Genomic DNA, 54,913 nt, shown 5'->3' with positions numbered 1-54,913 from the left:
TCCTTCAGCACGACGATCCGGTGTGCCAGGGCGCGGACCACGCGCAGGTCGTGCGAGATGAACAGATAGGCCAGGCGATGCCGCGCCTGCAGGTCGCGCAGCAGCTCCACCACCTGCGCCTGGACCGAGACGTCCAGCGCGCTGGTCGGCTCATCCAGCACCACCAGCCGCGGCTTCAGCACCAGGGCGCGGGCGATGGCGATGCGCTGGCGCTGGCCGCCGCTGAATTCATGCGGGTAGCGCCCCAGCATGGTGGCCTCCAGCCCCACCTCCTCCAGCGCCGCGGCGACGCGCTGTTGCGTCTCGGCGGTCGAGAGGTTCTCGTGCACGCGCAGCCCCTCGCCCACGATCTCCGCCACCGTCATGCGGGGCGAAAGGCTGCCATAGGGGTCCTGGAAGACGATCTGCATGCGCCGGCGCAGCGGGCGAAGCTGGCCGCGGGACAGCGCCTGGATCGGCTGGCCCTCGAAGGCGATGGGGCCCTCGCTGGCCTCCAGCCGCAGCAGCGCCAGGCCGAGCGTGGTCTTGCCGCTGCCGGATTCGCCGACCAGGCCGACCGTCTCACCCTCCCGGATCGCGACCGTCACGCCATCCACGGCCTTCACCAGGCCGACGGTGCGCCGCAGGATTCCGCGCTTGATGGCGAAGTGCACCTTCACCTGCTCGGCCTGCAGCAGCGGTTTTGCCTCCGCTGCCACCGGCTGCGGCCGGCCGCGCGGCTCCGTCGCCAGCAGCATCTTGGTGTAGTCGTGCTGCGGGTTCCCAAAAATCTCGGCGACGGGGCCGGCCTCCACCGCCTGGCCGTGGCGCATCACCACCACGCGGTCGGCATGCCGACGGACGATCGCCAGGTCATGCGTGATCAGCAGCACCGCCATGGACAGGCGCCGCTTGAGATCGGCCAGCAGTTCGAGGATCTGCGCCTGGATCGTCACATCCAGCGCCGTGGTGGGCTCATCCGCGATCAGCAGCGCGGGGTCGTTGGCCAGCGCCACCGCGATCATCACCCGCTGCCGCTGGCCGCCCGAAAGCTGGTGCGGATAGGCGTTCAGCCGCGCCTCGGCCTGCGGAAAGCCGGCGCGGGTCAGCAGCTCCACCACCCGCGCGCGCAGCGCCTCGCCCGACAGGTTGCGATGCAGCGTCACTGCCTCCGACACCTGGCGGCCCACCGTGTGCAGCGGGTTCAGCGAGGTCATGGGTTCCTGGAACACCATCCCCGCCACGCCGCCGCGCAGCCGGCGCAGATCCTCGCCCTTCGCAGCCAGCACGTCAGTGCCATCCAGCGTGATGCGGCCCTGCGGATTGTGGCCGGACCCCGCCAGCAGCCTCAGGCAGGACAGGGCGGTGACGGACTTGCCGCTGCCGCTTTCGCCGACCAGCGCCACCGTCTCCCCCCGCTGCACGGTGAAGGAGACGCCCTGCACGACGGTCTTCGCGCCGAAGGCGACCGAGAGGTCCTGCACCTCCAGCAAGGGCTGCGTCATGTCCCGCCCCCCGGCAGCTTGCGGGGGTCGAAGGCATCGCGCACCGCCTCGCCCACGAAGATCAGCAGCGTCAGCATGCCGCCCAGCACGACGAATCCCGTCACCGCCAGCCAGGGCGCCTGCAGGTTGTTCTTGCCCTGGTTCACCAGCTCCCCCAGCGAGGGCGAACCTGGCGGCAGGCCAAACCCCAGAAAGTCCAGGCTCGCCAGCACCGTCACCGAACCCGAAAGGATGAAGGGAAGAAAAGTCAGCGTCGCCACCATGGCATTGGGCAGGATGTGCCGCGCCATCAGCGCCACGTCGCTCACCCCCAGCGCCCGCGCCGCCCGCACATAATCCAGGTTGCGCCCGCGCAGGAATTCCGCGCGCACCACGCCGGTCAGCGACATCCAGGAAAACAGCAGCAGGAAAATCAGCAGGGTGAAAAAGCCAGGCTCCACCACGCTGGCCAGGATGATCAGCAGATAGAGCTGCGGCATGCCGGACCAGATCTCGATGAAGCGCTGGAAGCCGAGATCCACCCAGCCGCCGTAATAGCCCTGCACCGCCCCCGCCGCGATGCCGACCAGCGAACTCACGATGGTCAGCGTGAAGCCGAAGAGCACCGAGAGGCGAAAGCCGTAGATCACGCGCGCCAGCACGTCCCGGCTCTGGTCATCCGTGCCCAACCAGTTGCGCGCGGAGGGCGGCGCCGGGGAGGGCTGGCCGACCTCCCGCACCACCGAATCATGCCGGTAGGGAATCAGCGGCCAGATCGCCCAGCCGCCCCGTTCCGCGAATTCCGCCTGCAGGGTCGGGTCGTGCCAGTCCATGGTGATGGGCAGCCCATCCGGCAGCACGTCGCTTTCAGCATAGCCGCCGACCACCGCCGGGAACAGCCAGCGATCGTCGATCCGCGCCACCAGCGGCTTGTCGTTCGCCAGCAGCTCCGCGAACAGCGTCAGCACGAACAGAACCAGGAAGATCCACATGGACCAGTAGCCGCGCCTGTTCGCCTTGAAATTGGCGATGCGCCGCAGCGTGATGGGCGTCATCGGCCCCTCCTCACTTGCGGGCCTCGAAATCAATGCGCGGATCGACCACCGTGTACATCACATCGCCCACGATCTGCAGCACCAGCCCCATCAGCGTGAAGATGTAGAGCGTGCCGAACATGATCGGATAATCGCGCCGGATCGCCGCCTCGAACCCCAGCAGCCCCAGCCCATCGAGCGAAAAGACGATCTCCACCAGCAGCGCGCCGGTGAAGAGAATGCTGATGAAGGCCGCCGGGAAACCCGCGATGATCAGCAGCATCGCATTCCGGAAGACATGCCCATAGAGAATCCGTGTCTCCGAATTCCCCTTGGCCCGCGCCGTCACGACATACTGCTTGCCGATCTCATCGAGGAAGGCATTCTTGGTCAGCATTGTAAGGCCGGCAAAGCCGCCGATCACCAGCGCCAACGTCGGCAGCGCCATGTGCCAGGCATAGTCCAGCGCGCGCTGCCAGAAGGGCCAGGTCTCCGCCCCCGAACTCGCCAACCCCCGCAGCGGAAACCACTGCACGAAAGACCCGCCGGCAAAAAACACCACCAGCAGGATGGCGAACAGGAACCCCGGAATCGCATAGCCCACCAGCACCACGCCGCTGGTCCAGACATCGAAGCGCGTGCCATCCCGCACAGCCTTGCGGATGCCCAGCGGAATCGACACCAGGTAGATGATCAGCGTCGACCACAGCCCCAGCGAGATCGAGACCGGCATCTTCTCCACGATCAGATCCACCACCGGCCGATCGCGGAACAGACTCCGCCCGAAATCGAAGGTGAGATAACCCCACATCATCTCGCCGAACCGCACATGCGCCGGCTTGTCGAAGCCGAAGATCCGCTCGATCTCCGCCACGATCGCAGGATCCAAGCCCCGCGCCCCACGATAGGTCCCGACCGGCCCCTCGCCACCCCCCGCACCACCACCGCCAGGCGCCCGAACCTCGCCCGGCCCCTCCCCCGTCAAACGCCCGAGCGTCTGCCCCTCACCCCGCAACTCGGCAAGCATCTGCTCTACCGGACCACCCGGCGCGAACTGCACCACGGCAAAATTGATGAGAATGATGCCGAACAAGGTCGGCACCACGAGCAACAGACGACGGAAGATGTAGGCGGCCATGGGGGCGTGTTCTGCGCTATGCGGCCGTGGGGAGGGCGCTGCCCTCCCCACACCCCACCCGCCAAGGGGCAGTGGCCCCTTGGAACCCTTGAATCATGAGCGGGAAGGGAGGGGGGCAGGCAGGCGCGCCGATCATGCGGCCCCGCTGTGCCCCTCTCCCTTCCCGCTCATAGTCCTGTGGTCCAGGAGGCCCCTGCCTCCTGGCAGGGGGGTGCAGGGGGGACAGCGTCCCCCCTGCGAGCCACAGGCGCAAAGACAACCCCATCGCCACCTACAGCGTCCGCCGTGCGTCGGTCAGGGCCCGGTCCTTGCTGGTATCGATCCACCAGCTGTCGAGGCCGAGGTTGTAGCGGGGGTTGCGGTCGGGGCGGCCGAATTTGTCCCAGAAGGCGATGCGGAAGGTTCGGCTGTGCCAGTTGGGGATCATGAAGTTGTTCCACAGCAGCACGCGGTCCAGCGCCCTGGTGCGGGCGATGAGCTGGTCGCGATCGGGGGCGTTGACCACGAGTTCGACGAGTTCGTCGATGGCCGGGTCGCAGATGCCGGCGATGTTCTGGCTGCCGTTTTCGCGGGCCTTGGCGCAGGTGAAGAAGTCGCGCTGTTCGTTGCCGGGGGAGAGGGATTGCGGAATGACGTCGACGGTCATGTCGTAGTCGAAGGCGTCGGTGCGGGCCTGGTACTGGGACGGGTCGACGGTGCGCACGCGGACGGTCATGCCGATGCGTTCCAGCGCCTGGACGTAGGGCAGGGCGATGCGTTCGAAGGTGGCGCCCTGCAGCAGGATCTCGAATTCGAAGGGCTGACCTTGCGGCCCGACCAGGCGGCGGTTCTGCACGCGCCAGCCGGCTTCCTGCAGCAGGCGCAGCGCGGTGCGCAGCCCCTCGCGGTTGTTGCCGGAGCCGTCGGTGACGGGAAGCTTGTATTCGGTGGTGAAGACCTCGGCCGGGACGCGGCCGCGGAAGGGCTCCAGCACGGCGAGCTCGGCGCCGGTCGGCAGGCCGGAGGAGGCGAGCTCGGAGTTGGAGAAGTAGGACTGGGTGCGGGTGTAGCTGCCGTAGAAGAGGTTGGCGTTCATCCACTCATAGTCGAACAGCTCGATCATCGCGCGGCGCACGCGGGCGTCCTGGAACAGCGGGCGGCGCAGGTTCATGGCGAAGGCCTGCATGCCGGTCGGCAGTTCGTGGCGCAGCTCGTCCTTCTTCGCCAGGCCGCGGCGCATGGCGGGAAAGTCGTAGCCGGTGGCCCAGTCGCGCGCGCTGTTTTCCGTGCGGAAGTCGATCTGGCCGGCCTTGAAGGCTTCCAGCGCGACCGTGGTGTCCCGGAAATATTCGAAGCGCTGCACGTCGAAGTTCTGGGTGCCCTTCTGGCTGGGGATATCGCGCGCCCACCAGTCCGGGACGCGGCGATAGACCAGGCTGCGCCCGGCCTCGAAGCGTTCCAGGCGGTAGGGGCCGGAGCCCAGCGGCGGATCCAGCAGCGGCCGGGTGAAGTCGCGGCCTTCCCACCAATGGGCCGGCAGCACGGGCATCTGGCCGAGGATCAGGGCCAGCTCGCGGTTCTCGTTGCTGCGGAAGCGGAAGGTGACGCGACGCTCGGTCTCGGCCACCACTTCCGTCACGTCGCCCCAGTAGGACCGGTAGAAGGGCCGGCCGTGGCTGCGCAGCGCGTTGAAGGTGAAGACCACGTCGGCGGCGGTGACGGGCTTGCCGTCGTGCCAGCGGGCGGCGGGGTTCAGCTCGAAGCTCACCGACAGGCGGTCGGCGGGCAGGTCGATCCATTGCGCGAGATAAGGGTATTCGCTGCTCGCCTCGTCGGCGCTTTCCTTCAGCAGCGTGTCGTAGAGCAGGCTGAGTCCCACCGCAGGGGTGCCGCGCAGGACGAACTGGTTGAAGCTGTCGAAGGATCCCAGCGCGGTCAGCGCGATCTCGCCGCCCTTCGGCGCCTCCGGGTTCACCCAGGGAAAGTGCGTGAAATCGGCCGGCAGGGCGGGCTGGCCGAGCAGCGACAGGGCATGGGTGCGGATCGCCTGGCCTGATTCGGCGGTGCCGCTGGCGGGGGTTGCGGCATGCAGGACGCCCGGCGCAAGGCCGAGGGCGGCGGTCAGGGACAGAAGGTCGCGCCGGCGTAGGGGATGGGTCTGCATGGCGTTAGTCTGGGGGTTCACCCGCCGCGCCGCAACGGGCGGGGCGGCTTCAGCCGGCCAGAAGCGCCGAAACCTCGGGCAGCATCGCAGGGTCGCCGAGGGCGAGGACGCTGCCGTCGCCATCGAGGCGCAGCGGGCGGCCGGCCCAGTCCGTGCAGCGTCCACCGGCGCCTTCCACCACCGGGACCAGCGCGGCCCAGTCCCAGGGCTTCATGGTGGCATCGACCACCATATCCACCAGCCCCAGCGCCAGCAGCCCATAGGCGTAGCAGTCGCCGCCCCAGGTGGTGCGGCGGGCGGCGGCCTTCACCGCGGCGAAGCGGGAGGCCGTTTCCGCGTCAAACATGTCGGGCGAGGTGCAGGAGAGCTCGGCCTCCGCCAGCGAAGCGCAGGGCCGGCAGCGCGGCGTGCCGCCGAAGCGGGACAGGAAGCGGGTGGGCTGGCCGGTCACGCCGATCCAGCGTTCGCCGGTCACCGGCTGGTCGATCAGCCCCAGCACGGGGGTGCCCCGGTGCAGCAGGCCGATCAGCGTGCCGAATAGCGGGCGGCCGGTGACGAAGGCGCGGGTGCCGTCGATCGGGTCCAGCACCCAGACCCACTCGGCGTCCGGGTTGGTGTCGCCATATTCCTCCCCGATCACGCCGTGGTCGGGATGGCGTTCGGCCAGCAGGGCGCGGATGGCGCGTTCCGCTGCCCGGTCGGCTTCGGTGACCGGACTGGCATCGCCCTTCGCCTCCACCAGCAGGGCGGAGCGAAACAGCGGGCGGATGACGGCGCCTGCCGCCTCCGCGGCCGCTTCCGCGGCCGGGAGGAAATCAGCCGCCTCGCTCAGGGCAGCGGCGCCGGCTCGGTCGCCAGGCTGCGCAGGAAGGCGATGACATCGGCGCGCTGGTTGATGCTGGACATGCCGGCATAGGCCATGCGGGTGCCGGGGATGGCGGCGGAGGGGCGGGTCAGGAAGGCGTTCAGTGCCTCATAGTCCCACTTCTCGTCGTGCTTGGCGCGCAGGGCGGCGGAGTAGTTGAAGCCCTCCGCATGCGCATGCGGGCCATTCACCACGCCCCAGAGGTTGGGACCCACGCCATTCGGCCCGCCCTGGACGAAGTTGTGGCAGGAGGCGCAGGCGCGCTGCGCGATCTGGCGGCCATTGTCGGCGCTGGCGGCGGCCAGCAGCGGGCCGATCGGCTGCACCTCGGCCGGCGCGGCGGCGGGGGCCGCGGCGGCGGGCGGGGCGGCCGGGGCCAGCGCGCTGGTCTCCAGTTTCCGCGGATGCACGATGGCGCCGCCGATCACGCCGGAGACCATGAACACCACGCCGGCGGTGAGCACCGCGGCGAAGACCTTGTTGACTTCCAGACTCATCCTGGAGTGCACCCTTCCGAAGCGCCGCTGAGGGCTGCCAGAACGCGGCCACCGCACGGCCAGCATGAAACGCAGGCCGGGCTGGCGGGCTTGCGCCGGTCCCGGCCTGCCGTAAAACCTGCCGGACAATATAGGCCCCTTCGGTTAACGACAACCCGTAGGGCGCCACGCGCAGGACCTCCAGCACCTCATGCCCCCAGCCACTGCCCAGCCCGTCACTTCCGGCGTCATCGCCTTCCAGGGCCTTCCCGGCGCCTATTCCGACCTGGCCTGCCGCCAGGCCTATCCCGGCTGGACCACCCTGCCCTGCGCCTCCTTCGAGGCGGCGATCGCCGCGGTGCGGGAGGGTCGCGCCGGGCTGGCCATGCTGCCTTGCGAGAATTCGCTGGCCGGACGGGTGCCGGACATCCACCGCCTGCTGCCCGATAGCGGCCTGCATGTGGTGGGCGAGCACTTCGAGCGCGTGGAGCACTGTCTTCTCGCCCCCCGCGGTGCTTCGATCGCCACGCTGAAGCGCGCGCACAGCCATCCGGTGGCGCTGGGCCAGATCTTGAACCTGCTGCGCGACCTGAAGCTGCAGCCGGTGATCGAGGCCGATACCGCCGGCGCCGCCAGCCTGATCGCCGAGCGTGGCGGGGTGGAGGATGCGGCGATCGCCAGCGAACTGGCGGCCGAGATCTATGGCCTGGAGATCCTGCGCAAGAATGTGGAGGACGCGGCGCATAACACCACGCGCTTCTATGTCTGCCGCACCACGCCGCTGGAAGGGCCCTTCGAGCCCGGCGACTGGGTGACCACCTTCGTCTTCCGCGTCCGCAACATCCCGGCCGCGCTCTACAAGGCGCTGGGCGGCTTCGCGACCAATGGCGTGAACATGACCAAGCTGGAAAGCTACATGGTCGGCGGCGCCTTCACCGCGACGCAGTTCCTGGCCGATGTCGATGGCCGCCCGGACGAGCCCGGACTGGCGCGGGCGCTGGAGGAGCTTTCGTATTTCTCCGCCGATCTGCGCATCCTCGGCACCTATCGCGCCCATCCGCTGCGGCTGGCGCAGCGCGAGGGGAACTGAGCCGGGACTCAACACCTGGAGCAACATGCGTTCAGATGGAATCACCTGGACGCATGTTGCTCTAGATTCAGTGGCTTCTACAGCGCCCCGCCCTTGCGCCCCGCCATCGCGCCCAGCCGCAGCCGCAGCGCGTTCAACTTGATGAAGCCCTGGGCGTCGAACTGGTCGTAGGCGCCCTGGTCGTCCTCGAAGGTCACGTGCTTCATCGAGTACAGGCTGTGCGGCGACTGCCGGCCGGTGACGATGGTATTGCCCTTGTACAGCTTCAGCCGGACGGTGCCGGTGACGCTGGCCTGGCTTTCGTCGATCAGCGCCTGCAGCATCCGCCGTTCCGGGCTGAACCAGAAGCCGTTGTAGATGATCTCCGCATAGCGCGGCATCAGGCTGTCCTTGAGGTGGCAGGCCTCGCGGTCGAGCGTGATGGATTCCATGGCGCGATGCGCCGTGTGCAGGATGGTGCCGCCCGGCGTCTCGTAGCAGCCGCGGGACTTCATGCCGACGAAGCGGTTCTCCACCAGGTCGAGCCGGCCGATGCCGTTCTCCTTGCCCAACGCATTCAGCTTGGTGAGAAGGGTCGCGGGCGACATGCGCTCGCCATTGATGCCCACCGCGTCGCCGCGCTCGAACTCGATGGTGATTTCCGTAACGCGGTCGGGCGCGTCCACCGGGCTGACGGTGCGCTGCCAGACCATCTCATCCGGCGCGTCCCAGGGCTCCTCGAGGATCTTGCCCTCGCTGCTGCTGTGCAGCAGGTTCGCGTCGACGCTGAAGGGGCTTTCGCCGCGCTTGTCCTTGGCGATGGGGATCTGGTGCTGCTCGGCGAAGGCGATCAGCGCGGTGCGGCTGGTCAGCTCCCATTCCCGCCAGGGGGCGATGATCTTGATGTCCGGCTTCAGCGCGTAATAGCCGATCTCGAAGCGGACCTGGTCGTTGCCCTTGCCGGTCGCGCCATGCGCCACGGCATCCGCGCCCACCTGTTCCGCGATCTCGATCTGGCGCTGGGAGATCAGCGGCCGGGCGATCGAGGTGCCGAGCAGGTAGCAGCCCTCATACAGCGCATTGGCGCGGAACATCGGGAAGACGAAGTCCTTCACGAAGGTCTCGCGCAGGTCGTCGATAAAGATGTTCTCGGGCTTGATGCCCAGCAGCAGCGCCTTGTCGCGCGCCGGGCCCAGCTCCTCCCCCTGGCCGAGGTCGGCGGTGAAGGTCACCACCTCCGCCTGGTAGGTGGTCTGCAACCACTTCAGGATCACGCTGGTGTCGAGCCCGCCGGAATAGGCGAGCACGACCTTCTTCACGTCCTTGACGCGCATCGGAGGTCCTCTGGTCGGCCGGGGGCACTGGGTCGGGATCGCCCGCGGCAAAGGCGGCGGAACATGCCGTTCCTGTCGCTTCGGGGCAAGGGAGGTGCAGGCCCCCGCCGCCGCTGAAGCGGCATGAATCTCGCTAGACAGGCGCATCGGTGTCTGGTTCCATCGATCACGACATGTTGAAGACAGCGATCCTCTTCGTGCTCTGGCTCCTTCTCCCGGTGCTGCTCCCGGGTGTCGGGGCGCATGCCCAGACCCCGGCCCTGCTGGATGCGACGCGGGTGCCGCATGTGGGGGAAGGCGGGCGGGCGGATTACCGCCGCTTCCTGCTGCAGCCGACGCCCCGTGCCTTTGCCCTGTCCGAGAACGGCGCCTGGGGCTGGGCGGCAGCGATCGAGGACAATGCAGCCGCCACGGAACGCCGTGCCCTCGGCAATTGTGCCGCCTATGGCGGCATCGGCTGCCGCCTCTATGCGCAGGACCTGGCCGTGGTCTGGCCGGAGGCCGCTTCCCCCGCCCCCACGCCACCCAGCACCCCCCTGGCGGGCGGCGAGGGTTGGGCGCTGGTGCCGGACGGGCGCTTCCTGTGGCAGGGGCCGGCAGCGGCGCGCGGCGCCTATCTCTGGGCGCATGGAAGGGCAGCTGGCGGGGCGGACAGTCGCGGCAGCCAGCCGCAGCCGCATGCCCGCGCCTTCAACAATGCCGGCTACGACGTGCTGCGCCTGGACCGGGACCCGGAGACGGATGAGACGGAGCTGGGCGCCACCCGCATGCGCCTGGCGCTGGCCGAGCTGCGGGCGCGTGGCTATGCGCGCGTGATCGCCGCCGGCCAGTCCCGCGGCGCCTGGGACGCGCTGGCGGCGCTGGATGCGCCGGGCCGCGCCGATGCGGTGATCGCCATCGCCCCCGCGGCGCATGGCCCGACCGGCAGCGTGGCCCATGCCTGGGCGCTGGAGGATCTTTGGCAGGTCGTCACCACGGCAAGGGCGCCGACCACGCGGGTGGCGGTGGCGACCTTCGCGGGGGATGAATACGCGCCCGACCCGGCAGGCCGCGCCGCCGCCTTCGCCCGGCTCGCGCCAAGTACCGCCGCCCTGCTGCTGCTGGACCGGCCGCGCGGGCTGGAAGGGCATGGCGCCGGCGGCGACTGGCGCTTCACCCTGCGCTACGCCGCCTGCCTGCTGGATTTCGCCGAGGGGCGTCGTTCCGGTTGCTGATCCGCTTGGCAGCGGCCGGCCAACTGCCCTAACCATGGTTTCGGAACGTCCAGGATCCACAGTCATGAAAAGCCTCTCCCGCCGCACCCTGCTGGGCGCCACCGGTGGCCTCGCCCTCGCCGCCCCCGCCTTGGCGCAAACCCGCCCCGTCGTGCTGGTGGTGCCCTATGCCCCGGGCGGCGGCACCGACCTGACCGCCCGCGAATTCGCCCATTCGCTCAGCGAAGCGCTGGGCGGGCAGACCGTGGTGGTGGAGAATCGCGGCGGCGCGGCGGGGCATATCGGCTCGGTCAGCGTGGCGCGCGCCCGGCCGGATGGGCTGACCCTGCTGTTCGCCGTCTCCACCAACCTGGTGGTGAACCCGCATATGCAGCGCGGCGACGGCGTGGACCTCATCACCGGCCTGGCACCGGTGGCGCAGGTGACCTCCTACCAATATGTGCTGGTGATCGACCCGCGCCTGCCGATCAATACGCTGCAGGAGCTGATCGCCTATGCCCGCAGCAAGCCGAAGGGGGAGCTGACCTATTCCTCGGGCGGCGTCGGCAATGCCAACCACCTGGCCGGCGTGCTGTTCAGCGATGCGGTCGGCGTGGAGATGGAGCATATCCCCTATCGCGGCACCGGGCCCGCACTGCTGGATGTGGTGGGCGGGCGCATCACCATGAACTTCTCCTCCCCGCCGCCAGCCATCCAGCTGGCACGGGAGGGGCGGCTGCGCGCCATCGCGGTGACCGGCGACGGCCGCATCGCCACGCTGCCGGAGGTGCCGACGCTGGCCCAGGCCGGCCTGCCCGGCGTCTCCATCACCGGCTGGCACGGCATTTTCGCCCCGGCCGGCATCCCGGCCGACCAGATGGAGCGGCTGGAGACGGCGGCGCGCCAGGCCGCGGCCAATCCCCGCTTCGCCAATCGGCTGGAGCAGGACGGGCTGGAACCCGCCCCGGTGCGTCCGCGCGGCGTGTGGTTCGAGGCGGTGAAGGCGGAACACGCCTTCTGGGGGCGCAAGATCCGCGAGCTGAACATCAAGCTGGACTGATTTGGAACCGCGGGAAGGTTTCACCTTCCCGCCCCTCAGTCGTGCCGGAGGCACGCCAAAGGCGTGACGGGCGCCACGCATCCGCGCGGCTTGACTTCGTCGTGCCGAAGGCACGCCTGCGGCGTGACGCAGATGCCGCGGCGCGCATTCGCGCGCTCGGCCCTACGGGCCGCAGATAGGACGCGCTATTCAGGCGGCCGCGCGCCGCCTGATCAGCCCCATCACCCGCGGCACGAAGCCCGGGATCGCCCAGGCCACCGCCAGCAGCGTCAGCGCACACAGCGCCATGCTGATCGGCCGCGTGAAGAAGGGCGAGACATCGCCGCCGGTCAGCACCAGGCCGCGCAGCAGGTTCTTGTCCAGCAGATCGCCCAGCACGATGCCCAGCACCAGCGGCGCCATGGGGAAGCGCAGCTCGCGCAGGATGAAGCCGACGAGGCCCGCGCCCAGCATCACCCAGATGTCGAACAGGCGGGAGGTGATGGCGAAGGCGCCCACGGTGCACAGCACGAAGACCACCGGCATCAGCCGCGCACGGGGGATCAACAGCACCCACAACAAAGGCTTCACCAGCACCAGCCCGTAGAGCAGCTTCACCATGTCCGCGATCACCAGCATGGCGACGATCTGGTAGATAAATTCTGGCGCGGTGATCGCCAGCATCGGCCCCGGATTCAGCCCGTGGATCATCATTGCCGCCATCAGCACGGCCGCCGGCGCGGAACCCGGCACGGCCAGCGTCAGCACCGGGATGATGGCGCCGGGCACGCAGGCGCTCTCGCCGGTCTCCGCCGCCATCAGCCCTTCGACGCTGCCCTTGCCGAACAGCTCCTTCTCCTTCGAGGCGCGCTTGGCCGCGGCATAGCTGGTCCAGGCCGCGATATCCTCGCCGAGACCCGGCATCGCACCGATGAAGGTGCCCAGCGCGCCGGAGCGGAAGATGGTGCGCCAGTACTGCGTCACGTCGCGGATGCGCGGGATGACGCTGTCGATCTTCGACGACACGGCCTTCACCGCCGGGCCGCGCATGGCGTTCAGCACCTCCGCCACGCCGAAGACGCCGACCAGCACCGGCAACAGGCCGAGCCCGCCGGCCAGGTCCGCATTGCCGAAGGCGAAGCGGGCATAGGCGTGGTTCGTCTCCTGCCCCACGGTTGCCACCAACAGGCCGAGGAAGCCCGCGATATAGCCCTTCAGCGGATCGCCGCCCGAGAGGCTGCCGGCGATGACGATGCCGAACAGCGCCACCCAGAACATCTCGTAGCTGCCGAATTGCAGCGCGAATTCGCCGAAGCTCGGCGCGAACATCGCCAGGATCAGCGTGCCGAACAGCGTGCCGCACCAGGACCCCAGCGTGGAAATGCCCATGGCCCGCCCAGCCAAGCCCTGCTTCGCCAGCGGAAAGCCATCCAGCGTGGAGGCGGCGGAGGCCGGCGTGCCGGGGATGTTCAGCAGGATGGCCGATCGGCTGCCGCCATAGATCGCGCCGACATAGACGCAGACCAGCACCAGCATCGCCACATTCGGGCCCATGGTGAAGGTCAGCGTGGTCAGCAGCGCCACGCCCATGGTCGCCGTCAGCCCCGGCAGCGCGCCGACGACGATGCCGATCAGCACCGCCCAGAAGGCATGGAAGACGGCGCCGCCCTGCAGCACATGGGCGAAGCCGTCGCCCAACATGGTGATGGGATTGTTCACGCGGGCATCCTCAAGGCAGGCGCACCAGGAAGATCCGTTCGAAGACTAGCGTCACGATGCCCCCGGTGGCGAGCCCCAGCAGCGCCGCCTCCGCCAGCCGCCGCACCCGGCGCGCCGGCCCCACGGACCATTCGAAGGCCGCGGTGAAGCTGAAGACGAAAAGCGCGGTGGCCAGCCAGAAGGGCAGCCGCCCGACCAGCACGCCGGCATAGAGCACGCCGAGCGTGGCGGCGATGGCCAGGCGCCAGGCATCCGCCCCGCCCCCACCCCCGGCGCGCTGGGTGCCGGCCTTCAGCGCCCCCTGCCGGATCGCGCGCAGCCCCAGCAGCACGGCAAGCACGGCGACGACGGTGGCATGGAAGCCCGGCACGATGCCCGGCGCCGTCAGCCCCGTGCCGGATTGCTCGACGAAGGTCGGCATGCGCCAGGCCAGCGCCATCACCCCGAGGCCCAGCGCCAGCAGCACCGCCGCGACGTAGAGATCGGCGCGCGGTGAAAGCGGCGCCTGGTCGCTGCCGCCGCTCAAAGCCTTGCGATGCCCAGCGTATCCGGGCTGACCCGCGCCTTGCCGCCATCGAAGTAGAGCCAGGCGGTCTGCCGCACCATCTTCCAGGCCTCGTCATAGGCCTGCTGGCCGTAGAGCGGCGCGAAGACAGCTGCGCGCTCATTCGCATAGGTCTTCAGGCGCTGGCTATTGGCAATCTTCTCCTGCCAGACCTGGTTCATCGTCGCGATGACATTCTCCGGCACGCCCTTCGGCGTCCAGATGCCGAAATAGTTCAGCGGCGCCGGCACATTCGGCAGCCAGCGGCGGATCGAGGGGATCTCGCCCACGCCCTGCAACGTGACGGCCTGTTCCGACTGCACCGCGAGCGGGATCAGGCGGCGCGCGCGGATCATCTCCGCCGCCTCCACCAGCAGCACCGCGCCCATCTGCGTCTCGCCGCCCACGGTTGCGATCATCGCCGGATTGCCGCCGTCATACGTGGCGTGGCGGTACTGCACCTGCGATGCGGCGCGGATCGCCTCCATCATATTGTGCCCGGCGGAGGAAACGCCGGCGGTGGCGACCGAAAGGCTGGCGCCGCGCGATCGGAAGGCTTCCATCGCCGCGCCGAAGTCGCGGATATTCGCCGAAGGATTGGCCACCAGCACATTCACATTGGCGACCGCGAAATACAGGTTCCAGTCCTTCAGCTCCGTATCGAGCAGGCCGAGCACCTTGTAGCAGCCGACATCGACGGCGGCGCCGGCCGCCCAGGTCATGCCGTCCTTCGCCGCTTCCAGCGCATTGCGCGTGCCGATGGAGCCGGAGGCGCCGGGCTGGTTCACCACGACGAAGCGCTGGCCGAGTGCGGCTTCGAGCTCCGCCGCCACGATGCGCGCCATCTGGTCGGTGGAGCCGCCGGCGGCCCAGGGCACGATGATCGTCACCGGCCGGTCAGGACGCCAGGATCCCTGCGCCCGGCCGAGCCTCGGCGCGGCGAGGCCCATGCCCGTCGCCGCCAGCAGCATCCTGCGATTGATCGACATGCTCATTCCTGCCTCCCCTGCCTTGGTGGGTAACCCACCGGTTACCTGAATGGTGCGACCCCTCCGCGCCTGCCGTCAACCGAACTCCGGCCCTGCGAGCACAAAGTTTTTCCCGGATTGCGCAGCTGGCATCGCGCCGATCGCCATGCGCGTGAACGGTCGCTGCAGGACGCCGCCCTGCGCTGAAAGGGCCTGCGTCAGCGCCGTGGCGTGATCCGGCACATCCAGCACCGCGGGCTGGGCCAGCGCCGCCCGCGCGGCGGCAACCAGTGCCAGCGCGGTGGCCGCATCCTGCGCCACCACGGGGCCAATCTGTGGCGTCAGGCGGCCATCGCGCGCCAGCACATAGCCGCCTGGCGCCACCCAGGCCGCCCGCGGCAGGCGCTTTTCGAAGTCGCGCAGCAGCGGCACGCGATCGGCGCCGAAGGCGGCGGCATCCAGCGCCAGCAGCTCAGGCCAATCCGCCACGGCCAGCGGCCGCACCGCGATGCCCGGCGGGCGCGCAAGGTCCTTGGGCAGCAGCCAGCGGGCCAGGCCGAAGACATCGACGAAGCCGAGCGGGCCGTAGACCGCCCGCCCCGCCGGCGTCGCATCCAGCACCAGCGTGCGGCCCGGCCGCGCATCCATGGCCCAGCGCAGCAGCGCGCTGGCCAGGCCGCGGCGCCTCTGGTCCGGCCGCACCAGCACCATGGAGATCCAGGCAAGCGCCTCGCCATAGGGCAGCAGCGCCGCGCTGGCGGCCAGCGCCTCCCCCGCGCCATCCTCCAGCACGCGCAGATCGCCGTGGCGCAGGAAGAAGGCCCAGTCCGCCGCCACCTGGTTCCAGCCGATGGCGGCGGAAAGCGCCGCGGCGCGCGGCAGATCCTCGGCGATCGCGGCCCGGACATCGAACATGGCGGCAGGCTCGCGCGCGCCCCGCGCGGGGTCAAGCGCTTGACCGCCGGCACCGCGCCTGCGGAGATGGCGCATGACCCGCCTGTTGCTCCTCGGCTGCGGCGCCTTCGGGCGCGTCCACCTGGCGGCGCTGGCGCGGCTGGGGCGGGAGGCCCTGGTGCTGGAGCCCGATGCGGCGATGCGCGCGGCGGCGCCACCCGGCACGCGCTTCGCCGCGGATCTCGACACGGCGCTGCGGGACTGCGAGGCGGTGCTGATCGCGACGCCCCCCGCCACCCATGTCGCGCTGGCGGAGGCCGCGCTGCGTGCGGGCCGCGACCTGTTCCTCGAAAAGCCGGCGACGGAGACCGCGGCGGAGTCCGCGATGCTCCATGAACTGGCGGAAGCGCGCGGCCGCATCGTGCAGCTCGGCCTGTTCTTCCGCTTCCATCCCAAGGCGCAGGCCATCCATCGCCTGGCGCGCGCGGGCGGCTTCGGGCGCATCCATCACCTCTCGGCGCGCATGTCCGGGCTGAAGCGCGCACGCGGCGATTCCGGCGCGCTGCTGAACGATGCGGTGCATTTCGCCGACCTGCTGCCCTGGATCGCCGGCGAGGCGCCAAGCCATGTCTTCGCCACCCTGTCCGACCCGCTGCGACGGGGGCGGGAGGATCTGGCAGTGATACAGCTGCGCTTCCCCTCCGGCGCCACCGCGCTGGTCGAGGCCGGCTGCGTGCTGCCCGGCGAACACGCCGATGCCGTGGTGCCCGGCGCGGAAACCCGCAAGCTGCTGGCCGTGGCCGGCAGCGCCGCGCTGGCCGAGGTGGATTTCATGGCGGAGACGCTGCGCCTGCGCCGCGGCGCGCATCATCCCGCGGCCAGTGGTGCCTGGCTGCCGGACCATGCGCCGGCCGAGGATCTCGGCGCGGCGGCGCTGGACCCGGTGGGCGTGGTGGCGGCGCAGCTTGCGGCCTTCCTCAATGCCGTGGCGACGCGCGTGAAGCGGGGACCGGATCTTTACGAGGGCGGCGTGCTGCCGCTGCGCATACTGGACGCCGCGCGGCGATCCGCGCATGAGATGCGCGTCCAGGAGTTATTGACATAATGCGCATCTCGCTCTGCAACGAAGTGGTCGCTGGCCTGCCTTTCCACGAACAGGCGCGGCTTGCCGCGGCGCTGGGCTATGATGGGCTGGAAGTCGCGCCCTTCACGCTGGATGCCGAAGCGCCGCATCTGCTGCCGGCGGCGCGGCGTGCGGAGCTGCGGCGCATGGCGCAGGAGGAAGGCGCGCCGATCACGTCACTGCATTGGTTGCTGCTGGCGCCCGCGGGGCTTTCGATCACCAGCGCCGATGTCACGCTGCGTGCGCGCACGCTGGAGGTGATGCAGCGGCTGGTGGGCCTGGCCGCCGATCTCGGCGCCACGCTGCTGGTGCATGGATCGCCGAAGCAGCGCGTCGTGGCCGCCGAGGGCGATGCGCAGCGGGCGGAGGAGGCGATGGCGCAGGCCGGCGGCTGGGCGGCGCAGCACAGCGTGACCTACTGCCTGGAACCGCTCGATGCCGGCCAGACCAACTGGGCCAGCAGCCTGGCGGAGGCGGTGGAGATCGTCACGCGCATCGGCACGCCGGCTCTGAAGACCATGCTGGATGTTAGCGCCGCCGGGAATGGCGAGCAGGCCAGCGCGGCCGCGCTGCTGCGCCGCTTCATCCCCGGCGGGCAGATCGCGCATGTGCATCTGAACGACCGCAACCGCCGCGGCCCCGGCCAGGGGCGCGATGCCTTCCGTCCGGTGCTCGATGCCCTGCAGGATTGCGACTATTCCGGCTTCTGCGCCGTGGAGCCTTTCGACCATCATCCCGACGGCGCAACCAGCGCCGCACGGGCGATCGGCTATCTGCGGGGAATCCTCGAGACATGAGCATCCGCTTCACGCTGCTGGAGACGCAGCGTTTCGAATGGCCCTTCGCGCTCCGCATGCCCTTCCGCTTCGGCGTCATCACCGTGACCCAGGGCCGCCAGGCAGTGGTGCGTGCGCGCATCCGGCTGGAGGACGGGACGGAAAGCTGGGGCGTGGCGGCGGAGACGCTGGCGGCGAAGTGGTTCGACAAGGACCCGAAGCTGTCGGATGCGCAGAACGAGCAGCAGCTGCGCCGCGCGCTGGAACTGGCGACGGAGGCAAGCCTCGCCGCCGGCGCCGACACCGCCTTCGGCCATTTCGCCAACAGCTACGCCGCGGTGACGGCGGCCGCGGGGGCGGAGGGGCTGAATCCGCTGGTCGCGAGCTACGGCCGCGCCCTGCTGGACCGCGCCATGCTGGATGCGCTGCTGAAGGCACGCGGCGTCTCCTTCGCCACCGGCATGCGCGCCAATATCGGCGGCCTGGCGCCGCATGCCGTGGCGCCGGACCTCGCCCGCTTCGATTTTGCGGCCATGCTCTCGGCGCAACAGCCGCTGCGGACCCTGCATGCGCGGCACACCGTGGGGCTGGTCGATCCGATCACCGCGGCGGATCAGGACAGCCGCGTGAATGACGGGCTGCCGGAAACGCTGGAGGAGGTAGCGCAGCACTACGGCCACCGCTACTGGAAGCTGAAGGTCGGCGGCAACATCACGGCCGATGTGGAGCGCCTGTCGCGCATCGCCGCGGTGCTGGACCGCGCGGCGGAGCCCTACCACGCCAGCCTCGACGGCAATGAGCAATACGAGGATGCGGAGGGCGCGCTGGCGCTGTGGCGCGCCATGCAGGCCGAGCCGCGGCTGGCGCGGCTGTGCAACTCCATCCTCTACATCGAGCAGCCGGTGAAGCGTGCCCGCGCGCTGGAAACCGGCATGGCTGCCCTGGCGGCCGAACGCCCCGTCATCATCGACGAAAGCGACGGGCCGCTGGATGCCTTCGTCACCGGCCGCGCGCTGGGCTATGCGGGCGTTTCCTCCAAGGCCTGCAAGGGCGTCTGGCGATCCGTCATCAACCTGGCGCGCTGCCGCGCCTGGAATGCCGAGGAAGGGCGCGACCGCTACTTCATGTCGGCCGAGGACCTGACCACGCTGGCCGGCGTCTGCGTGCAGCAGGACCTGGCGCTGGTCGCGCTGCTCGGCCTGCCGCATGTCGAGCGCAACGGCCACCATTTCGTCGATGGCTTCGCGGGGCGACCGAAGGCGGAAGCCTATCGGTTCCTGGAAGCGCATCCCGGCCTCTACGCCGATACCGCGCATGGGCCACGCCTTGCCATCCGCCACGGACTGCTGGACCTTGCCAGCCTGGAGACACCCGGCCTCGGCGCGACGCTTGAGCCCGATACCGCCGCGATGGATTTGATGCCCAGGGCCGCCTGGCCCGGCTGAGTTGGAGAGACGCATGCGCAAGGACATCCTCGACGCGATCCGCGCCTATGACGGCGAATTGCGCGCGATCCGCCAGGACATCCACCGCCATCCCGAGACGCGGTTCGAGGAACACCGCACCGCGGCGCTGGTGGCCACGAAACTGCGCGAATGGGGCATCGCGGTGACGGAGGGCATCGGCGGCACCGGCGTGGTCGGAACGCTGCAGGGCAGCCGGCCGGGGCAGCGCGCCATCGGTCTGCGCGCGGACATGGATGCGCTGTTCATCCAGGAGGAGAACGATTTCGCGCATGCCTCCACCGTGCCCGGCAAGATGCATGCCTGCGGGCATGACGGGCACACCACCATGCTGCTGGGCGCCGCGCGCTACCTGGCGAGCCAGCCGGATTTTGCCGGCACGGTGCAGTTCATCTTCCAGCCGGCGGAGGAAGCCGGCACCGGCGCGCCGGCGATGATCAAGGATGGGCTGTTCGACCGCTTTCCCGTCGATGCGGTCTATGGCCTGCACAATTCGCCGGGCCTGCCGGTGGGCCAGTTCGCGACGCGTCCGGGGCCGATGCTGGCGGGGGCCGATTTCTGGGGCGTGGAATTCCACGGCAGCGGCGGGCATGGCGGCGCGGCGCCGCACCTGGCGACCGATGCCACCGTGGCGCTGGGCCAGTTCCTGCTGGCCGTGCACACCATCCTGCCGCGCAACCTGAAGCCCACCGCCAGCGCCGCGCTTTCCGTCGGCCATGTCGCGGGCGGCAGCTTCGATTCGCCGAATGTCATGCCGGCCAAGGTCGTGGTGCGCGGCACCGCGCGCTATTTCGAGACCTCGGACCAGGCGATCATCCGCAGCCGGCTGCAGGCGCTGGCCGAATCGCTGGCTGCCGCCCAGGGCTGCACCGCCACCTTCAGCTATGTGCCGCTCTGCCCGCCCACGGTGAATGCCACGGAGAAGCTGCCGGTCGCCATCGCCGCCGCGGCCGCGCTGGTCGGCCAGGACAAGGTCGGCGAGGTCGGCCTCAGCACGGGCGGGGAGGATTTCGCCTTCATGCTGCAGGAAAAGCCCGGCGTCTTCATGCGCATCGGCAATGGCATGAACGCCGATGGCAGTTTTCATAACGTCCATACGCCGCGCTACGACTTCAACGACGACGCCCTGGTGCTCGGCGCCGCCTATTGGGCGAGCCTGGTGGCGGAGGAGCTGGACTGGGCGAAGGGCTGAGCTACCTCGCCGCCTGCCATTCCTTCACGGCATCCAGCGGCCAAAGCAGCATCAGCACATTCAGGGTGAGGTTGTCGCGGATCACCAGCGCGACGCCCACCTCCATCGCCAGCAGCAGCGCGACGCTGCCCCAGACCGGCAGCCGCGCGGCCAGCGCGAAGCCCAGCCACATGGCGACGATGTCGAAGCCGGAATTCAGGACGCTGTCACCAAAATAGTCCAGCGCGATGGTCGCCTCGCGGTAGCGCTGGATCACCGCATCGGTGTTCTCGACGATCTCCCACCCCGCCTCCACCACCGTCGCGATGGCGGCGCGCGGCAGCAGGCCGAGGCGGCGCGCCACCAGGTGCAGGGCGGCGTAGAAGATCAGCCCGTGCGCGATGTGGCTGGGCGTGTACCAGTCCGTGATGTGCTGCGAATTCTCGGCACTGATGACCTCGCCATGCCACAGCTTGATGCTGCCGCATTTGCAGATCGGCTCCCGCCCCATGGCCAGCAGGATGAGCACGGTGGCGGCGAGCAGGCCGAGCAGGATGGCGATCCAGGCCCAGCGGGGCAGCGAAGGCATATCGTGAGGCCTTGGAAGGTGCGGCCGCAGCCTGGCGATGCTGCGGCCGCCGTCAAGGCTGCGTTCAGTTCACGGTGATGCGCGCTTCCCGGATCACGCGGCCCCATTTCGCCGTCTCCTCCCGCATCGTCGCGGCGAGCTCCGCGGGGGTGGAGGTCACGGCATCGGCGCCAGCGGCCGCGAGCCGCTGCTGCACGGCGGGCTCCGCCAGCACTTCGCGCAACACGGTGGACAGGCGCTCTGTCGTCGCGGCGGGCAGGCCGGCAGGGGCCATGACGGCGCCCCAGGAGGTAGCCTGCGCATCCGCGAGCCCGGCCTCGGCAAAGGTCGGCAGGTTGGGCAGCAGGGCGGAGCGCTTCGGGCCCGTGACCGCCAGCGCCCGCACGCGGCCGCCCTGCACCTGCGGCAGGGCGGAGGGCAGCTGGTCCAGCATCACCTGGACGTTGCCGGCCACCGTGTCGTTCAGCGCCGGCGCGCTGCCGCGATAGGGCACGTGCTGCATCTCCACCCGCGCCACCAGCTTGAACAGCTCCGGCACCAGATGGGTGGAGGAGCCGTTGCCGCCGGAGCCGTAGGACAGCGCATTCGGCCGCGACCGCAGCAGCGCCAGGAATTCCTGCAGGTTCTGCGCGGGGACGGAGGGATGCACGATCAGCACATGGTCGGTGGAAAAGGCCATGCCGATCGGCGTCAGGTCGGTCGCCGGGTTGAAGCCCATATTGGTGTAGAGATGCGGGTTGATGGTCAGCGTGCCGGTGGTGCCCATGAGGATGGTCAGGCCATCCGCCGCGCTGCGCACCACGTTCTCCACGCCCACATTGCCGCCGGCGCCGGTGCGGTTTTCCACCGTGACGGGCTGGCCCAGCTTTTCCTGCATCCGGTCGGCGATGACGCGCGCCACGACGTCGGTCGCGCCGCCCGGCGGGAAGGGCACCACGAAGCGCAGCGGCCGCGTGGGCGCCCAGCCCTGGGCAAGCGCCGGCGTGGCGAGGACGGTGCCGAGCAGCGCGCGGCGCGAGATGCGGAGGCCGGTCATTCTTGTTCTCCCGTTTCTTGTTGGTCTCAGACGGCGGAGGCGTGGCGTTCCTTCAGCAGGGGCAGCACCTGGTCCGGGTCCTGCTGCCACCAGTGCTTCGACAGGATCTCGACCTCGGCGAAGCTGTCGTAGCCCTGCGCTTCCACCATGCGGCGGATGGCGGGGATGTCGATGCAGCCTTCGCCAGGGATGCCGCGATCGAAGACGGTGTCGAGCGTCGGCACCTTCCAGTCGCAGACATGGAAGGCGGCGATGCGCGAACCGGCGCGCGCGACCTGCGCTTCCAGCTGCGGGTCCCACCAGACGTGGTAGACATCGAGCGCGACGCCCATGCCTTCGCCGAATTCGTCGCAGAGGTCGAGCGCCTGGCCGAGCGTCGACAGCACGGAGCGGTCCGCGCAGGTCATGGGATGCAGCGGCTCCAGCGCGATGGTCACGCCGGCGGCGCGCGCCGCTGGCATGATGGCGGCGAGCCCATCGCGCACCATGGCGCGCGCGCCGGGCAGATCCTTGGAACCCGGCGGCAGGCCACCACACACCATCACCAGGCAGGCGGCGCCGATGGTGTGCGCTTCCTCGATGGCCCGCAGATTGTCCTCGATGGCCGCGGCGCGGCCAGCGGCATCGGCGGCCGGAAACATGCCGCCGCGGCACAACCCGCTGACCGCGAGGCTGGCATCGCGGATCTGCTTTGCGGCACGCTCCACGCCCATGGCCTGCAGCACGTCACGCCAGGGCGAGATGGCGGGGATACCGTGCCGCGCACAGCCCTCGATACAGTCGGCGAGGCCCCATTTCTCCCTCACCGTGACGGTGTTCAGCGACATCTCCATCAGGCGGCACCGTGCAGCGCGAGCAGGTTCCGCATCCGCGCCACCGCCATGTCCGGATCCCGCAGCAGGCCGGCCTTGTCGGCCAGGCGAAACAATTCCGAAAAATGGCGGATGCTGCGGGTGGATTGCTGGCCGCCGATCATGACGAAGTGGTCCTGGTGGCCGTTCAGCCAGGCCATGAAGACCACGCCCGTCTTGTAGAAGCGCGTCGGCGCCTTGAAGATATGGCGGCTCAGCGGCACCGTCGGCGCCAGGATGTCGTGGAAGGTCGAGAGGTCGTTCTTCGCGAGGCTGGCCAGCGCACCGCCCACCGCCGGCGCGATCGGGTCGAAGATGCCGAGCAGCGCGTCGGAATAGCCGTGGCTGTCGCCGGCGATGAGTTCCGCGTAGTTGAAGTCGTCGCCGGTGTACATGCGCACGCCCTTCGGCAGGCGGCGGCGCATCGAGATCTCCTTCTGGTCGTCCAGCAGCGAGACCTTCACGCCATCGACCTTGTCGGCATGGGCGTGGATGACCTTCAGGGCGGTCTCCATCGCCGCCATGTGGTCGTGATTGCCCCAATAACCTTCCAGCGCCGGGTCGAACATTTCGCCCAGCCAGTGGATGACGACGGGCTGCTTCACCTGGGACAGGATGCGGTCATAGACGCGCTCGTAATCCGCCGGCGATTTCGCGGCTTTCGCCAAAGCGCGCGAGGCCATCAGGATGATGCGGCCGCCCATCGCCTCCACGGCCTCGCACTGCTCCTCATAGGCGCGGATCACATCGTCCACGGTCACGTCGGGGCCGGGTGCGAGGTGGTCCGTGCCGGCGCCGCTGGCCATCACCGCGCCGGGATGGTCCTGCATCGCGTCCAGTGAGCGGCGGATCAGCTCCTGCGCCGCCGTCCAATCGAGGCCCATGCCGCGCTGCGCCGTGTCCATCGCCTCCGCCACGCCGAGGCCCAGCGACCACAGGTGCTTCCGGAAGGCGATGGTGCGGTCCCAGTCGATCTTGGCGTCGAGCCACGGGTCCTGCTCGGCCATCGTGTCCGCCACGACATGCGCGGCGGCGAGTGCGACGCGCGGAAAAGGCGGCGTCGCCTTCGGGAAATCGCGCGGGCCCTTCAGGGTGTAATCGCCCTCGGGCAGCTTGATGGTGGGCATGCTCACACCTCCAGCTTCGGCAGATCGATCCAGCGGCGCTCCGCCCAGCTCTGCAGCCCGGCCTCCGCCAGCTGCACGCCCTTGGCGCCGGCCAGCAGATCCCAGGGATAGGTCGCGACTTCGCCGGCCAGGTATTTGAAGAACAGCTCCCACTGCACGCGGAAACCATTGGGCATCGGCTCGGTGTCTGGGATTTCCTGCCAGCCCTCGTAGAAGTTGATAGGCTGCGGCGTGTCGGGGCTCCAGACCGGCTTCGGCGTGTTCACGCGCGACTGGGTCCAGCACTTCTGCAGGCCTGCCACCGCGCTGCCATGCGTGCCGTCGACCTGGAAGGTCACCAGGTCGTCGCGCCGCACCCGCGTCACCCAGCTGGAGTTGATATGCGCGATCACGCCGCCTTCCAGCTGGAAGGTCGCATAGGCCGCGTCATCGCTATCCGCCTTATAGGGTTTTCCCGACTCATCGATGCGCGTCTCAATATGCGTCGCGCCGAGGCAGGAGACGCTCTCGACATTGCCGAAGAGATTATCCAGCACATAGCGCCAGTGGCAGAGCATATCGAGGATGATGCCGCCGCCCTCATCCTTCTTGTAGTTCCAGGACGGGCGCTGGGCGGGCTGCAGGTCGCCCTCGAAGACCCAGTAGCCGAACTCCCCCTTCACGCTGAGGATCTTGCCGAAGAAGCCGCTGTCGATCGCCATCTTCAGCTTGCGCAGGCCCGGCAGGAACAGCTTGTCCTGCACCACGCCGGCCTTGATGCCCTTCTGCTTCGCCAGCCGCGCGACGGCCATGGCATCGGCCAGGCTGTCGGCGGTCGGCTTCTCGCAATAGATGTCCTTGCCGGCCTCGATCGCCTTGGTCAGCAGGCCGGCGCGCATCTGCGTGGTCGCGGCGTCGAAGAACAGCGTGTCCTTCGGATCGGCCAGGCAGGCGTCGAGGTCCGTCGAGACGCGGGAGATGCCATGCGCCTTCGCCAGCGCCTCCAGCTTTTCCTTGTTGCGGCCGACCAGGATGGGGTCGGGCATCACGCGATCCCCGTTCTTCAGCATCACGCCGCCATCCTTGCGGATCGCCGCGATGGAGCGGATCAGGTGCTGGTTCATGCCCATGCGTCCGGTGACGCCGTTCATGATGAGGCCGATGCGGCGTTCCGCCATGTTTGCCAATATCCTTCAGGAGAGCCAGGTGTTGAGGTTCGCGCGGACGAAGGCATCGTCCGTCAGATGCGGGTAGCGTTGCGCCACCGTGGTCAGCAGTTCGGCCTGGCCCGGCGAGAGGCTCTCGGCCGGGTCGAGGCACCAGATGCCCTCCAGCAGGCCCTGGCGGCGCAAAATCTCGTGGCAGCCGGCGATGACGCCGTGGAAGCTATGCGCCACGTCGAAGACGGCGGCGTTCATCTCCGTCACCTGCGCATCCAGCGCCAGCAATTCGGGCGTGGCATCGGCGCCGCAGCAGCGCGCATGCAGGTCGACAGCGGCCTTGGTCCAGACGCTCCAATGCCCCAGCAGCCCGCCCAGGATGCGGAGCGGCGTCTTGGCGCCGGCCAGCGCGAAGGGCGTCAGCAGATCGGCGACGATGTGATCGTCGTTGCCGGTATAGAGGGAAATGCGGTCCACCGCCCCCGCTTCGAGCACGCCGCGCAGAACGTTCAGCGTCGCATAGCGGTCGAAGGGCGCCATCTTGATGGCGACCACATTCTCGATCGCGGCGAAGCGGCGCCAGAAGGACAGCGGCAGCTTCACGCCGCCCACCGCCGGCTGCAGGTAGAAGCCGAAGACCGGCATCTCGGCCGCCACCGCCGCGCAATGCGCGATGATCTCGTCCTCCGAGGCGCCCTTCCAGGCGGCGAGGCTCAGCAGCACCGCGTGGTAGCCGAGGCCGCGGGCGATCCGCGCCTCCCGCACCGCCTGCTCCGTGCGGCCGATGGCGCCGGCGACCAGGATGGGCGCGTCATCCCGCTCACTCGCGGCCTCGGCGGCCAGGGACAGCACGCGGTCGAACAGCCCGACCTGGCGGATGGCGAATTGCGTGGTGTGGACGCCCACGGCGAGCCCGCCGGCGCCGGCCGAAAGGTAGTAGCGGGACAGCGCGCGCTGGCGCAGCGGGTCCAATTCCCGCCGCGCATTCAGCGCCAGCGGATGCGCCGGGATGGCGCAGCCGGCCCGCAGCCGCGCCAGCACGTTTTCGGGCCAGTCCTGCCAGCGCAGACCCACGGTGTTTCCCCCCGCCAACCAGTAACCAGGCGGTTACTTTGTCTCGGCCGGGCGGTCAGGTCAAGGCCGTAGGTAGCCCAGGACGAAGTCGGAGATATGCGCCTCCCGCGCCGCGATGGCGGCTTCGGTGTCCAGCGGCGTGCCGAAGATGGTGGACAGGGTGTGGCGATTGGCGACGTAGAAATGGCCCAAGGCGAGGATGGAGATATAGAGCTGCATGGCGTCCACCCCGTCGCGGAAGATACCCGCCGCAGCGCCGCGCGCCAGCACCGTGGTCAGCGCCTCCAGCATCGGGGAATAGAGCGCCGGTACATGTTCCGACCGGCTCAGATAGGCGGCGCGGTGCAGGTTTTCCTGGTTCAGCAGGGCCACGAATTCGGGGTGGCGGCTGGTGTAGCGCAGGTTGAAGGCCACGAGGCGCACCATCGCCTCCAGCGGCGGCAGGCTGTCCACCGAAAGCTCCCGCTCCTCCTCCCGCTTCGCGGCATAGGCGCGTTCCAGCACCGTCAGCCACAGCTCCTCCTTGCTGCCGAAATAGGCGTAGAGCATGCGCTTGTTGGCGCCGGCGCGGGCGGCGATTTCGTCCACGCGGCTGCCGGCCATGCCCTTCTCGGCGAATTCCACCAGCGCCGCATCCAGGATGCGCTGGCGCGTCGCGCGGGCGCGGGCGGAGAGTTCGCCCTGCGCGCGGATCGTGGTGCTAGAAGCGGCCATCCCGGACCTCGAATTTCGTCGCCTTGCCCAGCGCCCGGCCGCCGCTGGCGACCCAGTCCGCCACCCAATCCACCAGCACCAGCAGCGGCACGCGGGGGTAGCCGAAGCGGGCGAAGGCGCGGGCGGCGTTGGAGAGCAGCGCATTCGGCGCCTCCGTCCCCGCGAATTCCGGCGTGCGGTCCATGCGCTGCGCCAATTGCTCCGCCAGCCAGCGCACCGAAACGGTCTCCGGCCCCGTCACGTTCAGGATCGGGCAGCTTTCCTCGGCGGCGGCCAGGGCGCGCAGAGTCCAGGCATTGGCATCGCCCTGCCAGATGACGTTCGCATGCCCCATGGCCAGCGGCACCGGCGTGCCGGCCAGGACCTTGGTGGCGATGTCATGCAGCACGCCGTAGCGCAGGTCGATGGCGTAGTTCAGGCGGATGCCGAAGCAGCGCGTGCCGCGGGTGGCGGCGGCATGCTGGAAGGCACGTTCGCGGCCGAGGCAGCTCGCGGCATAGTCGCCGATCGGGGCGGGCGTCGCATCCTCATCCGGCATTGGTCCGTTCACCGGCCACATCGGCAGCACATTGCCGGTGGAGAAGAAGACGATGCGCGAGGCCGCCCAGCGCGCCGCGACGCGGGCCGGCAGCTGCACATTCATCGCCCAGGTCAGCGCCTCATTCCCCGTGCTGCCGAATTTCATCGCCGCCATGAAGACCACGTTCGGCGCATCCGGCAGCGCCGCCAGCGCCGCGTCGTCCATCAGGTCGGCGGCGAGGCATTCGATGCCCCAGCTCTCCATCCGCGCCCGCAGCCCGGCCTCGGACCAGCGCGCCACGGCGATGACGCGCCGCGCCGGGTCGGCGCGCTTGGCCAGGCGGCACAGCGTCGGACCCATCTTGCCGGCGGCGCCGAGCACCAGGATGTCCCCCGGCACGCGGGCCAGGTCGGCGATCAGCGCCGGGTCGGGGCGCGACATCACCTCCTCCAGCGCCGCCTCATCGGCGATGCGCTTTGGCAGATCGGTCATGGTTCCCCTCCCGGCGATATCGCGCCAGCATGACGAGGACCATGCCCGTCGCCAAGACCGCCGGGCCCGAGGAGGAGATCGCGATGACCTGGCAGGAAAGCCTGCGCTACCCGGACCCCGCCATCCGGACCCTGGACCCGGCCTTCAACAAGCTGCGCCTGCCGCTGAGCTCGGTGGAGCGGCTCTGGACCGGCAGCCGCTGGGGCGAGGGCCCCGTCTGGCTCGGTGACCAACGCTGCCTGCTGTGGTCCGACATTCCCAATAACCGCGTGCTGCGCTGGGACGAGGAGACGGGGCAGGTCACCCACTTCCGCAAGCCGTCGGGCAACGCCAATGGCCATACGCGCGACCGCCAGGGCCGCATCGTCGCCTGCGAGCATGGCGGCCGGCGCGTCATCCGCATCGAGTATGACGGCGCCATCACCGTCATTGCGGACAATTACCAGGGCAAGCGGCTGAACAGCCCGAACGACGTGGTGGTGAAGTCCGACGGCAGCATCTGGTTCACCGACCCGCCCTTCGGTATCGGCGGTTTCTATGAGGGCGAGAAGCATTCTCCCGAGTTGCCGCACACCAACGTCTACCGCGTGGACGGCACCACGGGCCAGATCACGCTGGTCGCGGATGATGTCGACCATCCGAACGGCCTGGCGTTCAGCCCCGACGAAAAGATCCTCTACGTCATCGAGAGCCGGTCGGAGCCGCGGAACATCCTGGCCTTCGACTGCGATGGCGTAAAACTCAGCCGCCGCCGCGTCTTCGTGAAATGCGCGCCGGGCGAGACGCCGGACGGCTTCCGGGTGGATGTGGACGGCAATCTCTGGTGCGGCTGGGGCATGGGCGCGCCGGGGCTGGACGGGGTGAAGGTGTTCGATGCCGCCGGCACGCCGATCGGCTTCATCGACCTGCCGGAACGCTGCGCCAATGTGTGCTTCGGCGGGCGGCACCGGAACCGGCTGTTCATGGCGGCGGCGCATTCGCTCTACAGCCTCTATGTGAACACCCAGGGCGCGCCGGGCGGCTGAGAGACCGTTGGAGAATGCAGGCGGCTGAGGGTCCGCAGGTGATTTTTCGTTCCTGCAAGGCGGGCGGTGCGGCCGATGCTGGTTGCATCGGCAAGCCGCCCAACGCTGCAGGGGCGGAAAAGCGCCGCGGAACCGACCCGCCCGGTATTCTCCAACGGTCTCCGATTCCTCGCGCCTTCGTGTGCCGGGCGGCCGCAAAGCTGCCCGGCTTCGGCATCAGCCTGCGCGGAAACCAGGGGACCGCCCGATGACCGCACGCCGCGCCTTCGCCACCCTGCTTCTGGCGACCACCGCGCTCACCGCCCAGGCGGCGGAGCTGCCGGTGCGCGGCGTGACGCTGTCCTCCGCCGGGCTGGCGCAGATCGAGCGGGCGGGGCCGGTGGCCGCCGCCGATCCCGCACTGACCTTCCGCGTGCCGCTGGCCGATGTGGACGACATCCTGCGCTCCCTGGTGGTGGCCGACCCGGCGGGCCGCGTGGAGGGCCTGCGCCTGCCCGCCCAGGACCTGGCCGCCGAGGCTTTTCGGGGGCTGCCCGCCCGGCCCGAGGATTTCGCCAGCCGCGCCACCCTGCTGAACGCGCTGCGCGGCCAGCGCGTGGCGGTGGGGGAGACGGAGGGCCGCATCGCCGAGGCCTCGGAAAGCAAGGACGGCCTGCGCCTGACCCTGCTCTCCGCCACTGGCCTCCGCAGTATCGAATTGCGGGAGGCGCAGGAGGTGCGGCTGCTGGATGAGGCGCTCGCCGCCCGCCTGGCCCGCGCGGCGGAGGCCCTGGCCGAGACGCGCAGCGCCGATACCCGCCAGCTTTCGGTGGCTCTCCGCGCCGGCGCCGCGGCGGGGCGGGAGGTCTCGCTGACCTATGTCGCCGGCGCGCCGCTGTGGAAACCCTCCTGGCGCCTGGCCGTGCCGGAATTCGGCGCGGCGGGGGAGGCGCGGCTGATGGGCTGGGCGGTGGTGGAGAACCACACCGGCTCCGACTGGGACGGCATCCGCCTGTCCCTGGTCTCCAGCGAGGCCGCGGCCTTCCGCCAGGCGCTTTACTCGCCCGTGCTGCTGCCGCGGCCCGAACTGCCGATTCTCGGCAGCGGCCAGGTGGAGGTGCGCGCCGATACCGGCGGCCGCCCGGTACCGCCGCCGCCGCCGGTGGCCCAGGCCCCCTTTGCCCCGCCGGGCGCCATGGCCCGCATGGCGGCGCCGGCCCCCGTCATGGAAGCCGCGCCGGCCGCCGCGGAAGCCACCGCCGCCGCCTCGCTCGGCCGCGTCGCCTTCACCTTGGCCGATCCGGTGACCATCCGCTCCGGCCAGACCGCCAATGTGCCCTTCCTCGATGCGCGGCTGCCGGCGGAGCGGGTCTGGTGGGTGCAGGGGCTCGGCGGGCGGCATCCGCTGCAGGCGGTGCGGCTGCGCAACACCACGCCGCATGCGCTGCCCGGCGGCCTCGCCACGGTCTATGGCAGCGGCGGCGCCGAATCCGGCGGCTTCCTGGGGGATGCGGAGCTGCGCGGCCTGCCGACGGGCGAATCGCGCATCCTCGCCTTCGCGCGCGACCAGGGCGTGCAGTACAGCGTGGCGCAGCGCGGCACCTCCGTTCCCATCGCCGTCGCCCTGCGGCGCGGCGCGGTGCAGGTCACCCAGCAGCTGGTGCATACGGTGACGCTCGCCGTGGACCCCGGCACCGCCCGCGGCACGCTGGTGCTGGACCTGCCGGCGCGCCGCGGCGAGACGCCGCGCTTCACCCCGGTGGCGGAGGGTGATTTCGGCCAGCGCGTGGAGGCGCGGCTGGAGGGCTCGCCCACCAACCTCGAATGGGCCTGGCAGCGGGAGACCACGCAGCAGATCCCGCTCTGGGACACCGCGCTGGCGGAGCCGCTGCCGCCCGCCTGGCGCGACCTCTCGCTCGATCGCGACATCGCCCGCCTGCCCGGTGGCACCGATCGGCTGGAGGCGCTGCGCACCCTGCTGGAGAGGCTGCCGGCCACGGCCCCGGGCCGCGCCGAGCTCGCCGCCCTGGTCGAGGATTTCGGCGCCGCTCGCCGCGCCCTCGATACCTTCCGCACCGCCGCCCGCGCCCATGCGGCGGATGAGGCCGCGCTGGCCCGCGCCCGCCGCGCCTATGAGGATCGCACGGGGCCGGAGCGGGAGGCCGCGCGCACGGCGCTGAACGCCGCCAGCCTGGCCGCGGGGCGCAGCGGGGCGGAGGCGGATCGCGCCTGGACCGCCTGGCGCGGCCTGGCGCAGCGCGTGGTGACCCGGGGTGGAGGCTGAGCCCATCCCGGGCTGGAAGCGATCCGCCGAAGCACGGCGGATCGCTTCCAGCTTGTTGTTCTGGCGCATTTTCCGAGTCGCCAGGCGATACCGCCTGGCTTGAAAATGCTCTAGCCTGCCCGGCATGGCCCATCTGCTCCTCATCATCTCCGGCAGCGTCGCCGCCTTTAAGGCGCTGGAGCTGGTGCGGCTGGCGCGCAAGGCGGGCCATGCCGTGACGCCCATCCTGACCGCCGGCGGCGCCCGCTTCGTGACGAAGGAGGCGCTGGCCGGAATCTCGGGCGCCCGCGTGCATGACGACCTCTGGGCGGCGGAGGCCGAGATCGGCCATATCCGCCTGGCCCGCGCGCCGGACCTAGTGGTGGTGGCGCCGGCCTCGGCCGATCTGCTGGCGAAGATGGCGACCGGGCTGGCAGATGATCTGGCCTCCACTGTGCTGCTTGCGACGCGCGCCCCGGTGCTGGTGGCGCCCGCGATGAACCCGGCGATGTGGGCGCATCCGGCAACCGTCGCGAATATGAAGTCCCTGGCCGCGCGCGGCGTTGCCGTGGTGGGGCCGGAGGAAGGGCCGATGGCGGAGCCCGAGAGCGGCCCTGGCCGCCTGGCGGAGCCGTCGGCCATCCTGGCGACCATCGAATCGCTGCTGCACCAGGGCCCGCTGGCCGGCCGGCATGTGGTGGTGACCAGCGGGCCAACGCACGAAAACATTGACCCTGTGCGCTACATCGCCAATCGCAGCAGCGGCCGGCAGGGCCATGCCATCGCCGCGGCGCTGGCGGCGCTCGGCGGGCGGGTGACCCTGGTCAGCGGCCCGGTCGCGGTGCCGGACCCGGCCGGCGTGACCGTGGTGAAGATCGAAAGCGCGCGGGACATGCTGGCGGCGGTGGAGGCCGCGCTGCCGGCCGATGCGGCGGTCTTCGCCGCAGCCGTCGCCGATTTCAGGCCGGCCGAGATCGGCACGCAAAAGATCAAGAAGGTGCCCGGCGCGCCGCCGCCCGAGATCACGCTGACGCTGAACCCGGACATCCTGGCCACCATCGCCCAGCGCCAGGTGCAGCGCCCGCGCCTGGTGGTGGGTTTTGCCGCCGAAACCGAAAACGTCGTGCCCCACGCGCAGCAGAAGCGCCTGCGAAAAGGCTGCGACTGGATCGTGGCGAATGACGTCTCGGGCGATGTGATGGGCGGCGCGGAGAATGCCGTGCATCTGGTGACGGAATCGGGGGTGGAGGATTGGCCTCGCCTGCCGAAGGCGGAGGTGGCGCGGCGGCTTGCGGCGCGGATTGCGGAGACACTGGCATAAATGGTCGAGATCCTGGTCACCCGCCTGCCGCATGCCGAGGGCCTGCCCCTGCCCGCCTATGCCACGCCCGGTGCGGCGGGGATGGACCTGGTGGCCGCCGTCGCCACGCCGGTGGTGATCCCGCCCGGCGGCCGCGCGCTGGTGCCGACCGGCCTCTGCATCGCCCTGCCGCCGGACCACGAATTGCAGGTGCGGCCGCGCTCCGGCCTGGCGCTGAAGCACGGCATCACCATGCCCAACACGCCGGGCACGGTGGATGAGGATTACCGGGGCGAGCTGCAGGTGATCATGATGAATGCCGGCAGCGAGCCCTTCACCGTGGAACGCGGTATGCGCATCGCCCAGGCGGTGGTCGCGCCCGTGGTCCGCGCCCGGTTCCGGGAGGTGGCGGTGCTGCCGGAAACGGCGCGCGGTGCCGGCGGATTCGGCTCCACCGGCACCTGATCGTTCAGGCCCGGGCGGCCACCGCGCCGCGGCCGGTCAGGCGGCCCAGATCCAGCGCATAGGCACCGGCGCCGAGGCCTGCCTGCACCAGCAGCAGCACGGTCCAGAAGGCCGGGAATTCCCAGCCGCCGCCCGGGGCGCTGAAGATCCAGGGGTTGCCGGCGTGCTGGAGGGTGGCGCCGATCATGATCGGCAGCAGCAGCAGGCTCACCGGCCGCACCCAGACGCCGAGGATCAGCGCGATGCCGGCCAGCGTCTCCGCCACCGCCACCACGGCGCCGAGCACCGGCGGATAGCCGAGGGAGCCGAAGAAGCCCATCGTGCCGGCGAAGCCGAAGGTCATGATCTTCAGCAGCAGGCCATGGGCCAGGAACAGGACACCCATGCTCACGCGCAGCAGCAGCGCGGCATAGGGGGTGGTGGTGCGCTCGTCGAGGCTCATATCCGTGTCTCCATCGGGCGGGGCGCCAACGGCCCCGGTGTGGGCCGGGTTATGGCCCCGCAGGGCTGGCGGCTTCCAACACGGGGATGGAACAGCGATCATCACCACCACAAATGATGCGCGCGCCGTCCCATGCGCGCGCCTCACCCTTCGGGATGCCCGACCTTGGCTGACCTGCAGACCCTCGACCTGAACCTGCTCCGCGTCTTCGACGCCGTGGCGCGGGAGCGGCATGTGACCCATGCGGCGGAAAAGCTGAACCTGTCGCAGCCCGCCGTCTCCAATGCCCTGGCCCGGCTGCGCGCGGCGCTGAATGACGAGCTGTTCCTGCGCCGCCCCGGTGGGGTGGAGCCCACGGCCCTGGCCCTGTCGCTGGCCGGCCCGGTGGCGGAGGTGCTGGACCGGCTGCGCACCACGCTCGCCGACCACGCCCCCTTCGACCCGGCGACGACGGACCGCGTCTTCACCGTGGCGCTGTCCGAATATGCCGAGAGCGTGCTGGTCCCGCCGCTGCTGGAACAGATGCACCAGGAAGCGCCGAACGCCCTGCTCGCCGTGCGCCATGCCGACCGCACCAATGCGCTGGACCTGCTGGCGAAGGGGGAGGCGGAGCTGGCGGTGGCCGTGCTGCCCGACCCGCCGGCGCTCTATACCCGCGTCCGGCTATTGCCCGAGAATTTTCTGACCCTGGTCCGCGCCGGGCATCCGCTGGCGGAGGGGCCGCTGACGCTGGACCGCTTCACCGCCTTCCCGCATCTGCTGCATTCGCCGAACGGATCCCGCGACGGCGCGCTGGACGAGCCGCTGCGGGAGGCCGGGTTTCCGCGCCGCCTCGGCGCCGTGGTGGCGCATCTCGGCGCGGTGCCGGAGATTCTGGCGCGGACGGACATGGTGATGTCGCTCTCAGCCCGGCTGGCACAGCGCATGGCGGAAACCTACGGCCTGGCGCTGCGGCCCTGCCCGGTGGAGTTCAAGCATACGCGGCTTTCGATGATCTTCCACCGCCGCTTCGAGGCCGATCCCGGCCATGCCTGGCTGCGGCGATCGATGCTGGCGGTGGCGCGGGAGGTGGGGCCAGTGCCGGGTGTGGGTGCGTGAGCACCGCAAGGGGGGTCGGGGCGTGACGGCGTTCGACTACGTCATCGTCGGCGCCGGCAGCGCGGGCTGCCTGCTGGCGGACCGGCTTTCCGCCTCGGGCGCAAGTGTCGCCGTCATCGAGGCCGGCGGGCGCGACCGCCACCCCTATCTGCACATCCCCGCCGGCTATGCCCGCATCCTGACCCACAAGGCCCTGACCTGGGGATTTCGCACCGCCCCGGATTCGGCCACCGGCAGCCGGGCGCTCGACTATCCGCGGGGGCGCGTGCTGGGCGGGTCCTCCTCGATCAACGGGCTGGGGCATGTCTGGGGGGACCCGTCGGATTACGACCTCTGGGCCCAGAAGGGTTGTGCCGGCTGGTCCTGGGCCGATCTCGCGCCGCATTTCGCGGCTTACGAACGGGCGGAGGAGGACGGCCCGCATCGCGGCCGCACCGGCGCGCTGCATGTGCAGCACCTGGCGGAACTGCCGCCGCTGGTGGCGAAGATGCGGGAGGCCGCCGCCGCCATCGGCCTGCCCACGCCGCGCGACATGAACGGCCCAGGGGCCGAAGGGGGGCGGGAGGGTTTTTCCACCTTCCAGCAGACGCGAAACGGCCGCCGCCGGCACTCCGCCGCCACCGCCTTCCTGAAACCCGCCTTGGCGCGCGGCGTCGCGCTGTTCGACCAGGCGCTGGCGCTACGCATCGAGCTGTCGGAGGGCCGGGCCACCGGCATCCGCATCCGCCGCGGCGGCGCGGAACAGATGGTCGCGGCGCGGCGCGAGGTGATTCTCTCGGCCGGCGCCATCGGCAGCCCGCATCTGCTGATGCTCTCGGGACTCGGCCCGGCCCAGCATCTGCAGGACCAGGGCATCGCCGTGCAGCGGGACATCCCCGGCATCGGCCGGAACCTGCAGGACCACTATATCGCGCGGCTCACCTGGCGCCTGGCCGATCACCGCTGGTCCGCCAACCGCCGCATCACCTGGCCGCGCCTGGCGCTGGAGGTGGTGCGCTGGCTCGCCCGCGGCGACGGCGTGCTGACCTGGTCGCCCGGCATGTTCGGCGTGTTCGCGAAAACCGAGCCGGGGCTGGAGGCGCCGGATATCCAGCTGAATGGCGGCCCGCTCTCCTGGGCCGAGGGCCGCATCGGCGTGCCGGAGGACGCGCCCGGCCTGACCATCGGCGTCTGGCAATGCCGGCCGCAGTCGCGCGGCAGCGTCACCCTCGCCTCGGCCGATCCGGCCCAGGCCCCGGTCATCGCGCCCCGCTTCCTGACGGAGGCGGCGGACCGCGCCGCCCTCGCCCGCGGCATCCGCCTCGCCCGGCGCTGGATGGCGGCCCCGCCGCTCGCCGGCATCGTGCGGGAGGAAGTGCGCCCCGGCCCCGGCGTGGAGTCGGACGCCGATCTCATCCGCTTCGCCGCCGAGACGGGCGGCACCGTCTACCACCCCTGCGGCACGGTCCGGATGGGCGGGGACGGCGCCCCGCTCGACCCGCGCCTGCGGCTGCGCGGCGTGGCGGCGCTGCGGGTGGTGGATGCCTCGGCCTTCCCGGACATTCCGGTCTGCAACATCAATGCGACCGTGCTGGCCGTCGCCCACAAGGCGGCCGGGCTGATCCTGGAGGATGCATGACCATCGACGAGGCCACCGAGGCCGACCTGCCCGCCATCCTCGCCCTGATCAACCAGGCGATCGCCGAGACCACCGCCGTCTGGCACCTGCAGCCGGAGACGCTGGAAACCCGCGGCGCCTGGTTCGCCGCGCGCCGCGCGGCCGGCCTGCCGGTGCTGGTGGCCCGGCGCGGCGATACGGTGCTCGGCTTCGCCAGCTACGGCCCCTTCCGCCCCTTCGCCGGCTACGACGCCACGGTGGAGCATTCCGTCTATGTCGACCCGGCGGCGCATCGCCAGGGCATCGGCGCGGCGCTTCTGGCGGCGCTGGAAGCGCAGGCCCGGGCGCAGGGGCGGCATGTGATGGTGGGCGCGGTGGAGGCCGGCAATGCGGGCTCCATCGCGCTGCACCTGCGCGCCGGCTTCGTCGAGACGGGCCGGATGCCCGAGGTCGGCCGCAAGTTCGGCCGTTGGCTGGACCTGGTGCTGCTGCAGAAGCGGCTTGGCGGCTGAACTCAGCTCCGCCGCCCGGCCACATATTCGTAGCCGCCGAGCTCGATGAACTCCATGTTGCGGAAGCTGATCGTCTCGCCATGGATGGTGACGCTGCCCACCACCCCTGCGACGGAGAGCCGGCCATCCGGCAGGATCTGCGGCTGGGCGGAACCGGGCTCCAGCTCGATCGCCGCAAGCAGCTGCTGCGCATCCAGGATGCCGGTATCCTCCAGCCGCAGCGTATCGGTGCCCTGGCCGCCATTCACATCCTCATGGCCGTCGCCGATCTGCCAGACGACACGGTCATTGCCATCGCCGGCGCTGACATAGTCATGGCCCCGATTGCCGAAGATCACGTCATCGCCGCCGCCGGCATAGATGCTCTGGGAGGTATGGGCGCCGGAGATCGTGTCCTGGCCCTCGGTCCCATAGACCATGGCGGGGAAGCTGATGCGGGTGATGCCTTCCAGGCGCAGCGTCTCCCCGCCGATGGTCAGCGTGGCATTGCCGGTCAGCGAGATGAAGCGGCCATCGAGCTCGGCGCGGTCGAACCAGGGATCGTCGAGCTGAAGCCCGGCCAGCACCTGCTCCATCCCGTATTCCGGCGGCAGGTGCAGCTCCAGCATGTCGCTGCCCTGGACGCCATAGGGGGTCTGGGCGCCCCTGATGACGTCGTTGCCGTCGCCCATCGCCCAGATGATCAGGTCGTTTCCGGCGCCGGTGACGATGGTGTCGTCGCCGGTGCCGCCGATCACGACATTCATCGGGCCATCGGCATGGATGACGTCGTCGCCGGCGCCGCCCTCGACGAGGTTGTAACCGCCATTCGCCACGATGGTGTCGTTGCCCGCATCGCCATGGATGCGGTCCGAGCCCGCCCCGCCCTGGAGCAGGTCATGGCCCTGCGTCCCCCGGATCTCCGCCCCGCCGGTGACGGCGGCAAGCGCGGCGAAGTCGAGCGGCTGTGGCTGAAGGGGTTTCGACATGCGCGCGTGTCTTCCTGATGGGGCCTTCGGAGGGCTCGGGCAGGCAGGATAAGCGGGCCTTCGACGGCTGCCTCGTTGCAAATTCCTAACATGGCCAAAGGCGTTGCATATGGGCCCCGGCCGGGTGTCGGGCCGCAGGGCCGAAAATGCTGTAGGGTGGGGGTGTGACTCGCCGCGCCGCCACCCCGCCGATCCGCGCCCCACGCAAGCACCGCCCCGCCCCTGCGCAGGTGGCGGCGGCACGGGCGGCGCCGCGCCCGCCGCCCCGCCGCTCCGCCTGGCGCTGGCTGCGCTGGATGGTGCTGCTCGGCACCTGGGGCGCCCTGGCCATGGCGGCGGTGCTGCTCGTGCTGGTCTGGGATCTGCCGCGCACCGACCTGGCGCTCAGCCAGACCCGCCGCGCCGGCGTGACGCTGGAGGCGGCGAATGGCACCGTCATCGCCACCTCCGGCGATGTGCATGGGGAGATCGTGCGGCTGCGCGACCTGCCGGCGCATCTGCCCGCCGCCCTGCTGGCGATCGAGGATCGCCGCTTCCGCCAGCACTTTGGCATCGACCCCATCGGCATCGCCCGCGCCGCCTGGGTGAACTGGTCCACCGGCCAGATCGCCCAGGGCGGCTCCACCCTGACGCAGCAGCTGGCCAAGAACCTGTTCCTGACGCCGGAGCGCAGCTTCCGGCGCAAGGCGCAGGAGGCAGTGATGGCGCTGTGGCTGGAATGGAAATTCAGCAAGGACCAGCTGCTCGAGATCTATCTCAACCGCGTCTATCTCGGCGCCGGTGCCTTCGGCGTGGATGCGGCGGCGCGGCTGTATTTCGGCATCCCCGCCACGCGGCTGAACCTGTGGCAATCGGCGGTGCTTGCCGGGCTGCCCAAGGCGCCGTCCCGCCTGAACCCGCGCACGGCACCCGAGGCCGCCGCCGGCCGTGCCGCGGAAGTGCTGGGCGCCATGGTGGAGACCGGCGCCCTGACCCAGCGCCAGGCGACGCTGGCGGCAGAGAACATCCGCATCCCGCCACGGCCCTCCCGCGATTCGGGGTGGTTCGCCGATTGGGCGCTGGACGACCTCGGCGCCCGCTTCCCCGGCAATGCGGACCTGGTGCTGCGCACTTCGCTCGACCTGCGGATCCAGGCGGTGGTGGAACAGCGGCTGGAGGCACTGCTGGCCGGCCCCGGCGCGCGGGCGGGCGTCGGCCAGGGCGCGGTGGTGGTGATGCAGGCGGAATCCGGGCTGATCCGCGCCATGGCCGGCGGACGGGACTATCGGCAGAGCCAGTTCAACCGCGCCACCCAGGCGCGCCGGCAGCCGGGCTCCGCCTTCAAGCCCTTCGTCTTCCTCACCGCGCTGGAGGCCGGGCTTTCGCCTGCCGATATGGTGGCGGATGGCCCGATCAACCTGGGCGGCTGGCGCCCCGGCAATGGCGCCTGGCGCAGCCAGGGCGAGATCACGCTGGAGGAGGCGCTGGCCCATTCGGTGAATACCGCCGCGGTGCGCGTGCTGGCCCGCGGCGGCGGCGCCCGCGCGGCGATGGCCACCGCCCAGCGTTTCGGCCTGCCCGGCCCCTTCCCGGGCGATGCCACCCTGGCGCTCGGCACCGGGGAGGTGACGCTGCTCGACCTGGTGGCGGCCTTCGCACCCTTCGCCAATGGCGGGCTGCTGCCGGAGCCGCGCGGCCTGGTCTCGGCGCGGGCCGATGGCCAGCCGGTGCCGGCCGGGCGCCCCACCCTGCTGCGGGTGACCACGCCGGAGCACGCCGGCGAGATGCGCCGGATGCTGGAGGCGGTGGTGGCGCGCGGCACCGGCCGCGCCGCGCAGCCCCCCGGCGGGCGGGCGGTGGCCGGCAAGACCGGCACGACCCAGGACTTCCGGGATGCCTGGTTCATCGGCTTCATCGCCGCGCCCCCGGGTGCGGGCGGCGGCACGCTGGTCGCCGGCGTCTGGCTCGGCAATGATGACGCGACACCGATGGCCGATGTGCGCGGCGGCACGCTGCCGGCGCGATTGTTTCGAGATATAATCGAATCCCTGGCCCAGGCCCCGGCACAGGATCCGTCGCGGGATGCGGCGCAGACCCTGGGGGCCGCGCGATGAAGGAGACCCGGCTTGGCGGATGATCAGCCAACCCACCCCGTCCGGCTGCGCCAGGACCATCTGCGCCGCGTGGCGCCGGCGGTGCAGCATGAGATCAACAACGCCATGATGGTGCTGGCCGCCAATCTGGACCTGCTGGCGCGCAGCGTGGGCGAGGGCGCGCCGCAGCGCCAGCTGGACCGCGCCCTGCAGGCCAGCCGGCGGCTGGAGGAAACGATGCGCGGCTTCCTCGACGCGGCGCGGCGGGAGGTGGCGGAGACGTCCCTGGTCTCCCCCGCCACGGTGCTGCGCCAGCTGCTGCCGCTGCTGCGCGTGGCGCTCGGCGCGCGGCATGGGGCGGAGCTGGTGGCGCCGGAACGGCTGACCTCGGTGCGGCTGGACCGCGCGGCGCTGGAGATCGCGCTGCTCGCCGCGGTGCAGGAGGCCGCGCCCCGCTTGCCGCATGGCAGCCGCCTGAATGCCGCGCTCAGCGAGGCGGAGGCGGAGGTGCTGCTGGAGCTCAGCCTGCCGGATGGCCTGGGCGAGCAGCCGCTCGGGCTGCTGCGCGGCTGCTGCGCCCGGCTGGAGCAGCGGCCGGATGGGTGTGTGCTGGCCTGGGCGAAGGAATAGGCGACCCTCCTACAGCAGCCCCTTCAGCCGCAGCAGGCCGAAGGTGGCCATGGTGGTGGCGTCCAGGATGGCGCCGTCGCGCAGCATCGCCTCGAATTCCGCCAGCGGCACGGCGCGGGTGATCAGGTCCTGTTCCTCCACCTCCGGCATCGCCGCGCCCTGGGTCAGGCCGGTGGCCAGGAAGATGTCGTAGCCCTGGCGCATGGTGCCCTGGGCCAGGTTCAGGAAGCCGGCATGGGTCCAATGCGCGGCGGCCAGGCCCGTCTCCTCCAGCAGTTCATGGCGCGCGGCCTCGACCGGGTCGGTGCCGGGCGGGCCCCACATGCCCTGGACAAATTCCCAGTGCCGCTGGCCGACCGGGTAGCGGAATTGCTGCACCAGCTGGATGGAGCCATCCGCGTGCAGCGGCACGACGGTGACGAAATCCACCTTCTCCACCACGCCATAGATGCCGGTGGAGCCGTCCCGGCGCCGCACCTGGTCCTCCCGCACCGTCATCCAGGCATTGCGATAGACCTCGCGGCTGCCGAGGGTCTCGATGTCCGGGCGTCCGTCAGTCAATGCCATTGGCCTCGCGCAGAGCGGCGGCGGCCGCATGCTCGCCGCGCGCCTCCAGCGCCGCGGCCACCGCATGCCGGTCCGCCTCGGGCCGATTCTGGCTCTGCTTGCGCTTGCCCGTCCAGTGCCGAACCGTGAGGGTCACACCGACCAGCGCCTTGAACATCCCCTCCATGTATTTCGGGGGCTGGGCGTCCATGTCGAAGCCGGGTGTGGGTTCATAGGCGGCGGCCATGGCGCGCATCTGGCCGGCGATCTCGGCCGGATCCTCGGTCAGCGTGGCGATCCCCTCGGCCTGCACCACGTCGTAGTTCCATGTCGGCACGCTGGGGTGCTGGCCGTACCAGGTCGGCGAGACATAGGCATGCGCGCCGCGGAACACCGCCAGCGCCGGCGCCCCGCCCCCCGCAAAAGCGCGCCAATGGGGATTGGCGCGGGCGAGGTGGCAGAGGAGCCGGGCGGGTTCATCGCCCACCGGCCGCACCAGCTGGAAGGGCAGGTGGCTGACCATCAGGGGCTCGGCGGTGACCAGCATGCCGAAATCGTTGCGTTCGACATGCCTAAAAATCCAGGCGGGGTCGTCGACCCGGAAGGCGGCGGGGGTGTACATGGCGGGGAATCCTGCAGGCGAACGGACGAGGCGCCCCCTTGGGGGCGGGCAGAGGGCTCAGAAGCCGATGCTAGCTCGTCGTCGCATTTGCATGGGATGATCCTGCACTGGGACTGGCACCCGGCAGCATTGCAATTCCCGGGGGTCAGGCCCGCGAGCGCGCATGCACCAGCAGCGCCAGCCCGCCTAGCGTCAGCACCCCGCCGACGATGTCGCTGACATACAGCCGTTCCCCCAGCAGCGCCCAGCCGAAGACCGCGGCCAAAGGCGGCGCCAGCAATTGCAGGGCGGAGGCGGTGGAGGCCGGGACGCGCCGCATCATCGCAAAATTCAGCGCATAGGCGCCGATGCCGACTACCACCATGGACCAGACCATGGCCGCCCAGGTCGGCCAGCTGGCGGAGGTGGGCGGCGCCCCCTCCAGCGCCACCGCCAGCGCCAGGCACAACACGGCGGAGACGGTGGTCTGGCCGAGGCTGGCCATCCAGATATCGACCCGCCCCTTGGCCGGCGCATAGACCAGCAGCCCCACCGCCTGGCTGATGGCGGCGCCGATGGCGAAGACGAAGCCCAGCGCCTCCGCCGCCGCCAGCCCGTCCACCGCGCGCAAAAAGCCGAGCAGCGCCACGCCGGACCACCCGATGGCCAGCCCCACCCAGGCCAGACCGGGCAGCGGGCGGCGCAGGAACAGGCTCTCGCCGGCCGCCACCATCAGCGGCGTCGTCGCGCAGATGAGGGCGACAAGTCCGGTGGGGATGCGCGCCATGGCCAGCCAGGCGAAGGCGAGGTAGCCGCCCATGCCACACAGGCCGAGCACCACGACCCGGCCGATATCGCCCGGCGCCGGCAGCCGCGACCGCAGCGCCAGCACGATCACCAGCAGCATCGGCGCGGTCAGGCCGAAGCGGATGCCGAGCGACCAGAGCGGCGGCCATTCCTTCACCACCACCCCCGCCACGGTGAAGGCGGAGGCCCAGATGGCGACGAAGGTGCCGGCGATCAGCAGCGCGCTGCCCTGCATGGAAGCGATGTCCTCGGTGGTCCGAGCTACCTACCGCGCGCGGCGGCGGGCTTGCACCCTCAGCCGCGACGGGCCAGGGCCGCGTCCAGCGTGTTTTCCAGCAGGCAGGCGATGGTCATAGGGCCGACGCCGCCGGGCACAGGGGTGATGGCGCCGCAATGCGCCGCAGCCTCGGCGAAGGCAACATCGCCCACCAGCCTGCCGTCGGGCAGACGGTTGATGCCGACATCGATGACGGTGGCGCCTTCGGCCACCCAGTCGCCGCGCACCATCTCGGGCCGGCCCACCGCCGCCACCAGGATTTCGGCCCGGCGGCATTCGGCCGGCAGGTCGCGGGTGCGGGAATGGACCAGGGTGACGGTGCAATCGGCGGCGAGCAGCAGCTGCGCCATGGGACGGCCGACGATATTGCTGCGCCCGAGCACCACCGCCCGCGCCCCCGGCAGCGCCGCGCCGGCCGCCTTCAGCAGGTGCATGACGCCCTTCGGCGTGCAGGGCACCAGGCCCGGCTGGCCGCTGGCGAGCTTGCCGGCATTCAGCGGATGAAAACCATCCACGTCCTTCTCCGGCGCCACGGCGGCGATGACCCGATCGGCGCGGATCTGCGCCGGCAAAGGCAGTTGCACCAGGATGCCGTCCACGGCGGGGTCGGCGTTCAGCCGGGCGACCTCGGCCAGCAGCTCCGCCTCCGTCGTGCTGGCGGGCAAAGCGATGGTGGCGCTGTCGAAGCCCACCTCCTTCGCCGCCTTGTCCTTGTTGCGGACATAAACGCCGGAGGCCGGATCCTCCCCCACCCGCACCACGCGCAGGCCGGGCCGGAAGCCGAGGGAAGCGGTGCGGGCGGCGATGGCCTCGCGCAGCCTGGCGGCCACCGCCTTGCCGTCGATGATCTGGGCCGTCATGCGGTCAGGCCTTCCAGTCTTGCCGAGAGTTCGGCCGGGTTGCCGGTGATGCGCAGGGTTTTCTGGCGGCTGGTCGCGCCATGCAACACCTCCACCGCGGATTTCGGCAGGCCGAGGGCGCGGGCCACCGCCTCACACACCGCGCGATTGGCGCGGCCATCCTCCGGCGCCTCCGCCACCGCCACCTTCAGCGTGGCACCATCCGCGGCCAGCCCGCCGAAGGCCGGGCGGCGGGCCCGTGGCTGCACCTTCACGGCCAGGTCCAGCCCATCCGGCCGCAGGCGCCAGGCCGTCATGGCCGCGTCAGAAGTAGAGGCCGCTCCGCAGCAGGTAACCCTGGATGGCGGAAAGGGCGATGGTCGCCGCGGTGATCAGCAGCAGCACCACCAGGGGCGAGAGATCCACGCCGCCGAGGTTCGGCAGCAGCCCGCGCACCCGGCGCAGGGCGGGCTCCGTCACCCGGTACAGGAAATCCGCGATGGTCCAGACGATGCGGTTGCGGCCGTCCAGCACGTTGAAGGACAGCAGCGTCTGCATGATGGCGGCCAGCAGCACAGCCCACCAGAACAGGTCGAGACCCGCCCGGAGCAGGAAGAAAACGGCATCGAGCAGCATCAGCAACCCCTGGGCGTGATGGGCGAAACCTAGTGGCGGGATGGCTAACGAACAAGGCATTGCGGGCCGGCAGGCTTTCACGCGGCGGCCCCCGTCCCCCCGCTTGACACCTTCCGGCGCCCCTTCCATAACCCGCGCCCTGCGGTGGACGGGGGTGTAGCTCAGTTGGTAGAGCGCGTCGTTCGCAATGACGAGGTCAGCGGTTCGATCCCGCTCACCTCCACCACGCCGCGGCCTTCCTTCTGACAATCCGGACCATCGGCCCAGTTGGTTACTGAGCGGCCCCTGGCAAAGTCCAGCCGCTTGCGCCGCTGCTGCTCGCCCTGCTGATCCTGCTCCGCGCCTGAGTGCGTTAATTTTCGACCTGACTGGGACACAAGTCGGGTTCCAGGCTGCGCGCGATGCTGCTTACATGTCCGGACAACCTGCCGAGGGCCCCGACATGCTGCGTCGCCTTCTGCTTCTGGCCGGCCTCGCGCTGGCGCCCCTTGCCCCCGCCATGGCGCAAGGCACCTGGCCGGACCGGCCGATCCGGCTGATCGTGCCCTTCGGCCCCGGCGGGCTGAGCGACGGCGTGGCGCGGCTCGGCGCGGAATGGCTGACGAAGCAGCTCGGCCAGCCGGTGGTCGTGGACAATCGTCCCGGCGGCAACGGGATCATCGGCATGGAGGCGGTGGCCCGCGCCGCGGCCGATGGCTACACGCTCCTCGGCGCCAGCGCCTCCCATCTCGTGGTGCTGCCGCTGATGCAGCGGATCAGCCTGGACCCGCAGCGGGACCTCGCGCCCATCGCCATCACGGCGGCCAGCCCGCTGGTGCTGGTGGTCTCGCAAAGCCTGGGGCCGACCAACCTGGCGGAGTTCGTGGCGCATGTGCGGGCGCAGCCGGGGCAGCTCGACTATGCCTCGGGCGGCACGGGCGGGCTGAGCCATCTCGGCATGGCCTATCTGCTGCAACGCCTCGACCTGCGGATGGAGCATGTGCCCTACCGCTCCGGCCCGCTCGCCATGCAGGACATCCTGGGCGGGCGCATCCATGTCTATCTGGGCAATGCGGTGGAGGTGCTGCCGGCGCTGCAAGGGAACAGCGTGCGGCTGCTGGGCGTGACAGGCGCCACGCGCAACGCCGTGCTGCCGGATGTGCCGACCATCGCGGAACAGGGGCACCCCGGCTTCGAGGTCACCACCTGGAACGGCCTGGCCGCGCCGGCCGGCGTGCCGGATTCGGTGCGGGACCGCATCGCCACCACGCTGCGCGCCGCCTGCCAGGATGCGGAGTTCCGCGACAGGCTGATCCGCCTGGGCACCGACCCGGTCTGCAGCACGCCGGCGGAGATGGCGGCCTCCATCCAGCGCCTGACGCCAGTGATGCACGACGCCATCCGCCTGTCGGGCGCGACCGTGAATTGACGAGTGAATTGCGGCCCGCCTTGCGGGCCGAGCGGCCGGTCACGGCGCCGCTGTGACCCGCCGCGGCTTATGCGTCATGCCGAAGGCATGCCTGCGGCATGACGAAGCCAAGCGGCCGGAGGCCACGCCCGGCGTCTGAGGGATAGAAAAATGACGGAAAGTGCTGCGGAAATTTTTCTGCGCCAACTCGGGGCCTGCGGCGTCGACTGGTTCTTCGCCAATGGCGGCACCGACTTCCCGCCGATCGTCGAGGCTTTTGCGAAGCTGGAGGGCAGCAACCATCGCCTGCCGGTGCCGATGACGGTGCCGCACGAGAATGCCGCCGTCGCCATGGCGCACGGGGCCTACATGATCACCGGCCGGCCGCAGGCGGTGATGGTGCATGTGAATGTCGGCACGGCGAATACGATCAACGGCATCCTGAATGCGGCACGCGACCATACGCCGGTCTTCGTCCTCGCGGGACGCACGCCCTATGCGGAAAAGGGCCGCCACGGCGCCCGCACGCGGCACATCCATTGGGCGCAGGAGATGTTCGACCAGGCCGGCATGGTGCGGGAGGCGGTGAAATGGGATGGCGAGCTGCGCCAGCCCGACCAGGCCGCGGACCTCGCCACCCGCGCGCTGCACATCGCCATGACGGCGCCGCGTGGACCGGTCTATGCGACGCTGCCGCGCGACACGCTGGCCGCCCCGGCAGGCGCCGCGCGCGTCGATGCCGCGCGCGCCGCGGTGCCCGCGAAACCGCTGCCGGATCCGGCCGCGATGGCGCAGGCGGCGCAATGGATCGCGCAGGCCGAGCGGCCGCTGATCATCACCTCCGCCGCCGGCCGCACGCGCGAAGGCTTTGAGGCCCTCAGCGCTTTCGCGAGTCGCTTCGGCGTGCCGGTGATCTCCTTCACGCCCCGCTTCGTGAATATCGCCGCCGACCACCCCATGCATCTCGGCTACGAGCCCGGCCCGCTGCTGGCGCAGGCGGATTGCGTGCTGGTGGTGGATACCGACGTGCCCTGGATTCCGCATCTGCAGGGGCCGCCTGAAGACGCACGCATCATCCACCTGGGCGAGGACCCGCTCTTCACCCGCTATCCGATGCGCAGCTTCCCGACCGACCTTGCCATCACCGCGGAACCCGCGACGGGGCTGAACGGCATCGCCGCGGCGCTCGATGCGCTGCTGCCGGCGGAGAGCGAGGCGGTGCAAAGCCGCCTGCAGCACTACGGCGCGCAAAGCGCGGCGCAGCGCGCGGCCTGGGCGGCGCAGGTGGCGCAGCCGCCGGAGGGGCCGATCACGCCCGAATGGATCAGCCATTGCATCGCCGAGGCCGTGGGGCCGGAGGCCATGCTGGTGAACGAATACCCGCTGCGGCAGACGCATTGCCCGCGCGTGGCGCACGGAACTTTCTACGGCCAGTCCACCGCCGGCGGCCTCGGCTGGGGTTTCGGGGCAGCCCTCGGCGCCAAGCTGGCGGCGCCGGAGCGGCTGGTGGTGGCGACGCTGGGCGACGGCGCCTATGTCTTCAACAACCCGACCGCCTGCCACTGGGTCTCAGCCGCGCACAACCTGCCGCTGCTGATCGTGGTCTTCAACAACGCGATGTATGGCGCGGTGCGCAATTCGACGCTGGCCATGTATCGCGACGGCGCCTCGGCGCAGCAGGGCGGCACGCTGCTGGCCGATCTCAGCCCGGCGCCGGCCTTCGAGAAATTGGCCGAGGCCAGCGGCGGGTATGGGGAGCGGGTGAGCGTGGCGGCGGAGCTGCCGGCGGCGCTGCGGCGCGCGGTGGAGGTGGTGCTGCGGGAGAAGCGGCAGGCGCTGGTGAATGTGGTGTGTGAGTATTAGTCGGGCACAAACCCACACCCCCACCCCGACCAGCCTTCGGCGTTGCGGCAGCGCCGCAACCCCCCGCAAGTGCTGGAGAGGGAGCAGCCCCTTCTCCCTCCCCCGTTTACGGGGGAGGGTCGGGGTGGGGGCTCTCAGCCGCGCTGAACCCTCGCCCCGCTCAAAGCCTTTCCAGCAACGCCTTCGCCGCATGCGGCGCCTTCGGCTTGAAGCCGTTGATCATGAAGACGAAGACCTCGCGCGATTTCGGCGGTTTCGCTTCCGCCGGCGCCAGCAGGGGAAGATCCTTCGGCACGCCGCCCTTGGCCCAGATGCGGGCACGCTCCGCCCAGGCGTCCAGCGCCGCCTCCGGATAGCCCAGCGCCTCCTCCTCCGCCGCATTCTGCAGCCGCGCATAGACGAAGGGTGCGGTCACGTCGTGGATCGCCGGATGCTTGTCGCTGTCGGCCACCACCACGCCGATGCCGTAGCGGCGCAGCAGTGCGGGGAATTCCGGCACGGCAAAACTCGGGTGCCGCACCTCCACCACATGGCGCAGTGCCACGCCGTCCTGCGTCTTCGGCAGAAGTTGGAGAAAAGCTTCGAAGTCGTCGGGTTCGAACTGCTTGGTCGGCAGGAACTGCCAGTTGATCGGGCCAAGCTTCGCCTTCAGCTCCGTCAGCCCGCTGGCCAGGAAGCGCGCGACCGAGGCCTCGGATTCCGCCAGCACCTTGCGGTTAGTGGTGAAGCGGCTGGCCTTCAGCGAGAAAACAAAATCCTCCGGCGCCTCGTCATGCCAGCGGGCAAAACTCTCGGGCTTCTGGCTGCCGTAATAGGTGCCGTTGATCTCGATGGCCGTGACCTGGCGGCTGGCGAAATGCAGCTCCTGCTTCTGGGGCAGGCCCTTCGGGAAAAAATTGTCGCGCCAGGGTTCGAAGGTCCAGCCGCCGATGCCGACCCGGATTTTCGCTGCCATGCCGTCCCCCCATCCGCTGTCCGCAGGCTGCCCCATGCGGCGCGGGATGCCTCACCACATCAGCGCGACCGGCGCCAGCGCCTGGCCGCGCCTCGCCCGCTCAGCGGCCGGCAGCACGTCGGCGGAGGGCCAGATCCCGCTGGACAGCGCCGCCGCATAGCCCTCCGGCAGCCGCGCCGCGCGCATCGCCGCGGCGGCGGCGGCATGGTCGTAGTCCAGCGGCAGGATTTCGACGCCCAACCCGTCCGGCCCGGGCGTCAGCACCGCGAACCAGACGCGCGGCGTGCCGTCATCGGCAGGCATGCCCACCGCGCCCGCATTCAGCCACAGCGCATCGCCAACCCGCCGCGCGAAGGGCAGGCCGCAATGGCCGGCGATCACGCCGTCGCAGCCGGTGGCGGCGATCTCCTCTGCCAGCACGGAATCCGGCGTCGAGGCGAAGAGGAAGCGGCTCGTCTCGCTGGCGCCGCCATGCAGCACGGCCAGGCGCCGTCCATCCGGCAGCGCCAGCACGATCCGCTTCGGCAGCGCGCGCATCCAGTCGCGCTGCGCCGGCGTCACCTCGGCATTGGCATGGGCGTACCAGCTTCGGCTCAGCAGGTCGCAGGCGGTGCCCTCTTCGAATCCGCAGCCGCAATCCCCTGCCGCCTCGGCGAGCTGTTCCTCGCAATTGCCGGCAATGACGAAAATGCCGCTGCCCATCACCAGATCGCAGCAGGCCGCCGCATCGGCGCCATAGGCCACCACATCGCCCGTGCACAGAATGTTCGCGGGCGGAATGCCGCGCCGCGCCGCCTCGGCCAGCACGGCCTGCGTCGCCTGCAGGTTGGAATAGGGCCCGCCGAAGACCAGCATCGGCCCGTCCAGTGCGATCCTCATGCCAGGCTCCTCCGTAGCGCCGCGCTGATCCGATCCGCCGCCAGCGTCAGCCCCACCACCACCAGCAGCAGCGCGAAAAGACGATTGAAGTCGAGCAGATCCACCGCGTTCTTCAGCTCCTGCCCGATGCCGCCGGCGCCGACCAGCCCCAGCACAGTGGAGGCGCGGATATTGAACTCCCAAACGTAGAGCAGCGCGCCCGCCGTCTCCGGCAGCGTCTGCGGAATCAGCGCATGGCGCGCCACCTGCAGGGGCGTGCCACCGACGGCGCGGATCGCCTCGGCCGGCCGCGGATCCGCCGCCTCCAGCGCCTCCGACCACAGTTTTCCCAAGGACCCCGCGGAATGCAGCGCCACGCCCAGCATGCCCGCGAAAGGGCCGAGGCCGACGGCGGCGACGAAGATCAGCGCGAAGACGAAGCCATCCACGCCGCGCAGCGCATCCAGCAGCCCACGCGCCGGCTGCCGCAGCCATCGCGCGCGCACCACCGGCCGCGTCGCCAGCAATGCCACCGGCGCGGCCAGCAGCGCCGCCACCACGGTGCCAAGCGTCGCAATCCCCACCGTCTCCGCCGCGCGCCGGGCGATGTCACCCGGTTCGGAGAAATCCGGCGGCCAGGCGCTGGCGAGCCAGCCGGCCAGCCGCGGCAGCCCCGACGCCAGCCGCGCCGGATCCGGCCCCACCACCCAGACAGACCCCGCCAGCAGCGCGGCGAAGGCCAGCCACGCCAACCGCCTCACGCGTTGCGCAGCCTTCCCAGCGCGCGGCCGGCCGCCGCGATGGGGGCGTAGGTCTCGGCCGTAGCGGCAACCCAGCCTGTGTAGTCGGTGGGCAGTACCTCGGCCGTACTGGCCAGCGCCGCCTCGGCCAGCGCCGCGCGCAGTTCGGGCGCCAGGCCGCGGCGCACGGCCAGCGCATCGTTGGGCAGCGGATCGCTGCGCCAGACCACCTTCACCTGCTCCGCACGCACCCGCCCGGCCGCCTGCATCGCCGCCAGGTTGCGGTCGTAATCGGTGGCGAGGTCGACCTGGCCATTCGCCACCGCGGTCACATTCGCCGCATGGCTGGCGCCGTCGCGATAGCGGAAGTAGGTGCGCGGATCGATGCCCTGGCGCAGGAACCAGTGATGCGGCACCAGCCAGCCGCTGGTGGACCCCGCATCGGCGAAGGAGATCGACATCCCCCGCGCATCCTCCGGAAAGCGCGCGATGGGCAGGTCGGGCCGCGCCAGGATGATGGCGTGGTACGTCGGGCTGCCGCGCCACAGCACGGTGGCGATCGCCTCCGCCCCCGCGCGGTCCTGCGCCAGCACATAGCCCCAGGGGCCCATCCAGGCGCAATCCACCTGGTCGCTGCCCAGCGCCACGGCGATGCCGGCCCAGTCGCCGGTGACTTGCAACTCGTGCCGCCGCCCGAGCCGCGCCGCGAGATGCGCGAAGAAGGGTTCGAAGGCGCGGCGCGTGTCGCCCGGCGTCGGCTGGAAGGGCCCCACCGCGAAGCGCAGCGGCGGCGCCTGCGCCAAGGCCGGGCTGGCCAGCAGGGCGCCGCCGGCCAGCAGGCTGCGTCTGGCGATCATCATCAGGGTCCTTTCGTCGTGAATCGCGCTTTCAGCGGAATCGCCGCCAGGGACAGCGCCGCCAGCCCCAGCAGCGCGCCCAGGATCTGCGGCGTCAGCACGCTGCGCACATCGAAGCGGCCGCCCGCTTCCAGCACCTCGCCCAGCCCCGCCCCGGCCAGGCTGAACACCGCGGTCGCCGGGATGATGCCGACAAAAGTGGTCAGCACGAAGACCGGCAGCCGCACGCCCGCAAAAGCCGGCACCAGATTCACCAGGAAGAAGGGAAACAGAGGCACAAGCCGCAGCACCAGAAGGTAGGAGGCGGCATTGCGGCGAATGCCCTCCGCCAGCCTGCTCGCCGCGGGCCCCAGCCGCTCCAGCGCATCGGCGCCAAAGATGCGGCGGGCCAGCAGAAAGACGAGGGTCGCGCCCAGGGTCGCGCCCAGCACGGTCAGCGCCGTGCCCGCCACCGCGCCGAACAGGAAGCCGCCCGTGAGGGTCAGGATCACCGCGCCGGGAATGGAAAGCGCGACGGCGGCGGCATAGGCCAGCACGAAGCCGCCGGCCGCCAGCACCGCATGTTCCGCGACCAGCGCCGCCAGCGCCGCGCGATGCCGCGCCAGCGTATCCAGCGAGAGGTCCGGCAGCAGCCCGCTCCAGCGCAGCGCCAGCAACGCCGCCACCACGGCCAGCACCCCCCATACCCTCCGGTCACGCAGCAGGCGGGTGACGGGCATGGAGGCTCCTCGGGCAGGGCGGCGCGGCGGGATATGGGGCGGCGGCCCGCGCCAGCAACCGCCTGACCCGGGCTTCGCCCGGCCCTGGCCGGCGGTTACGCCCTGACACCGGCCATTGTGCAACGCAGCGAAGTTCTGTACCAGCGAGGGCATGATGACGAACGCGCCGCCCTGACGCCTGACGCCGGCCCGCCCTGAGCGGCAGGCCGCATTTGTCCGGCCCGGCCGGCGGCAGTCCTGCCGCCGCGCGTGATCCCTGCCGCGCCCATCATGCCCAAGCCCCCTTTCGCAGCTTTCCTGCGCGGGGCGATGTTCCCGGAGTTGCCTCATGTCCCTCGCCCGGCTGCGCGCCGAATGGCTTTCCAATATCCGCGCCGATATTTTGGCCGGCACCGTCGTGGCCCTCGCGCTGATTCCGGAGGCGATCGCCTTCTCCATCATCGCCGGCGTCGATCCCAAGGTCGGGCTCTATGCCTCCTTCTGCATCGCCGTGGTCATCGCCTTCGCCGGCGGCCGGCCGGCGATGATCTCCGCCGCCACCGGGGCCATGGCGCTGGTGATGGTGACGCTGGTGCGGGAGCATGGGCTTCAGTACCTGCTGGCGGCGACGCTGCTTTGTGGCCTGCTGCAGATCGGCGCCGGCGCGCTGAAGCTCGGCGTGCTGATGCGCTTCGTCTCGCGCTCCGTCATGACCGGCTTCGTCAATGCGCTGGCCATCCTGATCTTCCTGGCCCAGCTGCCGGAGCTGATCGGCGTGACCTGGGTGACCTACGCCATGTGCGCGGCGGCGCTGGCCATCATCTACCTGCTGCCGCGCGTCACCACCGCCGTGCCCTCCCCGCTCGTCGCCATCGTCGTCATGACGGCGGCCGCCATCTGGCTCGGCCTCGATGTGCGGACGGTGGGCGACATGGGCGCCCTGCCTTCGGAGCTGCCGGCCTTCCTGCTGCCGGATGTGCCGCTGAGCTGGGAGACGCTGCGCATCATCCTGCCCTATTCGGCGACGCTCGCCGTGGTCGGCCTGCTCGAATCGCTGATGACGGCGCAGATCGTCGACGACATGACCGACACCGGCTCCGACAAGATCCGCGAGAGCTATGGCCAGGGCTTCGCCAATCTCGTCGCCGGCTGCTTCGGCGGCATGGCGGGCTGCGCGATGATCGGGCAGTCCGTCATCAACGTGAAGTCGGGCGGCCGCGGGCGCTTGTCCACGCTCTGGGCGGGGCTGTTCCTGCTGTTCCTCATCCTGGTGCTGGCCGACCTGGTGCGGCAGATCCCGATGCCGGCGCTGGTCGCGGTGATGATCATGGTCTCGATCGGCACCTTCTCGTGGAAGTCGCTGCGGGATCTGCGGGTGCATCCGAAAAGCTCCTCCGTGGTCATGCTGGCGACGGTGGCCATGACGGTGGCGACCCATGACCTGGCGCAGGGCGTGCTGGTGGGCGTGCTGCTCTCCGGCATCTTCTTCGCCCGCAAGGTGGCGCGGCTGTTCCGCGTGGAGTCTGCGCTTTCGGCCGATGGCACGGAACGGCGCTACACCGTCACCGGCCAGGTCTTCTTCGCCTCCGCCGAGGCCTTCGCCCAGGCCTTCGACCTGCGGGAGGCGGTGGCGCGCGTGGTGATCGATGTCACCGGCGCGCATATCTGGGACCTGACGGCGATCGCGGCGCTGGACCGCGTGGTGCTGAAGTTCCGCGGCCAGGGCGTGGCGGTGACGTTGCATGGAATGAACGCCGCCAGCGCGACGCTGGTGGACCAGCTCGCCACCCACGATAAGGCGGGCGCCGCGCTGGCGGCGCCGCACTGAACCGCTATTCGTTCAACCCGCGGCCCGGATAGGGATGCGTCGCCATCCAGTGCCGCGCGATATCCACCCGCTTCGCGATCCAGACATCGCGCCGCTGCATCATATGGTCCAGCAGCCGCTTCAGCCCAGCGGCGCGGGCCGGGTGACCGATCAGGCGCATATGCAGGCCGACCGACATCATCTTCGGCGTGCGCGCGCCTTCCTCATACAGCATGTCGAAGGCATCGCGGACGAAGCCGAACCACTGCTCCGCATTGCCGGTCTGCATATTGTACTTGCCGTCATTGTTGGTCAGCGAATAGGGCACCACCAGATGGCCCTTGCCCTCCACCGTCACCCAGAAAGGCAGTTCCTCGCCGTAATAGTCGCTGTCATAGAGAAAGCCGCCGTGTTCGTTCACCAGGCGGCGGGTGTTCACGGAAGGCGAGTAGCGGCAGTACCAGCCATCCGGCTTGCGGCCGAGCGTGCGCTCCAGGCTGGTGACGGCACGCGCGATATGCTCGCGCTCCTCCGCCTCGCTCAGCTCGTAATGCTTCACCCAGCGCCAGCCATGGCAGCAGATGTCATAGCCGGCGGCGCGGATGGCGGCGGCGGCTTCCGGGTTCTGCTCCAGCGCCAGGGCGCAGGCGAAGATGGTCACCGGCAGGCCGCGTTCCTGGAACAGCCGGTGCAGCCGCCAGAAGCCGACGCGGCTGCCATATTCGAACATGCCCTCCGCCGCCAGGTCGCGGCCCTTCGGGATCGGCGCGCCGCCGTGGGATTCGGTGTGGCCGGTCTCGGTATGCGCCTCGCCATTCTGGATCGAGGGCTCCGAGCCCTCCTCGTAGTTGATGACGAAGTTCACCGCGAGCCGCGCGCCGCCGGGCCATTGCGGATCGGGCGGGTTGGCGCCGTAGCCGACATAGTCGCGCTTCACCTCATAGGGCATGCCGGGTCTCCGATCGGGCATTGGGGGCGGGTTCAGCCTAGCTCCATTCCGATGTCGTGGGCAAAATGGCTCTTCCCAGGGAACAGGAGACCCGCCGCATGCGCCTGAAGGACAAGGTTGTCGTGGTCACCGGCGGCGCCTCCGGCATCGGCCGCGCCATTGCCATCCTCTTCGCGAAGGAGGGGGCGCGCGTCGCCATCGGCGATGTGACGGAGACGGTGAAGGAAGGCGGCGCCCCGACGCGGGAGGTGATCGCGGCCGCAGGTGGCATCGCCCGCTTCCATCGCTGCGATGTCTCCGTCTGGGCCGATGTGGATGCGCTGGTCACGGCGACCGTCGCCGAATTCGGCCGGCTCGACGTCATCGTCAACAATGCCGCGACGCTCGGCCAGGCGCGGCCGCTGCTGGAGACGACGGAGGAGGACTGGGACCAGGTGATGGCGGTGAACGCAAAGGGCGTGTTCTTCGGCTGCAAGCGCGCGGTGCAGCAGTTCCTCACCCAACCGCTGGTCGGCGATGCGCGCGGGCGCATCGTCAATATCTCCTCCCAGCACGGCATGGTCTGCGCGCCGGGCAAGATCGCCTATGGCACCGGCAAGGCGGCCGCAGCCTATATCACCAAGCAGGTGGCGGTGGACTATGCCGAGCAGGGCATCATCTGCAATGCGGTGGCACCAGGCCGCATCCTCACCGGCAAGCCGCTCGGTGGGCCGGGCTCCGACGCGCTGGAATACTCCCATGCCCGCACGCCGATGCCGCGCCTCGGCCGCCCCGGCGACATCGCCAGC

The 54,913-nt window shown here is 70.5% G+C and carries 53 protein-coding genes and 1 tRNA gene (2 of these 54 running past the window's edge); 21 read left to right on the top strand and 33 right to left on the bottom strand.

What is annotated here, in order from left to right; translation table 11 throughout:
* The 6 genes from J3S20_RS05580 to J3S20_RS05555 all read right to left on the bottom strand — a co-directional run.
* Positions 1-1,484, bottom strand: the 5' portion of a protein-coding gene (locus J3S20_RS05580; protein WP_216835261.1) for an ABC transporter ATP-binding protein. The gene continues 130 nt to the left of window position 1, outside the view; only the first 1,484 of its 1,614 coding nucleotides appear in the window; it begins with the start codon at positions 1,482-1,484; its stop codon lies off the left edge, out of view.
* Complete coding sequence (locus J3S20_RS05575; RefSeq protein ID WP_216835260.1) at positions 1,481-2,518, bottom strand: ABC transporter permease; 1,038 nt, start codon at positions 2,516-2,518, stop codon at positions 1,481-1,483. Before J3S20_RS05575 ends, J3S20_RS05580 begins: the two co-directional genes overlap by 4 nt.
* 10 nt (positions 2,519-2,528) lie before the next feature.
* Positions 2,529-3,635, bottom strand: coding sequence for a microcin C ABC transporter permease YejB (locus J3S20_RS05570; protein ID WP_216835259.1), 1,107 nt, complete (start codon positions 3,633-3,635; stop codon positions 2,529-2,531).
* Positions 3,636-3,906: 271 nt separating this feature from the next.
* Positions 3,907-5,778, bottom strand: a complete 1,872-nt coding sequence (locus tag J3S20_RS05565; protein WP_216835258.1) for an extracellular solute-binding protein — start codon at positions 5,776-5,778, stop codon at positions 3,907-3,909.
* A gap of 49 nt (positions 5,779-5,827) precedes the next feature.
* Complete coding sequence (gene hisN, locus J3S20_RS05560; RefSeq protein ID WP_216835483.1) at positions 5,828-6,610, bottom strand: histidinol-phosphatase; 783 nt, start codon at positions 6,608-6,610, stop codon at positions 5,828-5,830.
* Positions 6,607-7,140: a c-type cytochrome gene (locus J3S20_RS05555; RefSeq protein ID WP_216835257.1), complete on the bottom strand. Its 534-nt coding sequence runs from the start codon at positions 7,138-7,140 to the stop codon at positions 6,607-6,609. The genes hisN and J3S20_RS05555 overlap by 4 nt, the downstream gene beginning before the upstream one ends.
* 190 nt (positions 7,141-7,330) lie before the next feature.
* On the opposite strand from J3S20_RS05555, the gene J3S20_RS05550 reads away from it, so the two are divergent.
* Complete coding sequence (locus J3S20_RS05550) at positions 7,331-8,209, top strand: prephenate dehydratase (RefSeq protein ID WP_216835256.1); 879 nt, start codon at positions 7,331-7,333, stop codon at positions 8,207-8,209.
* A gap of 77 nt (positions 8,210-8,286) precedes the next feature.
* Here the strand turns inward: J3S20_RS05550 and J3S20_RS05545 are convergent, their stop codons facing one another.
* On the bottom strand, positions 8,287-9,522 hold the full coding sequence (locus J3S20_RS05545; RefSeq protein WP_216835255.1) for an argininosuccinate synthase: 1,236 nt from the start codon (positions 9,520-9,522) through the stop codon (positions 8,287-8,289).
* A 173-nt stretch (positions 9,523-9,695) separates the two neighbouring features.
* On the opposite strand from J3S20_RS05545, the gene J3S20_RS05540 reads away from it, so the two are divergent.
* A complete protein-coding gene (locus J3S20_RS05540) occupies positions 9,696-10,736 on the top strand; it encodes an alpha/beta fold hydrolase (protein WP_216835254.1) in 1,041 nt (346 codons plus the stop codon).
* 64 nt (positions 10,737-10,800) lie between these two features.
* Complete coding sequence (locus J3S20_RS05535) at positions 10,801-11,775, top strand: Bug family tripartite tricarboxylate transporter substrate binding protein (RefSeq protein WP_216835253.1); 975 nt, start codon at positions 10,801-10,803, stop codon at positions 11,773-11,775.
* Positions 11,776-11,964: 189 nt separating this feature from the next.
* On the opposite strand, the gene J3S20_RS05530 is transcribed toward J3S20_RS05535, so the two are convergent.
* From J3S20_RS05530 to J3S20_RS05515, 4 genes are all read right to left on the bottom strand, one after another.
* The gene (locus tag J3S20_RS05530) at positions 11,965-13,473 is read right to left on the bottom strand and encodes a tripartite tricarboxylate transporter permease (protein WP_343215163.1); all 1,509 of its coding nucleotides are present in this window, start codon (positions 13,471-13,473) and stop codon (positions 11,965-11,967) included.
* 10 nt (positions 13,474-13,483) lie between these two features.
* Complete coding sequence (locus J3S20_RS05525) at positions 13,484-13,999, bottom strand: tripartite tricarboxylate transporter TctB family protein (RefSeq protein WP_216835252.1); 516 nt, start codon at positions 13,997-13,999, stop codon at positions 13,484-13,486.
* Positions 13,996-15,006, bottom strand: a complete 1,011-nt coding sequence (locus tag J3S20_RS05520; RefSeq protein WP_246602271.1) for a Bug family tripartite tricarboxylate transporter substrate binding protein — start codon at positions 15,004-15,006, stop codon at positions 13,996-13,998. The genes J3S20_RS05525 and J3S20_RS05520 overlap by 4 nt, the downstream gene beginning before the upstream one ends.
* A gap of 75 nt (positions 15,007-15,081) precedes the next feature.
* Positions 15,082-15,900 carry a GNAT family N-acetyltransferase gene (locus J3S20_RS05515; protein WP_216835251.1) on the bottom strand — a complete coding sequence of 273 codons (819 nt, stop codon included), beginning with the start codon at positions 15,898-15,900 and terminating at the stop codon, positions 15,082-15,084.
* Between the two features lie 73 nt (positions 15,901-15,973).
* Here J3S20_RS05515 and J3S20_RS05510 point away from each other — a divergent pair, with 73 nt between their 5' ends.
* The 4 genes from J3S20_RS05510 to J3S20_RS05495 are packed head-to-tail and all read left to right on the top strand — an operon-like array spanning position 15,974 to position 20,433.
* Positions 15,974-16,984 carry a Gfo/Idh/MocA family oxidoreductase gene (locus J3S20_RS05510; protein WP_216835250.1) on the top strand — a complete coding sequence of 337 codons (1,011 nt, stop codon included), beginning with the start codon at positions 15,974-15,976 and terminating at the stop codon, positions 16,982-16,984.
* Entirely contained in the window at positions 16,984-17,799 is an 816-nt protein-coding gene (locus tag J3S20_RS05505; protein WP_216835249.1) for a sugar phosphate isomerase/epimerase family protein, read from the top strand. Before J3S20_RS05510 ends, J3S20_RS05505 begins: the two co-directional genes overlap by 1 nt.
* Positions 17,796-19,223 carry an enolase-like domain-containing protein gene (locus J3S20_RS05500; protein ID WP_216835248.1) on the top strand — a complete coding sequence of 476 codons (1,428 nt, stop codon included), beginning with the start codon at positions 17,796-17,798 and terminating at the stop codon, positions 19,221-19,223. Before J3S20_RS05505 ends, J3S20_RS05500 begins: the two co-directional genes overlap by 4 nt.
* Positions 19,224-19,236: 13 nt before the next feature.
* Positions 19,237-20,433 carry an amidohydrolase gene (locus J3S20_RS05495; protein ID WP_216835247.1) on the top strand — a complete coding sequence of 399 codons (1,197 nt, stop codon included), beginning with the start codon at positions 19,237-19,239 and terminating at the stop codon, positions 20,431-20,433.
* 1 nt (position 20,434) lies between these two features.
* Here the strand turns inward: J3S20_RS05495 and J3S20_RS05490 are convergent, their stop codons facing one another.
* From J3S20_RS05490 to J3S20_RS05455, 8 genes are all read right to left on the bottom strand, one after another.
* Positions 20,435-21,001 (bottom strand): DUF2585 domain-containing protein, encoded by a 567-nt coding sequence (locus tag J3S20_RS05490; protein ID WP_216835246.1) that lies wholly within the window; start codon positions 20,999-21,001, stop codon positions 20,435-20,437.
* A 64-nt stretch (positions 21,002-21,065) separates the two neighbouring features.
* Positions 21,066-22,037: a Bug family tripartite tricarboxylate transporter substrate binding protein gene (locus J3S20_RS05485; protein ID WP_216835245.1), complete on the bottom strand. Its 972-nt coding sequence runs from the start codon at positions 22,035-22,037 to the stop codon at positions 21,066-21,068.
* A gap of 26 nt (positions 22,038-22,063) precedes the next feature.
* Positions 22,064-22,870 carry a sugar phosphate isomerase/epimerase family protein gene (locus tag J3S20_RS05480; RefSeq protein WP_216835244.1) on the bottom strand — a complete coding sequence of 269 codons (807 nt, stop codon included), beginning with the start codon at positions 22,868-22,870 and terminating at the stop codon, positions 22,064-22,066.
* On the bottom strand, positions 22,870-24,015 hold the full coding sequence (locus J3S20_RS05475) for a dihydrodipicolinate synthase family protein (protein ID WP_216835243.1): 1,146 nt from the start codon (positions 24,013-24,015) through the stop codon (positions 22,870-22,872). The genes J3S20_RS05480 and J3S20_RS05475 overlap by 1 nt, the downstream gene beginning before the upstream one ends.
* Positions 24,016-24,017: 2 nt before the next feature.
* Complete coding sequence (locus J3S20_RS05470; RefSeq protein ID WP_216835242.1) at positions 24,018-25,172, bottom strand: Gfo/Idh/MocA family protein; 1,155 nt, start codon at positions 25,170-25,172, stop codon at positions 24,018-24,020.
* 15 nt (positions 25,173-25,187) lie between these two features.
* On the bottom strand, positions 25,188-26,228 hold the full coding sequence (locus tag J3S20_RS05465; RefSeq protein ID WP_216835241.1) for a dihydrodipicolinate synthase family protein: 1,041 nt from the start codon (positions 26,226-26,228) through the stop codon (positions 25,188-25,190).
* 60 nt (positions 26,229-26,288) lie between these two features.
* Positions 26,289-26,942, bottom strand: a complete 654-nt coding sequence (locus J3S20_RS05460) for a TetR/AcrR family transcriptional regulator (RefSeq protein ID WP_216835240.1) — start codon at positions 26,940-26,942, stop codon at positions 26,289-26,291.
* Positions 26,929-27,954: an NAD-dependent epimerase/dehydratase family protein gene (locus J3S20_RS05455; RefSeq protein ID WP_216835239.1), complete on the bottom strand. Its 1,026-nt coding sequence runs from the start codon at positions 27,952-27,954 to the stop codon at positions 26,929-26,931. Before J3S20_RS05455 ends, J3S20_RS05460 begins: the two co-directional genes overlap by 14 nt.
* A 29-nt stretch (positions 27,955-27,983) precedes the next feature.
* Here J3S20_RS05455 and J3S20_RS05450 point away from each other — a divergent pair, with 29 nt between their 5' ends.
* The 4 genes from J3S20_RS05450 (at position 27,984) to dut (ending at position 32,986) form a co-directional block, all read left to right on the top strand.
* Positions 27,984-28,979, top strand: coding sequence for an SMP-30/gluconolactonase/LRE family protein (locus J3S20_RS05450; protein ID WP_343215162.1), 996 nt, complete (start codon positions 27,984-27,986; stop codon positions 28,977-28,979).
* Between the two features lie 247 nt (positions 28,980-29,226).
* Positions 29,227-31,242: a DUF4139 domain-containing protein gene (locus tag J3S20_RS05445; RefSeq protein ID WP_216835238.1), complete on the top strand. Its 2,016-nt coding sequence runs from the start codon at positions 29,227-29,229 to the stop codon at positions 31,240-31,242.
* Positions 31,243-31,366: 124 nt separating this feature from the next.
* Positions 31,367-32,542 carry a bifunctional phosphopantothenoylcysteine decarboxylase/phosphopantothenate--cysteine ligase CoaBC gene (coaBC, locus tag J3S20_RS05440; protein WP_216835237.1) on the top strand — a complete coding sequence of 392 codons (1,176 nt, stop codon included), beginning with the start codon at positions 31,367-31,369 and terminating at the stop codon, positions 32,540-32,542.
* Entirely contained in the window at positions 32,543-32,986 is a 444-nt protein-coding gene (gene dut / locus J3S20_RS05435) for a dUTP diphosphatase (protein WP_216835236.1), read from the top strand.
* A gap of 4 nt (positions 32,987-32,990) precedes the next feature.
* Here dut and J3S20_RS05430 read toward each other — a convergent pair whose 3' ends face one another.
* On the bottom strand, positions 32,991-33,428 hold the full coding sequence (locus tag J3S20_RS05430; RefSeq protein ID WP_216835235.1) for a DoxX family protein: 438 nt from the start codon (positions 33,426-33,428) through the stop codon (positions 32,991-32,993).
* A 165-nt stretch (positions 33,429-33,593) separates the two neighbouring features.
* Between J3S20_RS05430 and J3S20_RS05425 the strand changes: the two genes are divergently transcribed.
* Genes J3S20_RS05425 through J3S20_RS05415 form a run of 3 tightly spaced genes read left to right on the top strand, consistent with a single transcriptional unit; the run spans position 33,594 to position 36,635 of the window.
* Complete coding sequence (locus J3S20_RS05425) at positions 33,594-34,526, top strand: LysR family transcriptional regulator (RefSeq protein WP_216835234.1); 933 nt, start codon at positions 33,594-33,596, stop codon at positions 34,524-34,526.
* Between the two features lie 22 nt (positions 34,527-34,548).
* Entirely contained in the window at positions 34,549-36,144 is a 1,596-nt protein-coding gene (locus J3S20_RS05420) for a GMC family oxidoreductase (RefSeq protein ID WP_216835233.1), read from the top strand.
* Positions 36,141-36,635, top strand: coding sequence for a GNAT family N-acetyltransferase (locus J3S20_RS05415; protein ID WP_216835232.1), 495 nt, complete (start codon positions 36,141-36,143; stop codon positions 36,633-36,635). The genes J3S20_RS05420 and J3S20_RS05415 overlap by 4 nt, the downstream gene beginning before the upstream one ends.
* 2 nt (positions 36,636-36,637) lie before the next feature.
* Here the strand turns inward: J3S20_RS05415 and J3S20_RS05410 are convergent, their stop codons facing one another.
* Positions 36,638-37,603 (bottom strand): calcium-binding protein, encoded by a 966-nt coding sequence (locus J3S20_RS05410; RefSeq protein WP_216835231.1) that lies wholly within the window; start codon positions 37,601-37,603, stop codon positions 36,638-36,640.
* Between the two features lie 164 nt (positions 37,604-37,767).
* Here J3S20_RS05410 and J3S20_RS05405 point away from each other — a divergent pair, with 164 nt between their 5' ends.
* Together J3S20_RS05405 and J3S20_RS05400 are read left to right on the top strand one after the other, a co-directional pair.
* Positions 37,768-39,696 (top strand): transglycosylase domain-containing protein, encoded by a 1,929-nt coding sequence (locus J3S20_RS05405; protein WP_343215161.1) that lies wholly within the window; start codon positions 37,768-37,770, stop codon positions 39,694-39,696.
* 12 nt (positions 39,697-39,708) lie between these two features.
* Positions 39,709-40,305, top strand: coding sequence for a nitrogen regulation protein NR(II) (locus tag J3S20_RS05400; RefSeq protein WP_216835230.1), 597 nt, complete (start codon positions 39,709-39,711; stop codon positions 40,303-40,305).
* 9 nt (positions 40,306-40,314) lie between these two features.
* On the opposite strand, the gene J3S20_RS05395 is transcribed toward J3S20_RS05400, so the two are convergent.
* From J3S20_RS05395 to J3S20_RS05370, 6 genes are all read right to left on the bottom strand, one after another.
* Positions 40,315-40,872, bottom strand: a complete 558-nt coding sequence (locus J3S20_RS05395) for an NUDIX domain-containing protein (protein ID WP_246602269.1) — start codon at positions 40,870-40,872, stop codon at positions 40,315-40,317.
* Complete coding sequence (locus tag J3S20_RS05390) at positions 40,859-41,473, bottom strand: FMN-binding negative transcriptional regulator (RefSeq protein ID WP_216835228.1); 615 nt, start codon at positions 41,471-41,473, stop codon at positions 40,859-40,861. Before J3S20_RS05390 ends, J3S20_RS05395 begins: the two co-directional genes overlap by 14 nt.
* A 145-nt stretch (positions 41,474-41,618) precedes the next feature.
* Complete coding sequence (locus J3S20_RS05385; protein ID WP_216835227.1) at positions 41,619-42,494, bottom strand: DMT family transporter; 876 nt, start codon at positions 42,492-42,494, stop codon at positions 41,619-41,621.
* A 59-nt stretch (positions 42,495-42,553) separates the two neighbouring features.
* A complete protein-coding gene (folD, locus tag J3S20_RS05380; RefSeq protein ID WP_216835226.1) occupies positions 42,554-43,396 on the bottom strand; it encodes a bifunctional methylenetetrahydrofolate dehydrogenase/methenyltetrahydrofolate cyclohydrolase FolD in 843 nt (280 codons plus the stop codon).
* Positions 43,393-43,692: a DUF167 domain-containing protein gene (locus J3S20_RS05375; protein WP_216835225.1), complete on the bottom strand. Its 300-nt coding sequence runs from the start codon at positions 43,690-43,692 to the stop codon at positions 43,393-43,395. Before J3S20_RS05375 ends, folD begins: the two co-directional genes overlap by 4 nt.
* 7 nt (positions 43,693-43,699) lie before the next feature.
* The gene (locus J3S20_RS05370; RefSeq protein ID WP_216835224.1) at positions 43,700-44,011 is read right to left on the bottom strand and encodes a YggT family protein; all 312 of its coding nucleotides are present in this window, start codon (positions 44,009-44,011) and stop codon (positions 43,700-43,702) included.
* Positions 44,012-44,161: 150 nt separating this feature from the next.
* On the opposite strand from J3S20_RS05370, the gene J3S20_RS05365 reads away from it, so the two are divergent.
* The 3 genes from J3S20_RS05365 (at position 44,162) to J3S20_RS05355 (ending at position 47,261) form a co-directional block, all read left to right on the top strand.
* Positions 44,162-44,237: transfer RNA gene (locus J3S20_RS05365), tRNA-Ala, on the top strand.
* A 216-nt stretch (positions 44,238-44,453) separates the two neighbouring features.
* Complete coding sequence (locus J3S20_RS05360; protein WP_216835223.1) at positions 44,454-45,419, top strand: Bug family tripartite tricarboxylate transporter substrate binding protein; 966 nt, start codon at positions 44,454-44,456, stop codon at positions 45,417-45,419.
* Between the two features lie 150 nt (positions 45,420-45,569).
* The gene (locus tag J3S20_RS05355) at positions 45,570-47,261 is read left to right on the top strand and encodes a thiamine pyrophosphate-requiring protein (RefSeq protein WP_216835222.1); all 1,692 of its coding nucleotides are present in this window, start codon (positions 45,570-45,572) and stop codon (positions 47,259-47,261) included.
* Between the two features lie 160 nt (positions 47,262-47,421).
* Here J3S20_RS05355 and J3S20_RS05350 read toward each other — a convergent pair whose 3' ends face one another.
* Genes J3S20_RS05350 through J3S20_RS05330 form a run of 5 tightly spaced genes read right to left on the bottom strand, consistent with a single transcriptional unit; the run spans position 47,422 to position 51,390 of the window.
* Complete coding sequence (locus J3S20_RS05350) at positions 47,422-48,216, bottom strand: DUF72 domain-containing protein (protein WP_216835221.1); 795 nt, start codon at positions 48,214-48,216, stop codon at positions 47,422-47,424.
* Positions 48,217-48,267: 51 nt separating this feature from the next.
* On the bottom strand, positions 48,268-49,095 hold the full coding sequence (locus J3S20_RS05345; protein WP_216835220.1) for a metallophosphoesterase family protein: 828 nt from the start codon (positions 49,093-49,095) through the stop codon (positions 48,268-48,270).
* Positions 49,092-49,835, bottom strand: coding sequence for a phosphonate ABC transporter, permease protein PhnE (phnE, locus tag J3S20_RS05340; protein ID WP_216835219.1), 744 nt, complete (start codon positions 49,833-49,835; stop codon positions 49,092-49,094). Before phnE ends, J3S20_RS05345 begins: the two co-directional genes overlap by 4 nt.
* Entirely contained in the window at positions 49,832-50,674 is an 843-nt protein-coding gene (locus J3S20_RS05335) for a phosphate/phosphite/phosphonate ABC transporter substrate-binding protein (protein ID WP_216835218.1), read from the bottom strand. Before J3S20_RS05335 ends, phnE begins: the two co-directional genes overlap by 4 nt.
* A complete protein-coding gene (locus J3S20_RS05330; protein WP_216835217.1) occupies positions 50,674-51,390 on the bottom strand; it encodes a TVP38/TMEM64 family protein in 717 nt (238 codons plus the stop codon). Before J3S20_RS05330 ends, J3S20_RS05335 begins: the two co-directional genes overlap by 1 nt.
* Positions 51,391-51,718: 328 nt before the next feature.
* On the opposite strand from J3S20_RS05330, the gene J3S20_RS05325 reads away from it, so the two are divergent.
* Positions 51,719-53,197, top strand: coding sequence for a SulP family inorganic anion transporter (locus tag J3S20_RS05325; protein WP_216835216.1), 1,479 nt, complete (start codon positions 51,719-51,721; stop codon positions 53,195-53,197).
* A 4-nt stretch (positions 53,198-53,201) separates the two neighbouring features.
* On the opposite strand, the gene J3S20_RS05320 is transcribed toward J3S20_RS05325, so the two are convergent.
* Complete coding sequence (locus tag J3S20_RS05320; protein ID WP_246602268.1) at positions 53,202-54,146, bottom strand: polysaccharide deacetylase family protein; 945 nt, start codon at positions 54,144-54,146, stop codon at positions 53,202-53,204.
* 77 nt (positions 54,147-54,223) lie between these two features.
* Here J3S20_RS05320 and J3S20_RS05315 point away from each other — a divergent pair, with 77 nt between their 5' ends.
* Positions 54,224-54,913, top strand: the 5' portion of a protein-coding gene (locus J3S20_RS05315; protein ID WP_216835215.1) for an SDR family NAD(P)-dependent oxidoreductase. Its footprint extends 84 nt past the window's final position; 690 of the gene's 774 nt are visible here — the first part of the coding sequence; the start codon lies at positions 54,224-54,226; the stop codon falls past the right edge of the window.

The sequence above is a fragment of the Falsiroseomonas tokyonensis genome (assembly GCF_019024325.1).
GTDB classification, from domain to species: domain Bacteria; phylum Pseudomonadota; class Alphaproteobacteria; order Acetobacterales; family Acetobacteraceae; genus Falsiroseomonas; species Falsiroseomonas tokyonensis.
The sequence above is the reverse complement of the archived record's forward strand: the minus strand, read 5'-3'. Positions and strand labels throughout refer to the sequence as shown.

Excerpts from the sequence above, each read along its gene's own strand:
- J3S20_RS05535 (WP_216835253.1), top strand. The coding sequence starts at position 10,801 with ATGAAAAGCCTCTCCCGCCGCACCCTGCTGGGCGCCACCGGTGGCCTC.
- J3S20_RS05325 (WP_216835216.1), top strand. The coding sequence starts at position 51,719 with ATGTCCCTCGCCCGGCTGCGCGCCGAATGGCTTTCCAATATCCGCGCC.
- J3S20_RS05555 (WP_216835257.1), bottom strand. The coding sequence starts at position 7,140 with ATGAGTCTGGAAGTCAACAAGGTCTTCGCCGCGGTGCTCACCGCCGGC.
- J3S20_RS05345 (WP_216835220.1), bottom strand. The coding sequence starts at position 49,095 with ATGAGGATCGCACTGGACGGGCCGATGCTGGTCTTCGGCGGGCCCTAT.
- J3S20_RS05540 (WP_216835254.1), top strand. The coding sequence starts at position 9,696 with ATGTTGAAGACAGCGATCCTCTTCGTGCTCTGGCTCCTTCTCCCGGTG.
- J3S20_RS05330 (WP_216835217.1), bottom strand. The coding sequence starts at position 51,390 with ATGCCCGTCACCCGCCTGCTGCGTGACCGGAGGGTATGGGGGGTGCTG.
- J3S20_RS05570 (WP_216835259.1), bottom strand. The coding sequence starts at position 3,635 with ATGGCCGCCTACATCTTCCGTCGTCTGTTGCTCGTGGTGCCGACCTTG.
- J3S20_RS05415 (WP_216835232.1), top strand. The coding sequence starts at position 36,141 with ATGACCATCGACGAGGCCACCGAGGCCGACCTGCCCGCCATCCTCGCC.
- J3S20_RS05395 (WP_246602269.1), bottom strand. The coding sequence starts at position 40,872 with ATGGCATTGACTGACGGACGCCCGGACATCGAGACCCTCGGCAGCCGC.
- J3S20_RS05485 (WP_216835245.1), bottom strand. The coding sequence starts at position 22,037 with ATGACCGGCCTCCGCATCTCGCGCCGCGCGCTGCTCGGCACCGTCCTC.
- J3S20_RS05335 (WP_216835218.1), bottom strand. The coding sequence starts at position 50,674 with ATGATGATCGCCAGACGCAGCCTGCTGGCCGGCGGCGCCCTGCTGGCC.
- J3S20_RS05515 (WP_216835251.1), bottom strand. The coding sequence starts at position 15,900 with ATGTTCGATGTCCGGGCCGCGATCGCCGAGGATCTGCCGCGCGCCGCG.
- J3S20_RS05505 (WP_216835249.1), top strand. The coding sequence starts at position 16,984 with ATGCGCATCTCGCTCTGCAACGAAGTGGTCGCTGGCCTGCCTTTCCAC.
- J3S20_RS05510 (WP_216835250.1), top strand. The coding sequence starts at position 15,974 with ATGACCCGCCTGTTGCTCCTCGGCTGCGGCGCCTTCGGGCGCGTCCAC.
- J3S20_RS05390 (WP_216835228.1), bottom strand. The coding sequence starts at position 41,473 with ATGTACACCCCCGCCGCCTTCCGGGTCGACGACCCCGCCTGGATTTTT.
- J3S20_RS05475 (WP_216835243.1), bottom strand. The coding sequence starts at position 24,015 with ATGCCCACCATCAAGCTGCCCGAGGGCGATTACACCCTGAAGGGCCCG.
- J3S20_RS05460 (WP_216835240.1), bottom strand. The coding sequence starts at position 26,942 with ATGGCCGCTTCTAGCACCACGATCCGCGCGCAGGGCGAACTCTCCGCC.
- J3S20_RS05320 (WP_246602268.1), bottom strand. The coding sequence starts at position 54,146 with ATGCCCGATCGGAGACCCGGCATGCCCTATGAGGTGAAGCGCGACTAT.
- coaBC (WP_216835237.1), top strand. The coding sequence starts at position 31,367 with ATGGCCCATCTGCTCCTCATCATCTCCGGCAGCGTCGCCGCCTTTAAG.
- J3S20_RS05490 (WP_216835246.1), bottom strand. The coding sequence starts at position 21,001 with ATGCCTTCGCTGCCCCGCTGGGCCTGGATCGCCATCCTGCTCGGCCTG.
- J3S20_RS05500 (WP_216835248.1), top strand. The coding sequence starts at position 17,796 with ATGAGCATCCGCTTCACGCTGCTGGAGACGCAGCGTTTCGAATGGCCC.
- J3S20_RS05495 (WP_216835247.1), top strand. The coding sequence starts at position 19,237 with ATGCGCAAGGACATCCTCGACGCGATCCGCGCCTATGACGGCGAATTG.
- folD (WP_216835226.1), bottom strand. The coding sequence starts at position 43,396 with ATGACGGCCCAGATCATCGACGGCAAGGCGGTGGCCGCCAGGCTGCGC.
- J3S20_RS05450 (WP_343215162.1), top strand. The coding sequence starts at position 27,984 with ATGACGAGGACCATGCCCGTCGCCAAGACCGCCGGGCCCGAGGAGGAG.
- J3S20_RS05445 (WP_216835238.1), top strand. The coding sequence starts at position 29,227 with ATGACCGCACGCCGCGCCTTCGCCACCCTGCTTCTGGCGACCACCGCG.
- J3S20_RS05360 (WP_216835223.1), top strand. The coding sequence starts at position 44,454 with ATGCTGCGTCGCCTTCTGCTTCTGGCCGGCCTCGCGCTGGCGCCCCTT.
- J3S20_RS05410 (WP_216835231.1), bottom strand. The coding sequence starts at position 37,603 with ATGTCGAAACCCCTTCAGCCACAGCCGCTCGACTTCGCCGCGCTTGCC.
- J3S20_RS05470 (WP_216835242.1), bottom strand. The coding sequence starts at position 25,172 with ATGGCGGAACGCCGCATCGGCCTCATCATGAACGGCGTCACCGGACGC.
- J3S20_RS05375 (WP_216835225.1), bottom strand. The coding sequence starts at position 43,692 with ATGACGGCCTGGCGCCTGCGGCCGGATGGGCTGGACCTGGCCGTGAAG.
- dut (WP_216835236.1), top strand. The coding sequence starts at position 32,543 with ATGGTCGAGATCCTGGTCACCCGCCTGCCGCATGCCGAGGGCCTGCCC.
- J3S20_RS05455 (WP_216835239.1), bottom strand. The coding sequence starts at position 27,954 with ATGACCGATCTGCCAAAGCGCATCGCCGATGAGGCGGCGCTGGAGGAG.
- J3S20_RS05430 (WP_216835235.1), bottom strand. The coding sequence starts at position 33,428 with ATGAGCCTCGACGAGCGCACCACCACCCCCTATGCCGCGCTGCTGCTG.
- J3S20_RS05480 (WP_216835244.1), bottom strand. The coding sequence starts at position 22,870 with ATGGAGATGTCGCTGAACACCGTCACGGTGAGGGAGAAATGGGGCCTC.
- J3S20_RS05550 (WP_216835256.1), top strand. The coding sequence starts at position 7,331 with ATGCCCCCAGCCACTGCCCAGCCCGTCACTTCCGGCGTCATCGCCTTC.
- J3S20_RS05565 (WP_216835258.1), bottom strand. The coding sequence starts at position 5,778 with ATGCAGACCCATCCCCTACGCCGGCGCGACCTTCTGTCCCTGACCGCC.
- J3S20_RS05575 (WP_216835260.1), bottom strand. The coding sequence starts at position 2,518 with ATGACGCCCATCACGCTGCGGCGCATCGCCAATTTCAAGGCGAACAGG.
- J3S20_RS05545 (WP_216835255.1), bottom strand. The coding sequence starts at position 9,522 with ATGCGCGTCAAGGACGTGAAGAAGGTCGTGCTCGCCTATTCCGGCGGG.
- J3S20_RS05520 (WP_246602271.1), bottom strand. The coding sequence starts at position 15,006 with ATGTCGATCAATCGCAGGATGCTGCTGGCGGCGACGGGCATGGGCCTC.
- J3S20_RS05370 (WP_216835224.1), bottom strand. The coding sequence starts at position 44,011 with ATGCTGCTCGATGCCGTTTTCTTCCTGCTCCGGGCGGGTCTCGACCTG.
- J3S20_RS05385 (WP_216835227.1), bottom strand. The coding sequence starts at position 42,494 with ATGCAGGGCAGCGCGCTGCTGATCGCCGGCACCTTCGTCGCCATCTGG.
- J3S20_RS05350 (WP_216835221.1), bottom strand. The coding sequence starts at position 48,216 with ATGGCAGCGAAAATCCGGGTCGGCATCGGCGGCTGGACCTTCGAACCC.
- J3S20_RS05355 (WP_216835222.1), top strand. The coding sequence starts at position 45,570 with ATGACGGAAAGTGCTGCGGAAATTTTTCTGCGCCAACTCGGGGCCTGC.